Below are 51,985 nucleotides of genomic sequence, written 5' to 3' on the forward strand. Positions count from 1 at the left end.
CTAGAACTGATTAATGAGTATCGCCCCGCAGAGCTCAAAACGTTGCCGCCCGATAACGCAAAACCCAAACCTAATACGGGGCCAGAGCCCCGCAAGCGCTACCCGAAGAAGTGATTGGTCCGACAAGGAACGTCAATGTCACCCAAAGAGCCCATACCAGAACCCGACAATTCCAGTGCCTTTTCGTCAGTCACGGTCTGCTTCGTGCCCAGGGCATTTGCCGCCAACACCCTAGCGAACCTCGGCCTGGTAGGCACCCTCTGCAAATACGGCGACAAAGAGTTTCGACGAATCGAAAAGCTGAAGTGCGACCTGTACTTCCCAGCCGGGACGTTTGTCGCTCTTGATCAGAATGGAAACATCGACAGCATCCATACCGGGTCTGACATCGGGCAGCTTGACCTGGCTTTCAACGACTACTTGAATTTCCTCATGGATGTTCGGCGGATCTACGAAGGGCCGGGCACCTACAACAAAAAACTTGAGGCCGTCGAGGCCATGACAACCGGCATGGGGCGCCAAGGGCATTCCCATGGCTACTTCATAGCCAAGCATGGCGGCGCGGGCCCGCTTCTCGACAAGTGTGTCCAGCGAAAGCGCTAGTATTCCCTCCCGCCTGAATCCACCATCGATAAGGAAATTTGTATGCGGAAATTAAGGTCTATAGAAACCGTCGGACTTAGCGTTCAAGAGATCCTCAGCGAGTTCAATGAGCGCGCGGGAGAGTTTGGCGTGACAGAGGAAAACCTCGTCTCCGTGAACGTCACTCCCCCGAGTAACCCCATCAAAATACTTGATGGCGATAAAACTAAAGACGCGCGCGTCCAAGTGACTATCATTTACTGGAGCGATCGATAGTCTCCACTCACTGACCCAAGCCCGGCCCGCCGGGCCTCGAACGCCACGCCAGGAGGCTCGGCCATGCTTAAACTAAAAAGAATCAGTGCCAAACAAGAGATCAGGAGTGCCGTACTTCAGGAGCGCTACTACAAAGGCTCAAGCCCAAAAACCCATGATTATATTGCGCTGTCGAACGATGCTGAGGCGGGGCTCCTTATCTACGAGGACTGGGGAACTCCCGTAGGTTTTATCTTCGAAATTTTCGTAGTCAGTGATTTCAGAAAACGCGGTATCGGGAACTGGATTCTGTCTCAAGCAGAGGTTGTTGCTGCTGAGCTTGGCAACACAAGAATCAGACTCGACGCAAGAACACTTGATCCAGAGCAGATGAGTCATAACGACTTAGCCACTTGGTACCAGAGCAAAGGTTATGTCTGGAATAACTCTAAAGTTGGCACGCTAGAGAAGGCGCTGTAACGTCAAAGCCCTTTTCATATCCGTCTCTGCTTTCCCTGCCTACCCATCCCATAGGATCGTTGCGTGTCAGAACCCAACCTCACTTTGAAATGCCTAGGCCGCACCAAACGAGGCGATGTTCTGGTTGGGCGCTACCATTTGGAAGTGACCGACATCCGAAGTGGCAAGACTGCGACTATCTCGGTCGAACCCAGGCACTCGGCCTCGGCGCGGAGCATGAAAAGGATCCTGCTAGAGCGGTGCATATTCTACAGGGCAACGCGCGCGGAGCACGACCAGGTGCTACTTGAGATTCTTGATCCGCTGACTGAAGCAATCCAAAAATAATCCTGCCCTAATAAGTTTTCACACTGGCTTACACCTACGCTGCACATACCCAAGGATGACAATGAAGAGAGAAATGTTCGCGAAGGACGTCGGTAAAAAGATCACGCAATTTCACCAAGCCTTCGACCGCGATGACGCCCTTCTAACGGCTGTGCTTCGAGGTCACATGATGATTGAAGAACGACTCCATGATGTGATCTCTGCGGGCGTTGCTCGTTATGCTCGCCCACACGACCGAAACGACATATTCACTTTTGGCACAGCAACAGAGCTTTGCAAATCAATCGCGGGACTGGCCGCCTCACCCGATCTTTGGGATGCTGTTAAATCACTAAACAACCTGCGGAACGCCTTGGGACATCGGAATGAACCGGCGCGACTAGGTTCGCTCTTGCTGAAATTCTTCAAGCAGAGCGAGCCGGTTGCTCTCAGCTTTTTTGAGGTGAGCGCATCCTATGATCCAGAGGGCGAAAACGAAAGCACGCACGCCATTGCTGTTCGTAACCGAATAACTGCGATGTGGACCGTTCTAGGGATTCTCGCTGACGACTTGGCCCGCGACCTGGATAGCGCGCTTGAAACTCGGCGGCATTGACAAGGCATACCTACCAACCAGACTCGAAAACCGACCATGCGCCGGACTGAGACCTTACTACCGGAGAAGGGAATGACTCCCGCGAAAAAAGCGATACAAATCACTAATGCACGCGTCCTTGTGAAGGCTGACTGCGATGCTGCAGTTGACACTGAAGCAAGCACAGAGGCTCTACGAAACGCAATTTCTGCCTCCTTGCGAGGATCGATCAGAGGCCTTTGGGCATCGTTATTTGCTTTTCAGCTCTTCCCTGAAGGAGAGGCTGCTAACCCTGACCATTTGGATCTTGTCGAACAACTGGAAGAACTTATCGCGAACGATGTAATGTCATTGCCCGCGAGTGAGCGCGACAGCTGCTTCAAGAATCTTGATGAGCTCGTGGCTATGCTTCAAATCTGATCTCTACGTTTCGTATCACGATGACGCCGCATGAGACCCGCTCAGCCAGGCGTAAATGGGTGAACTGCTAAACGGTTGAGTCTTGGTCATTCCCGCCTGTACGAATCCTCAGTAACCCCCGACCACCGGCCAGTAGTAGTCTCCTGCCACACGCAAGGATTTCCCAGCCCTACGCCTGCAAGCCCAAGGACTGGGGTAGCGCCAATATCGGCGCGTTTATTGAAGGAGCAAGACATGCGCCAAGGGCAAACCATTTTCCCCTACGTTTTAGTTACTGAAAGCGCGGCAGTTTCGACAAAAGCTCAGGATTTCGCCGTAGACGGAATGCAGAGCGGGTTCGGGCTTTTTACTTTTAGCTCAGAGAGCCAGCCTGACGAGCTCTTTACTGCTCTGAGCGAGGCGGGAACGGACTTTGCTTTAATTCGGGTATACGACAAAGCGATTCGGGGAGACGGTAACTTTATGAGGGTTTTCGGCCATATCAAATAGGCTGAGTTCTACCGCTACTCCAAATGACCCGGCCCTCTCTAACTTCAATCGTAGCGCCCTCGGTCATTCGGTAAGGGCCGCTGAGCAAATACTCAGCGCGCCCATCCTGGACATCAACTTCGACAGGATCGCGCTCTGGGTTGGCGAAGTTTCTGCGCCAGGCGATGGTAGGGGCAAACGGGTCTGGCTGAATCATGCGTATCTCCTGCGGCCATGCCGCGTCATGTTGGTTGTTTTGCGTCTTTGTGCCTGAGAATCAGGCGTGTTCGGTCGTTCCAGGGGCCGCCGTAGACAATGATCTCGGACGGCCTGCCATATAGGTGATGAAGCAGGAACGGGCCAGGCCCGAACGTGCATGACTCTTCACCAGCTAACGCAGGATCAGTACCCAGGTAAATCCCCGCGTGATTCGGGTGAACCGTTCGGCCGACATGCATGACTATCAGGTCACCGCGCTGCGGCTGGTCCACCTGCACAAAGCCGGCGGCCTCGTAATGCTGTTCGTACAGGCTTGCGTTCTCCGCGCTCTCCCACCAGCCATCAGTGCGCTGGAAGGTTTCAAACTCCAGTCCCCACTCCCGCTGATACCAGTCAGCGCAAACCTGCCAGCAGTCCCAGGCTCCGTGAACGAACGGGCGCTTGAGCAGCGGCGTGCTGCCGGTTGGCGTGATCGTGCGCAGATCGCCCTCCGGCCAGCTCAGGATATGCCAGGGCAACGCCGTGGCCTCACACATCGCCAGGTCGTGCGATGACGGCCGGCTGGTGGCGTCTGGGTGCGAATGAACAATACCGATCACCTCGCCCAGGTCTTCCGCCGCGGCGTAGTCCTCAGGATCTAGCCGAAACTCTTCGTTTGGCTCCGTGGCGATGTTCCGGCACGGGAAGTACTTCTGCGACCGCCCGATTGCCAACAGCAGCCCGCAGCACTCTTTCGGGTACTGGGCGGCGGCGTGCGCCTGAATGGCCGCAATAATGTGCTTGCGCATGATCAGCTCCGGGCAATGAGTGAAACGGCGGGGAATCCACCGAAGGCCAATTCGTTGTTCTCGCCAAACCGCAGCTTGCAGGACGACAGACAGCCCTTACACTGATCCTTCGACGGATCGTCCGTTGGGTTGTCCTCGTCGTCGAACATCACCGCGCCGGTGTAACCGCAGTCCGGCCCCCGGTAGCCATTGGTCATGGCCCAGTGGCAGAACGTGGTCATCTGCCGGCCCGGCAGCCCGTGGTTATCGATCTCGCCCGGGGAAGACAGCTCCCACACCACCGCCTCACCGTCCTCGCTGGTCTTCTGGTCGATGAACCAGATTTCCAGCGCTTCCTGGGTCGGATTCGCCGTTGGGTTCCCCTCCGGGAAGTTCGCCGCATCCAGGTACTGGACCAGGGTCTCTCGAACCGTCAGCTTGAACTTGAGCATGTCCTCGAACGCCAGGCACAACGCCGTGACGCGCCCGTTGATGTTGCCGGCGGCGAAGGTCGGGCGTGAGGCGGTGCCGTCGCTGCTGGAGGAAATGCCCTCGATCTGCACCGGCCAGGCAGCGTATTCCTCGCCCTGCCACCAAATCGACTTGGCCGGCAGGTCCTCTTCCGAGTGTTCGTAGGCCATCAGCTCTTCCGGCGTGTGCGGAATCGCGTGCCCGTGGAAGCGCAGGTAATCGGCGCCGTACTCGGTCCCGTCGATTTCAAACAGGCGAATCTCGCCGCCGGGCTCCAGTTTCTGGATGTCCGTGATCAGTGCCATGGGCGGTTATCTCAGGGGTGAAAGGTTTGCTGGAATGTGGCGGTGATGGCGTAGACCTGGCCACCGCGATGCACGGGCTTGTAGCCGTTGCACTTGTAGAGGCCAAGCTCCCCGAGGGGCGGCGTCCAGAGAAACGCCTTTGCCCCCTTGTGCCGATCAAGGAACGCCTTGATCAACATCACCCGGGGCTTGCCGCCTGTGAAGACGAGCGGCCAGGACTGGGACTGATTGTTGAGGCCGTCCTCGACCGACTGCTCGTAACCGTCCCCGAACTGCTTGGTGCGAACGCGCTGGGCAACATCCCCTTCCGCGCCCTTTTCCGTCTCCCAGATGAATCGTTCGATGGCCATCAGCGCCCCTTGATTGCTTTGTTGATGACGCCGCCCTGGCGCATGTCCTTCGTCCGTAGTTCCTGATACCTCTGCTCGACGAAGGTCGCCAACTCTTTGCCGAACAGGTCGTAGCCGGGATCATCGGATGAGGACGACGTGTTGCCGTCTCCGTCGATATGCACCTCGACATTGATCTGCGTGCCGCCACCGCCACCGCCGCCCATCGCCATAACGCCAAGCTTGCCGCTGGAGGTTCGCGTGAGTGGCATGATCGCCTCTTCGCCCGCCTCACCCATGATGCCGGTCTTGCCGTTGCCCATACCGAACGCCTTGGGCTTACTGACGACAGAGTTGGTGAAGGCACCGCCGTCGGCGAACATCTGCACGCCATTGGCCCAGGCACCACCGTCCGCCTGAAAGTAGGCGCTGGAATAGCCAGCCTGCGATGCGCCGAGGTTTGACGACGTGGCACCGGCAGACCCGGCCGCCATGCCATTGCCACCTCCGGCCGCGCTGCCACCGAAGTAACTCGCAGCCGCGCCCACCAGACTGCCCAGCAATGCCGAGCTGGCCTGGCGCGTAGCAATGCGCGCCATATCCGCCAAGATCGATTTGGTGAAGTCAGAAAACTTCGCCTTCCCCGTGAGCACGAAATTGGAAACCGAGTCCTCCATGGTGCCGAAGGCGTTGCCAAACAGGCTTTTTGTCTGACCGGCGATGTTCTGCGCCGAGTCCAGGTAGTTTTCCCAGGCCGCCGTAGCGCCCTTCGTCCAGTCTCCTTGGGCGGCCTCCACATCCGCGTAGTTCTGCCGAATCTGGTCGGTAGCCTTCTTGTTCGCGTCGGCGAGCGCCTGCGATTTGCGCGTGAACTCTTCATCCGACATGTTGCGCGACGGATCGGAGCGCTGATTTTCCAGTTCCAGCGACTGCTGAGCAAACCGGTCTTGCTGGCTGTTCAGTTGCCCGTTGAGCGCGTTCTGGCGATCACCCTGGCCGACGCCCAGCACGGCGCGCTGCCCGGCCAACTCCAAGGCTCGCTGTTGCTGCCCCAGTGCCTGTACGTACGAGCTGATCGCCCGCTCCTGCTTGGCAAGTCGCCCGACCTCGTTGGTCGCCAACACCTCAAGCTGGCTATCGGCATCCTTCTGCGCCTTCACCATCCCTGCGCGCGCGTCGGCGATCTTCTGGTCTAGCTGGATGCTTTGCGCGGCTGACGTGGTTTTCTTGCCCTTGGCGGCCTCCAGCGCAGAGATCTCGGACTCGTACGCGGCCGTTACCTGGTCATGTTCGTTGCCGATCAGCGCCTGGCGACGCACCAGGTAGTCGGCCTCGGAGATGAGGCCGGCCCTCTGCGCCGCGTCCAATTCCTTCTGGTAGTTTTTGTAATCGGCTGCGATGGCTGCCAGGTTGTTCTTGGCGTCGTTGAAGCCGGTCAGGTCAACCTGACTGCCTGCCGTTTTCGGGTCTTTGTTCTTGGTCTCAAGCCCCTTCAGTAGCGTGTCGTAAGCACCACCAGAGAACTTGGCGCCGTCGAAACTGACACCATCAAGCAATGGTGACTTCTGCCCGGTTTTCTCGGCGTTTTCGTAAAGGGCGCGGAACTGATCGTTGAGTTTCTTCAGCCCAGCCTGACGTTTGGCCAGAGGGTTGACGTTATCGAGCTGAGCATCCAGCGCCCGCTGAGCGTCAATGGCCTTCTGATTGGCGTCAGTGTTTTCACCGGTGGCGATTGCCAGATTTGAACTGGCCGCCTGCCTGGCTTTCAGACCTGCAAGTTTCTTTTCCAGAGCCTCGGTCGAGTCGTCATGCTCGCCGGTGCCCAGGCCCAGCGCAGTGTTGAGTGAGCTGAGCCCGTTGGAGATTGCGCCAGCTACACCACCACCCTTCCGGGTATCCAGCACCCGCTGAGTGATCTCGATCTGCTTGGCCAGGTCGGGGAAGATCTCCGACCGGACTTCGGCGTACGCGCCTTTGATGGCGGTCTTGATGTTGTCCCAGTCGCGCTCAACGTCGGATAGCGACTCGCGGTAGGTCTTCAAGCGCGTCAGCGCAGCCTGATTCAGATCCTCGCTGAGAACATCCAAAGCGCGCTGGCTTTCGCCTTGGTCATCCAGCCCCTTGATCACCTGGTACTGCTCAAGAGTGAGCAATCCATACTGGCTGCTGATCTTTCCGGCTGCCTCCGTCGCGGTGTCGCCGGCGGTGGCAAAGGACTTAGCCAACTCGCCCGCGCCCTGCCCAGTGACCTCGCTGACCGCCGCGGCAGCTTCGGCCAGATTGCGCATCTGCGTTCCGCTGGTGGCTGCGCCAGACGCCAACGACACAACCGCCTCCCGCGCGCCGGTCAAGTTCCCGGTAACGCGGCCGGCACCGTCAGCCATGTCCTTCAGGCTCGCAATGGTCTGCCCTGCACCGTTCGTGCCGCCATTGATTGCAGCGTTGAACTCGCGCGCCTGCTTCATCGCGTCGAAGTAGGCGTAGCCAAGCGATCCAATAACAGCGACCAGCAGGCCGGCCGGGATCAGCATCCCCGCAAGGCTCTTCGCCGACTCACCGGCGCCGGCACCCAGTTGTGCAATGGCCCGCGCCCCGCTGCCCAGATCGCCCGCCTGAATGGCGTTGACGAGCTGCATCACGTTTTCTTGAGCCTGGCGCGTACCCAGTTTGAGCTTGTCGAACGCGCCAGCAGTCTCAGTCAGGCCAGACCGATCCTTTCCTATCTTCGCCAGCGCCTCGTTGTAACGCTCTGCGTCGATCTGACCGGATTTATGCAGGTCGTTGAGCGCCTTCTCCTGGGCTTCCAACTTCGCCAGCTTGGCGGTGACCGGATCAATCCCGTTGACCGTGCGTTTCAGCGCCTCAATCTGACGATTTTCCGCCTCAATCAGTTTCTGTTTCTGGGCCAGTTCCTTCGCTTCTGCCTTCTCGATCTTGTCGTAGGCCTTGCCCAGTTGGTCCTGGTACTTCGCTTGCTCCTCGATCGTGACCAGGCCACCCTTGCGAGCGCGCTCCAGCAAGCCCTCGGCCTGCACCAGCGATTCAATGCTGTCGATGTTGCCCGTCATTGCCTTGTCGAGTTGGCTGATGACGCTGATTTCCGCTACTGCGCTGTCGGCCGCCTTGCGGCTTGCCCCGGTCTGTCGATCCCTGGCAGCAGTGGATTTGTCGATGCTTTGAGCAACGTCCGCTTCGGCCTGGGAAACCTTCTTGCCGGTGTTGGCCAGGCCTTCACCAGTTTTGCCGAGGTCATCGATAGCCTTCTGGGCACCTTCCGACGAATCGACCAGCTTATCCAGATCGTCAGCAGCCTTTGCGGCCTGCGAGGACTCAACCGCAATGCCTAGGGTGGCGAAGTTCGTGCTCATTTGGTTTCTCTCTGTTCCGCCATCACCTGCAGGGCTTCAGCCTCCATCCGCCGGAAGTCACTGAAAAGGGTTTGTCGCTGGCTGATCGGCACGCCGCACATCCGAATCACACCGGAGAGAACGCTGTAGTCCATGCCTGTTGCGCCGCACGCGCCTGTGCGCCACTGGGTGCTCATGGCCTCGAAGACCTTGAAGGCGTCCCAGTTGTCGGGCCAGATGCCGACTTCCTTGTCGGGGATGTCCTGGCGAGACAAACCGAAGGCCATCAGGTCTGCATCTGACGGCCCGGGTTCATACAGCGCGCGGGAGGCGCTTAGGAGTTTCCCAGGCGGGCTTCGCTGAAGGCTTCGGCGTACGCGTTAAGCACCGCCTTGGGCGCCGAGTTGATCGAGTTGACGAGGATGCGCACGTTTTCAGGCGTGAACTTTTCCTCGATGTCCCAACCGACGACCACGTCCATCAACTGATCGGCTTGCAAGGCGATCTGAGCGGCAGTGAACGCCTTGAGGTCCATGTCACCGACTTGCTTGCTCAGCTCGTTGTGGCGCTCATTCCAGCCGGTGTACAGCTCGGCAAGTGCGGTACGGTCCAGGTACTGGAACTCGAACTCGACCTTTTCGGCGTTGTAGCCGGCCCGCTGGATCAGTACGGTCGCCTTGAACGTGGGTTTCTGGATCAGCTTGAACTTGGCCATGGGTTACACCGTGGTCGCGTAGCGAGTTGGCAGGCCAGTCAGGGCAACGCTGATAACACGGGTCATCAGGTTGTTGCGCGACATGGTCGGCGTCGCGGTGATCGACACGTAGCCGTTGTAGATAATGCTGCTACCACCCGGGAGGTTCAGGCGGAGCAAGCGAGGCTGCTTGTCGTCGTCCGCTGCCTCGCAGACAGCCACATAGGGCTTGGACGGATCGTCAGCGACGGTGTAAGTCAGCGTGATCGGGTTCTTGGTGGTCGGCATCTGGCGATCGTTGTCGTCGGCCACGAAACCAAAGGTCAGGAACTGCTGATCGCCACCGGCCGAGTTCATTTCCGTGACCTGCGAGATCTCGGTGAAGGCAGTCACCTCGCGGACAAAGCCGATACCGGAGCCCGCTGGATACTGCTGAGTGTTGGTCGTGTTCACGCCTGCCAAGGCGAACGTGCCGCTGGCAATTACCCCCACGCGGACACCGCGGCCGTCGAGGCGAGTCCAACCGGAATTGACGGCGATTACATCGCCCTCGGCCAGGCCATGGGCTGCAGCAGTTGCGATTGCCGGATTGGCATTGTTCAGCGCAGTAAACGGGATTTCAACGCCGTAAGTCGATGCAATCTCAAGGGTAGCGCCGTTGGGCATTTGGATGCCGGCCATGGGTGTTTCCTCTTTCCAGAAATGACATAACCCGCACAGAGGCGGGTTATTGGGTTTGCCCTTTGGGCGGTGGAAGTGCTAATCAGTTAGCTCCGTGATGAAGCACCGGGGACAACTATGTTGACAGAGGCCGCTCTACTCAACCTGCTTCAAGAAATGGAAATTAGCTTGCATCAAACGAGTGTCCGCAGTAACCCCGAACAACTCGATCGTCTATTGCACAGAGACTTCCATGAAATAGGTCGCTCAGGTGCCTTCTATTCAAAAGCTGATACGGTTGAAAGCTTGCCGAATATGAAGTCTCGCGTCGAAATCCTGGCGCGAAATTTCAAAATGACCGTGATCTCCAAAGACGCTTGCCTGCTGGTATACGAAGCCTCCCAATCCAGCCGCGACGGAGCATCAAGGCAATACGCGCGCAGATCTTCAATCTGGAAGCTTGAGGCTGGAAATTGGCAAATGCTCTTCCATCAAGGGACGCCTACTCACCCGCTTGATCCTGGCTAAACGATGTCGGCTCTGTATTCGAACGACACCGGCACGGTATATGTGGGCGGGTCGGGAATGCCCGGACCAGGATCAACTGGCGACATCGTAACGACGGTGAGGCCTGCCTTTGTGTCTCTCGCATAAAGCGGGAACAGCTTGGTCAACTCAGCCACTAGTGGGTTCGTCTTGGTCTTGCCGGTATTGGCCGGAGCCACAATGCTGACCTGGTAGACGCCGATGAAAGCTCGATGGTCGCCGGCTAGCGTGCTGCTGGCCGTCTCACCCGGGAGCATGAACGCCCGCAGGTAGGTCTCGCCGTCCGCCGGGTCGTACTGAGTGTTTTCGAACACGACCTTGATGGGCTCCGCACGCGCTTTACTCCAAGCGAGCAGCTTTGCCTCATAGATCGACGCGATGATGGCATGGCTCATACTTGGTTATTCCTGATGGCGTCATCGACAGTTTTCTGGAACTGAGACAACGTGACCCGAATCATCCCATGAGGCGCTTGCTTGCTATGCCCGTACTCAAGGGGGATTCCGTAGGGCAGGTTATTCACGATGTAGGCCGTTTGCCCCGCTGTCAGGGATTGAACCTGCGCTTTGAGCACAGCGATGCTGACGTTACCGCTGACATCGATTTGATCAAGCACTCCCTCGGCCGGCGTATCAATCGAAAACTGCCAGTTCCCGCGAAACCGCCCGCCGACGTAGCTCTTGCCTGCCACCAAACCGTTCACGCTGAAGTTCTGGTCGCGCTCGGTCTTGGTCAGGGGCTTGGCGTACTTCACGCCCTTTCGCAGCTTGCCGGCTTTGGTGAAGTTCGATTCGTTCAGGTTGATTATCGTATTGCGCACCGCGACCTTGAAGTCATAGTCATCGGCGGCTCGCTTGTTCGCCTGTCGGTGAACGACATTCGCCGCCCAGACCTCAGGATTCCCAACCGGCGACATACGTATCACGCTGCTACCGATCTCAATGACGATCTCGCGGATGGTCGCATCTATGCTGCCTTTCGTTCGCTCGGCGAAGTCGCGAATGTTCTCAGCAAAGCTGCCGTTCATACTCGCGTATTTGTTCGTCATGATCGCACCTGCAGCTCATACAAGATCGGCGTGCCGGCCGGATTGACCTCTTTCAGCGGGGGCACGATTGTCCAAGTGCGCCCTTGGACGATGACCTGGTTCAAAAGATCAGGCGCCCATTCCAACCCCTGCGCGGCGATTTTCAGTTTCTTGTCGTCCTGCTTGATAAGGCTGTTGTTCTGGAATTCCTGGCCGGTAAAGTCTAGCAGGACTCCATGGGCAATTTGCTCTACAGTCGCGCCAGGCGATTCACCACCAGTCTCAGGATTGTATTCGCCCGGCTCCGATTTTCTGATGGCCACTGGTTGGCCGAACTGTGTTATTAATCGTAAAGCCACTTCTGCAAATCGGTCATAAAAGTGCGCCATATCAAACTCTTCACTAATTCATCGAGGACAAGGAATGACTCCCGAAAAAAAGGCAGCGACGGTACGAGAGGCACGCTTAAAGTTGCAAAAAGACGTCGATTCCGGCGTCGATACTGAAGCAAGCAAAAAAGTGCTACGAGATTCCATTGTTGCTTCTCTTAGAGGAACGCACCGAGCGATCTGGGCATCAGAATTTGCAATGAAACTCTTCCCAGCTGATCAGGAAACCCTGCCTTCTTTGTTTGAGTTCATCGAACAATTCGAGGAGATGATTGCTAAAGACATAATCTCTTTGCCAGCCGAAGAGGAAGACGATTTCACCCGCCTTGATGACGTAACGGCAATGTATCGAATTTAAATTTTTATCGACCAAAGCCCGCGTTTAAGCAAGTAATCAGCAAACTGGCTTCGACTTGGTCGGCTTGGTGCCGCAGGAAGAAGCCTACTGCTGGTGTTGCTGATTGGTGCATATTCAACACTAACCGCGCCTTCGACACGCTCGCGGACTACTGCTCCTTGTCTTTGGTCGATTGGGTCGACGTCGTCGGTATGGATCTCAGCAGCAAGCGCCATCTGCCCGTACTGGATCCGAGCCGGTAGGTAGTTGTTCGGCTTGATCTCGTGATCCAACAGCACTTCCCGGCGCGGCCAGGACAGAGCTTGCTCGCTGTTGGACTTGCGTCCTTTCCAGACCATGCCATCCATCGCCAAGGCGGCCCGGCGCAGCAACGCTTCCTGCTCGGGAACGCCTGCTGGGATAACCGTGCCAAATTTCACGGCATACAGGGCCAGGTCCTCGGCGCTTGCATAGCTTTCCGCGTCAGGCTTGCCGGTGCCGTCCTCGATAATGAGTGTCATGCGTCAACTCGCTGGAATGGTTTGAAGATTGGCCGCCGGATCACCGACAGCCAGCATTATCACTCCTTGGACAGATCAGCTACGAGCCTTTCCAGGGATTCTTTCGAGGCGTTGGCGCGGTAAGGCACCTGGGCTTCGTCCAGCTTCGCTTTCAACGCCGCGACTTCGCCGGCCTCGTCAGCCGTCTGCGCGACTGCGGCCTTCTTCAGCGCTTCAATCTCACTACGCAACTCGTCGACGGTAGAGGCCAGGTCGTCACGTTCCTTGGTCAACTCACCAAGAGAGGTATGGGCGGACTCAAACGCATCAAACAAGCAGATCGCCAACTCGCCCGTTTCTGGACGCACCATTTCGCCAGTTTTCAGGCCGTCAACCAAGAAGACAATTGCATTGTTTTCAGCGCGCAGGCCGGCAATGAGGCGTTCCAGTTCAGCCTGATTGTCGGTGCCGACAACCTGCACTCGAGCGCCTTCCTTTACCGAAACATCGACGCCAACCGACTCATAGGCGTCAACCACCTGCGGCCAATCGCCAATCACCATCACGCTGGTTACACCCGCTTCCGGCTTATCGAAGTGTTCCGGGTTGCGATAACGCTCATCCGGGTCGAAGCCATCAAGCTGATTGCTGTAAGTCAGTTTCATGAATATCTCCGTGGCGGCCATTTCTGGCCGCCTTCAGGGGTTGTTATCAGCCGCCGGCTGGAGGCGTGGCAGTCAGTTTGATCATCACGCCGGCGGTGACCTTGTTGCTGCCCGCGTGCTTGACCCAGTTAGCCGCGGAGCCAACGGCGGCGAGGGTTGGGTTGGAGCCGCCGGTGGTGGCTTTCCAGCTGTAACCCAGCACGTCGATGTTCACGGTGCCTTCTGCGCGGTAACCGATGCTCAAGTTCTCTTCGTCGTTGACTTCGTACGAGCGGAAGCCTGGAGCCTGAGACTCGGTGATGGTTACGGCGTTTGGCAGCAGGCCGAAGATCACGTCCGCCGGCGCGGTGTCGGTTACAAGCACCGGCTTGCCGAGAGTGCCGGGCAGACCGCCGTAGATCACGACACCGGCTTCTTCGTAGATCTTGTTGGTGATCGCCTCGTCAACGATGTCGAAGTACGCAGACGAGTGCATGACCCACAGCGCGATGCGGCCGAACTTGTCGCCGAACTTGCGCATACCGCGCGTCAACGTCTTCTTGCCGTCGGTTTCGATATTGGCGGAGACCACCATTTCGGCGTTGGAGCCGATAGCGGCGCGCAGGCCGGCAGTCGCGTACTGGATGAAGCCTTCCAGGGTCGCGTCGGCCACGTCGGCACCGACGATCTGGGAGAACTCCTCAACCGGACGACCGCGGCGCTTGAACGCCTCTTCGGTGGTCTGGTACGGGCCATACTTCCAAGGAGCCTTGACGCCGACAGCTTCGCCAGCGGTGATTTTCTTGGCGGTTACCTTGCCTTCGGAGTTGACGTCGCGGTGTTCCAGCGAGCCGTTCAGCTTGTAGAGCGCGCGCTTGCGGAAGTCGCCTTCGATCAGCTCGTTGTCGAGCACCATCGCGCCGTTGGACGATGCGTTGAACACATCGAGGTTGTCCTGGACACGCTCCAGGTATGCGGTTTGCGCCTCATCGTTGTAGATGATCAGGTCGCTGTTGACGGTTGTAGCCATGGGTTTGTCCCCTTACTTGGGCAATGCGAGATATGCGGTTTGGCCGTGCTTGCGCTGGAAGTCGCGCTTCTGCTCGGAGGTCATTTCGGAGCGCTTGAATGCAGCCTGGCCGCCACCCCCGCCCGGGGCATGTGTCCCTGAAGCCCTAGGCCACAGGTGAGGTGCGCTTTCGCGCAGGGATTCCGCCCATTCGAGCGGGGTCAGAGGGGACTTGCCGTCTTTGCCACGGACAATTTCTCCGTGCTCATCGACAGCTACCGCTTCACCCTCCTCGCTCAGAGAGAACACGCCCTTGGCGCGCAGGATGATGTCGTCGGTTGCTTCAGGGAGTGCACCAGCCTTCAGGGCTGCGCCGCGCACCGAGTCACCCAGGACTTTGCCCTGGAACTTGGCGGCGAAGGCTTCTGCCTTCTCGGCGCGGCCGGTGACGGCCTTCAGTTGCTTGTCGTAGTCACCGCGCAGGCGCTCGGTGCGGCGGGTGAAGACCTCGTCCACCTTGCCCTCGGTCAGCAGCTTGGTTTCTTCGTCTTGGCCGGCGCGGCTGAGCAAGCCCTTCACTGCATCGATGTCGATGCCTTCGAACTGGGTTTCAAACTGGGTCAGCTTGCCGGAGGTTTCCTTCAGCTTGCCCAGCAGCTCCGAGTTCTTGGTTTTGAGACCAGAAACAGATGCCTCAACGGCAGTCGCGATAGCGGCCTTGATTGCCGGATTTTCCAGGTCGATTTCGTTTTCTTCTGCCACGTTGATGCACCCCTTGGGTTTGGTCGGCCCGCTTTGCAGGCATAAAAAAACCCCGGATAACCGGGGCTTTTGGAATCGTGTGGTCACATACCTAAGTCGCGCTCCAATCGGTACGCTTTCCTTCGGTTATCATCTGGTAGTGCGTCTACATACAGAGCCGTGCCCAAAGGGCTTTTAGACGAGGCGATTTCGCCAACCAGCCAGTGCGTAGACAGGGCGCGATTGAGACTGTCCAAATAGGCTTGTGGATCATCCAAACGACCTTGGGCATGAACTTCGTCACAAATTTTTTTAAGTTCATTTCGTTGCGACGCCGAACAAGTATTATTTATTATCGCGACCGCCGCTGCCCTTAACAAATTTGATACTCGGACGATTTCCTGCGCGGTTAACTCGTTTCGCATTTGGTCTGAATCCATCAGTGTCTACGTCTGCAATCCTGCCCTTTCAAACGCGAGCGGCTCAAGCACTTTCATCTGCTTTAGCGTCAGCGGCGCAAAGTTTCGATCAAGCTGCAGCTCGGCAAAGCGCTCCACAGTCAACCCACCCTCCCGGAAAAGCTTGGCCCGGACTGGGCCGATAGCAACGTCCTGGAACGAAGCTGGTTGCTGCTGGAGCCATTGGTAGTAATCCAGACTCGCACTTATCTGCTGGCCGCCATTGGCGCCAACCGACGCCCGGGTAGCGCCCTTGGCAAACATCTCACTGAGTTTAGTCAGCAGAATGAACGTAGTGCGGCAGTTCGGGTGAAACGGTGGCCGCGGCCCGGAATCGACTGGGAACCGGCGCTTGTCCATCGAGCGGCATTGCTGGCTGGTCTTGCTATCCAGCGTGGCAATCATCTGGATCTCTTGCACGATGTCCGTATTGGCCTTGGCCACCTCCATCCGCGCCTGGGCCGACACATGCTGAATCGCGGTGTGCACGATGGTGCTGGCGTTACGGTTTGTGGTCGCCAGGATGCCGTCTTTGTATCCGGCCGCCTTGGTACCGCGAATGTTGCGGATGATCTGGAAATTCGTCTGTCCTTCGAAGAAGCCTTGCCGGATCGTGCCGGTAACCCGCTCACGCTCTTCACCTGTCCAACCCTTGATAAAGGCCTTCAGCAGCTTCCCGCCGCCTGTGCCGCGCACACTCAACGGGTTTGTCAGGACAGCCGTGCGGATTGCGGCGGCCGTCGGCCCGACCACATCCAGCGATACACCTACCGGCGCCGACCGGGCAAGGCTGGTCGCCTCAAACTGCGCCTCATAGTTGGCGATATCCACCAAGTCGAGGTTCAGTTGCGCGCTGTAGCGGTCAAAGATGCCCAGCAGCAGGCTATCCACTTCCTTCAACAGTGCTTCCAGGCGCTTCGTGTTGTACTCGGTCAGGTCCGATTGAGTCAGTCGGTCACGGATCGAGCGGTCAATCTCCTTGAGGAAGGGAGCGAACTTGCCCACCTCCCCGGCCTTGAGCTTTTCGAGGAAAACCGCGTGCCGGATGGTCGCGTCAAGGATTGCTTGGTTTGCCGCCATTCGTTTTGTCCTCATCGTCCAGGCCCAGGCCGTCACCCTGCTCTTCTAGCTCGCCGTCGATCTGCTGGTCAGTGCGCTCTGGCGCGATCAGGCCCAGTTTGCGCAGGTAAGCCCGCAGGTCAGCCTTGGCGAAGCCGCCGTTCTGCCACAAACCAACCAGGGCGGTGATCATTTGCGGATCAGCCGTCAGCTCGACGAACTCCTGATTGACCTGGTAGGCAACCTTCTTGTCGGCAATGCCCATATAGGTGCAGCACCACATAATGGCCCGCGTATAGGCTTCGCTGACATTGGCGACACAGCCGGCAAGGACAGATGTCGATGCCGACTGATCACCGCGGGACTCGGTGGCGGTCTTGGCCGCAAGTGAAGCCACCACCATCCGGGCGCCCAGCTCGATCATCATCTGGTTCTTGTCGGCCATGGCCTCCTTGACCAGCGTGTTCGGTGCCGGCTGCGCGTAACCGAAGGCACCACCAGCAGGCAAAAGCATCGGCGCGCGCGAACCGACATAAACCCCCTTCGCCTCTAGTAGCTTCACCCACTGCTCGGTCAGGCCGGAAATCCATGGTTGGGCCTGGCCGCACCAGAAGACGCTGTCTTCATAGTCGGCACTGTTCCGATAGTGGCCCAGGTTGATCATTGCTATGTCGTAGAGCGGCGACTCATCGATGCTCGGATCGTTGTTCTGCGCGCCGACGAAGGTGAATGGGATTTCCTTGAGACGCCCGGTGACGCCTTCCGGCCTGAACTCTTCGATGATCGCCAGCGGCCCGCCACCTTTCGGACCGGACCGACGCCAGACGCGGCAAACAAAGCCGTCGTCCTCCAGCGCCAGTTCCCGGTACTGCTCAGCTGTCTTGTAGCCAAACCCGTCCGGTATCTCCGGCGACTCCCGCAGCACCACTAGAGTCAGCACGCTATGACCATTCACCATTCCGGTGCGCCAGTTGATAATGTCTTCAGCGCAGTAGGACAGGATCACCGAGTGCCCGCCGATGCCGTCGTCCTGGTGATAGTCGACGTAAAGACCGTGGCGACCAGCTTCAAGCACCTTTTCAAGCGTGCCCTGGGAGTGTTGATAAATGCTCACGCCGGAGCCGTTAGCGTTGTCTTGCAAGTACTCCAGCTTCTTCGGTACAGAGAGGGTCGGATCTTTGTGAAAGGCCAGACCCAGCAGCCCGTTACGGGTGTGCCCGGTTGCGTTCTTGAAAACTGCACGCTCTCGGTAAGCCCGGTTTCGGTCTTCGTTCTCCGGCGACTTGTCGTGTGCGTTGATGTACGGCAGCCGATCGACAACCCGGTGCTGGCCCGCACAAACGTCGCGAACGGTCGCCCAGCGATCCAGCACTGACGTGTATTCCGCTCGCTTGAAGGAGACGTCGTTGCTCATCGGGCGTATCCCATTTTGATAGAGGTAGCCGGCTTCCTGGCACTCTTCGCCACCGCGAAGTACCGGAATCCATCAGACCCGTGTGAGGTCCAGTCATGAAGTGGTTTGTCTTTCCAGCAGCCGCGTTTGTCATCCCACTCTTTTCGGTAGTTTTCGATGCAGTTGATCCCCTGTTCGCACTTCGCCTCATCGAACACACAGAGCGGAAGAACCTCCCGCGCCGCTTCGATGCCGTCGCTGATGCCAATTTTCGGGACTACGTCGAACGTCATGCTGTAAATCTGCCCATCGATCTCGTAGCCCTCTTGGGCCAACTCCCGGCGAGTCTTGGCATCACTGCCGAACTCCCGGTTATCAATGTCGTGCGGCCCCCAGTGCTCAGAGTACGTGTAACCCTTGTCCTTGAGCACCTTCATGTAATGGCGCAGGCCTTCGCCGCTGTTCTCGTAGTAATCGATGACGTGAAACTCTTCACCGACCTGACGCACGAACCAGATGGCCGTGGAGTCGCCGACGCCGATGTCCCAGAAGGTCATCACCGGCAGGTGGCTGTTGTTCGGTATCACGCCGATGCGCTGTTGCGCGTAGAGCTTGGTCAACTGCTGGGCGTAGTAGGCGCCCTCGACCGACTGCTGGAAGGCCTCGACCGGGATCGAAGGGTATTCCCGCTTCATGTCGTCGCCGAGCGTCTTCTCCTTGGCCGCGTACCAAGCGCGCTGGCCGTCATTGGTGACGATGCCGTGCTTGGCGTGCAGTTCGTTGAAGTAGTCAGTCAGGCGCTGCGGGATGACCACGTCGGTCGGTTCAAGCCAATAGGCCTTGTTCTTCCACCAGGAGAAGAAGAAAAACTTCCAATCCAGCAGGCCCAGGGGCACACCAGCCAGTTGCTGGCGTTCCGCGCTCTGCGAGTAATCGAAGAAGTAGCCCGCCCTGCCCTCCGCCGTCGACTCAATCGTGACGAAGCAATCGGTGGCGACAGCCTCGAAGGCGCCGGTGACGATCTCTCGGGCCTTGTGGGGAAACTTGGCACAGATCTTCCCGAACTCGGATACGTGCAGATACCGTAGAGTCCCGCCCCGGAAGGATGTGGACACGTAGAGCGATCCGCCCTTGCTGAACACAAGCTCACCAGCAGCATCGTTAGAAGCAGGATTGGCGGCGCGTATCTCAGGAGGCAGGTTGTCATAGGCATATTTGACCTTCTCCCGGAACAGCCGCTTGGCGTCGTTGAGGGTGTGAGCGATCAGGGCGCACTTGGCCGACTCGAACAGCGCCGCATCCAGCTGGATGATGCAGCACTCGGTGGTGAAGCCGAGCTGCCGGGCCTTCAAGATGATATTGCGGGTGTGCATCCCTTCGAAGTATTCGATCTGCTCGTCCGTCATCCGGAAGCGGACTTTCTTGCCCTGCTTGTCCGTGATGAAGTAGAGGTTGTTCAGTCGCCAGTACTTGTCCCGGAGCAGCTTCAAGTGCTCGGGCTTCATGTCAGGCTTCCTTCGATAGATCGTCCATCAGTTTCGAGAGCGCGTCGGCGTCGCTGTTGCCGGCTTTGGTGTCGAGGTCGTAGGCCTGGCGCTCCAGGGCAACCAGCGTCTTCAGGGTTTCGGCCAGTTCCTTCATGGTCTTGGTTCGGCCCGGCAGGCTGATCACCTTGCCATACAGGTCATTGCGCTTATCGAAGCCGTTGTCGTCCGGGTCGCGCATCAGCTCGCCCAGCTCCTCGAACAACTCTCGGTTGTCGGTCAGGCCTTCCAGCTCATCCAGCAGCTTGTTGGTGAGTCGCCGGCTGCGAGAGATGTCTCCTCGGTGAGCCATGCGGATGTTCGCAATGACCTCGGCGTTGACCTCAATGATCTCTCTTTCGGTATCCGCCTGTTTGGTGGATACCTCAGTGGATACCGTGCGTTTGGATACCAGTGCATCGGCCTTGGCCTGGATCTTTGCCTTGAGGTCGCGCTCCCATCCATCACGCTTTGCGCGCTTGTTGATTGCGCCGTGGGTGATGCCCTGGGTTGAGGCGATCTCTCGGATGGATAGCAGCCCGGCCCGGTAGGCGCGCTCGATTGCCTCCCAGTCGGGATGCTTTATAGTCATATCTATTCCAAGTTAATTTCGAGCAAGTCGGCCCTATTTATGTATAACGAACCCTGTGGAGAGCTTTATGGAAAAGGCAACTGAAGACGAACTGCTCAACTCGGCGCGAGATTACGTAGCAGCCAATATGTACCTCGGTAGAAAAGGTGAAAAGCGGGAATCAGTAAAAGCCCATGCAAAAGAGAGGCTGACCCAATCTTCTGAGCTGCTTCAGCAGAATGGCTTTTTGCCGCATCTGCGCAGTAACGTTCCGCCCGGAGCTGATCCGTCAAACTACCTTGCATCGCTTGGCGGCGTTCAGGACGTATTAATTCCGCATGGCAAAGACAACAAAGCCATAAGGGTGAACGGGAATTCAGCTTGGGAGATTTGCAGAAAGCTTTACTTGGGGAGTTTGTAGCCTCTCAAGGTTTTGTTGACTTCCAGACTCATCGGAATCGCGCGGCCTAGGCGGGTGACATTGCTCACCTTCAAAAGCTCGCGCCACGATTTGACAAGCTCGAAAACGTGGCGCGCCTCACTCGGCTCGACGCTCTAAACCGCTTAGTTCCTTGTCACAGTGCAGGCAGTGCTCGCAGTTCAGCGTCCGGCAAAGCCACACCTTCACCCGCTGCCAGTAAGTGACCATGAAGATGTGGCGAGCACCGGCCAGGGCCAAGGCGACATGCAACGTCAGCCCGGCAGTGGTCGGTCCGAAGAAGATGCTCTGGCTGCGTACCATCACAACGAAACCGGTGATGGCGATCGTCGAGTAGATCAGCTTCCCGAGGATGCCGTCCCTCACCTTCCCGCTCAGTACGCACCAAGCTGCCCACAGCGCGATAAGGCCGCAGGCGATGGAGTTGATCAGTTCAAGATTCATGGGTTGCCTCCCCCGAACCGCTGGCGGATGAGCGCCCAAAGGTCAGCGGATTTGATGGCTCGATTGATTGCCGCCAGAAGCGAGCCACCGAAGGCTCCCAGTAGGAAGCCGATGCCAGCGACGATCTTCGGCTCGGTCACGCCCAGGTAGCTGCTGACCATGCTCGTCAGGTAGATCGAGCAGGCCACACCGGTGATTAGGAAGATCACCCAGGCTCGCCAGTCGCCCAGGTCGTCCTTGTGCCACCAGCTGGCGATCACCGCCCCAACGAGGCCCGCAATCAGCAATTCGAACCTGTCGATCTTGTCGAGCAGGCGCTGCAAATACTCCATGCGCTCGACTCCGTGGGGCATGTTTGAAATAAGTCAGCCCCAGCAGCACTCCCAGCTCGGAGCAATGGGTGTGGTGGGGCCGAAAACGAAAAGGCCCCGATCAATGTCGAGGCCCTGAATAGGTGTGCGCGTCTTTCCGCGCTGTCTGCCGACGCCACCCTGGAAGTCAGGTTTGAACAGGGCGCACGGGCTGCCGGTATTTTTCCGTAGCGCTGCACTACCGGCTTATCAGCGTTCAGGCATCCCCCGAAGGGCGACCCTGGCTGTGTCGAGCCTGAATCAGAAATGAAAAAGCCCAGCGCGACGGCTGGGCTCTGTTACGCAGGGTGGTAGAAGATCATGGAGTCCAGTAAGCAATCTTACCGCCTGCACCAACAGCTACAAAATTGCCGTTGCCGTATGCGACGCTCCGGATATCGGTTCCTGCGAAAGTGTTGGTTTGCTGAACCCAGCCAATCCCATCCTCGGAAACGGCTGTCTTGCCGCCGTCGCCGACAGCTACATACTTGCCATTACCGTAAGCAATGTCGCGGATGATGCTTCCACCGAAACTGGTATCTCCAACGGCAGTCCAGCTAAGCCCATCGGATGAATATGCCATCTTGCCATCCGCACCAACGATAAACATTTTCCCGTTGCATAGCTTCATGGAAAGGATGGTGCTAGTGCCGAAGGTGCTGGGCCTGGCCGCGAATGATTGGGGATTACCCGTCGCCATCTTCACAGCGCTAAGCAGCTTCCCATTCGATCCCGCAACCAACACAAAAACGCCAATGACGTTGACGCAGTACACAGTCTCGTCAGAAGTGAAGGTCGTAGTGCGCTCCACCTGGCCTGACCAATCGCCATAACGGGAAAAGACTTTACCGTTAGACCCAACCAGTATCCAGGTCGCGTCGCTGCCGGAAATTGGCTGATAATACACAATGCCTTGCAAATCTCCGGACACGCGAACAGTTGCCGTAATGTTTGTCCAAGCCCTTTCAGGGCGTGCTGTGCTGCCGTAGACCACATTGCCGGATTGAGAAAGGGCTTGAAGCTGTGTCCCAAGACCGTTCCAGTACAGATCGTTGAGGACCTTTCCGCTATCAGAGGTGACGACGTCCTTAAGCTTGGTCCACGCTGTACCAGTCGCGCCTCCGCTGACAAGCTGAGTGGTTGTGGGAAGACCGTTGCCACCAGCCGCATAAAACTTGCCGTCCCCAAAAACCACGCGCCTAAGCATGCCGGTGTTATCCACCGGTTGCACTTGGGTCCAAAGATCTTGCAAGGTTTGAGACGCCGAATTTGCGTTTTCCATTTTAAACTCCGTTACTTAGCTGATTTAAGTTCAGGCCTCTGTATTGGGCGTATGGCGCTCATGGGCGATTGCTCGAGGCTCGTGGCCTTCACATGATTCAACGTCCCACATCGGGAACACTTGATCTGGAGCTCTGTAAACCCACCCGTGCGGGCGAGAAGTCTTTTGCAGTTACCGCATCTGAATTCTTTCAAAATCCGCAAATTCCTTTTGCTAAATCGCCCTTTATTTGGGCAATAAAAAACCCGACTCACTGGCCGGGTTTTTGGTATCAATCTCGATACGCGCAAGATCGACATGATGGGTAAATAGTCTCTCACTTTCTCACTCGAAGCAACAACTGTTTGCCGTCATATGCCTTTTGGGTTGCCACTGACAGTTGAACCCACGTTTTTCGAGTAGTGAATGCGGACAGCCTTGGGAAACCATTCGTACCCGCACGAACTCACCCTCACCACCAACCCCACACCGCGTAAAGCTATGAACGTCATAGACAAATGCAGTCGTAGCGGTGCGGAGCATCTGATACCTTCTTAAAATAGACGTTCCAAGCGAGGGTTATCATGGACGCCAAAGGCCCAGTGCTAGATCTGGATTACGAAGCGATACGCTTAGGTCGAGTGGCGGAGCTATGTCCTCACGATGACCAGACGGACGATGTCTTCGAAAAAATAATCGCCATGACTTCGGAATACTTCAACGTCCCGATCGCTCTGATTTCAATCGTAGGCGAACACGAACAGTGGTTCAGGGCTCGGATAGGAATAGATGAGAAATCAACTCCCCGCGACGTATCATTCTGCGCCCATTCTTTGCTTGATAAAGAACCGTTAGAGATTCTGGATGCAAGAACGGACGAACGCTTCAAAGACAACCCTATGGTGGCCGGCCCTCCGTACATAAGATATTACGCTGGCGCACCACTGCTGACAGACGACGGGTTCTCACTTGGCAGCCTTTGCATAATTGACACTCTTCCCAGAGTTGCGATGAACAGCCGAGACGCAAGAATGCTCGTTCATCTATCTGAACTCGTGATCATGCGTGCCATGGGGTTACGGTCTCGCAACTACATCGATCAACCTACAGGCCTATTCAATCGCCTTCGACTGGAGGAAGATATACGACAGGTCAGTAATAGTGGAACAGCGCACAACCTTTATGCTGTAGATGTGATCTCGCCTAAATTCCTAAATGATGTAGTTAAAGCACTCGGATACAGCTTTTCACAAAACCTGATGCTGAACGTCAAAGCTCGCTTGCGTTCCCTAATACCAAAACAATGCATTCTGTACAAAATTAGCCCCACACGTTTTGGCTTTCTTCTTAATGCAGAAGATCCAATCGAAAGCCTGTGTATGAAAATACTTTCAAGCTTTGACGAACCGGTTGATTGCCAGGGAATTCCCATCTTAATGCAGACTGGAATAGGTGTATTACACATTGGCGATCCAAAGGAAAGAGACTGGCTACGTCTTGTGGTCGGCGCTGCCGATGACGCCAGGGTTAGAAATCTAGGCTGGGCTTTGTATCAACCTGAGCTGGATGCTGCGCAAAAACGAGCGTTTGTGCTCCTAAGCTCATTGTCAGAGGCTGTCCGCTCGACTAACCAATTCAACTTAGTATTTCATCCAAAAATCAATTTGCCGGATTACTCTTGCGCAAGTGCTGAAGCACTGATTCGTTGGGACCACCCTACCCTTGGCCCTATCGGTCCGGCAGAGTTTATACCTCTGGCTGAAAAAACTGCACTAATGCGATCTATAACCTTTTGGGTGCTTGATGCGGTTACAGCGCAGGCAAAGGAATGGAAAAACAAAGGAATAAGATTAAGAATCGCAATGAACGTAACTGTCGGCGACCTTGAAAACTCAAAATTCGTGGATCGAATTGTAGAACTCATAGACGAAAGCGAACTTGACCCAAAAGCATTAGAGCTTGAGTTCACTGAAAGTATACTTATGACGGACCCCAAGACCGTACTAGCTCAGTTAGAGCGCGCGAGAGGACTGGGCATTGAAGTATCTATAGACGACTTTGGTACTGGATACAGCAACTGGTCGTACCTGAGACAGCTTCCAGTTAACACAGTTAAGCTCGATCAATCACTCATCAACAACCTCAGTACAAATGAAAAAGACAAACGACTCGTTAAGACGCTGATCGAGCTCGCTAAAGGGCTAGGGTATAGGGTTGTAGCAGAGGGCGTTGAAACGGAAAAGACCCTTTCCTTGATTAGCCGGTGGGGCTGCACAGAAGCCCAAGGTTACTTGATCACTAAACCTCTGAGCGCGGCGCTACTGACCGAGTGGTTGGAACAGGGAGGCTTTCGGCCCGCGCTCTGACAAGACAAGAGAGCGAGATGTGGCCAAGAGGGGTGGGAGTCAGCGATCTCCCAACGCACACACAGCGCGCCCATCCAGTGGACAATGTTAGTGCCCTCCGAGCTCAACGTTGAGCACCTTCAGTTTTCGGTCTAGTTTTACTAAACCCAATCAGGGACGACTGAAAACAGGGGATAGGACATGTGTAGATGCAAGAACCTATTGGTTGCGGCGATTCTGGCAGCGGGAATGATGTCCCATGCAATCACGGCTAATGCCGAGGGGGATGTAGCCAGAGACGTTAGGACTGATATGCGCGATGCAGACAAAGATGCTGATCGGGCCGGCCATGATATAGACAAAGAATCTAAGCATCTGGAGAAGGAGCGGCACAAGGGGGACCGCCACGTAGACAAAGAGGTGAAGAAAGACATTTAGCCATGACTGCCATTTCGGCGGGCAGCTCCGACTTCAGCTCCCGCCCCACCCAAATAGCGATCTTGAAAACGCCTTATCTTACGCGGCAACCGTTTCGATTAACTCTTCAGCATCAAGCAGTTCTTGGGCTGCAGTCAGCGCCTCGTTTACCAAATCATCTAACCCCTTGCGAATCGACGAACGCCACCGATACCTGGTGGATTCCGGCTTGCCGTCATTGTCCCAATTCGTAATGTCGTACCAGGCGGCCGGGAGCACTGCCGCAGAACGCTTACCCTCGGCACCGGCAACCTGCGGAATCGCCCAGGTCAGCACCGCACACTCGCGAAACCGTTTCGGCGCCGGCGACCTAACCGAATTCAGCAACTCCAGTATCGCGCCGTGCTTGCGTTCCTCGTGAGTGGAGTACTTCGCTACCAGGGCGCGCCAGTGCGCCGGGGTAAGCGCTTTGTGCAGCCGGCCAAAGACCCAGCAGTCCTGGAGCAGCGCCGCTTCCTTGCCAACGATCTCCCCCTTCTGCTTGGCGCACTGAACCTTGGGCTCGAAGTCGCAGCCGCCGGCGGAAGTGATTGTCTCGGCCGCCAGGGCTCGAACTACTGCTGAAACAACGTTGCGATAGGTCATGCGGCTTCCCCTTTCTTCAGTTCTTTGGTCTTTGCCCGGTATTCCGCGGTCATCGTCTTCAACTCATCCACGGTGTACTTCTTGGCCTCATGAGGGCCTTCCAGCCACTCAACCGCTTCGGCGCCGATACGCTTCACCAACTCAATGCGGTAATTCACGATGTTCCCGGAGAGCCGGGTATTGCACGGTGAACATTGGCGGTGGCAGTTCAGCGGCTCGAAGCGAAGTGCGGGATTGCTACCCACCGTGCGGTAATGGCCGGCGTCATACTTACCCTGGTGGTGGCGGCTGCAGCTGACGCACGGAAGCTCCGCGTCACGGGCACGAACCCAAGTATTGAACGCCTGCTGGGTGTCCTTCATGTGATCTGCCCTGCTCTTCAGCTTCTCCTTGCGGACCTTGATGTCCCGGCGACCAACATCAGCCAGGGCTCTCTTGGCGCTCGCCTGCCCCTTCTCCGACCTGCCGTAAGCAATGGCGCACTCGATCTCGCCGCACACCACCTGCGAGCCGCGTGCAGGCGTGAACATCACTCGGCACTCTGGGCAGCGCTTGCGGCGTGGCCCACCGGACGTGAGTGGGGTTTTGCGTTGTAATGGGGTGCGCTTCATGCGGCCTCCTTGAATGCTTCGAACTCTGCCATTTCGGTCAGGCGCTCTTCCGTGAGCGTCGGCCAGTCATGCAGCACCAAGTACCCACAGCACTGGCGCCAGAAGTCTTGGAATGTCTCCTCCCCCATTGAGTCGTAGGAAAGGCTGCGGGGTGTCTTGCGGGTGAGCTGGCCCAGGCCCGGGATGTCGAACAACTCCTCGTCGCAGTACACGCCGGATTCCAGCTGCAGTGCCTTGATCGCGTCGTGGGACCGCTTGCCTGAAAACCGATCGATGTTTTGGCTCAGCACGCGGCCCAGGCCGTGGACCAGACCGTTGAACCGTGGGTTGCGTGGCTGCTTGAGGTCGGCGCGGATCTTGGTGTTGATGCGGAAATCTCGCTCGCGGAGGATCGACCGGTCAGCATCGGAGGAAGGCACGAATGCAGCCACCTCCTTACCGGTTGCTGGATCGACCAGACGGCGCAGCACGAGGTACACGGGCATTGGGCGAGGCTTGGCTGGCTTGGTCATGCTGCAACCCCCGCCAAAGGCTCGCCGCTGCGCCGAGCAGAAAGATGGCCGCGCAAGATAAAGGCGTCGACGACGAAGCCGCCAAGGTCGATCGCCAGCGGAATACCCTCGCCGCGCCCCCGCGCCACGTAATATTTACGCTCGTCGCGCCCTTGCACCGGGTCAAATACGAAGTAACCGCTGTCGGTGACTTCAATCAGGATCTGGTGGTTTCCGCCCTCGATGTTGAGCGACGGGGAGGTGCACAGATAAACGCCTTCATCGGCCAGCGGCGGGCAGTCCAGGCTGGAGAAAGCCGTGTATTCAATGCCAAGGCGCTCCAGCATTTGCCGCAAGGTGAGATCGCCGTCGCGATATGGCTGGTGCATTTCTTGGATGACATCCCGCGCCGAGCGCCCAACGATCATTGCGAGGCAGGTCGACACGCAGCTGTACGGGCACGGTTGCATCTGGTGAGTGATCATCGGGCTCATTGCTGCTCTCCCTTGCCCATGGCGGCGCACTCTTCTTCCCACGGGAAAGCACTGTACGACTCAAAGTCAGTCTCCCAGTGAGCCGGCTCAGTCATGCCCACGTTGTCGTGATACGCCTGGTAGTGGGCACACCTGAAAACGTAAAGGCCTGAACCCTTCTCGAAATAGTCCTCCCGATATTCAAGGATCTCAGCCTGGATCAAGGCCAGCTGTTCGACGGTGATCTGGCCGGTGATAGCGCTGATGAAGGGGTCGTCGCCTTCGCTGTTAAAGACCTCGATCCAGACTGACTCTTCACCATTGCGCCATGCATTGGCGTCGTACTGGCACTGCTCAATATCGTCGCGCAGCGCCTCGTTCTCGGCCTTGAGCTGGTCGCGCTCGGCCAGCAGGTTTAACGCGGCTTCGACGGTGCCGCCATGATGCTCCAGCAGGATCAGCTGCTTGTTTTCTGCGTTCAGGCGCTCGTTCTCGGTGATCAGGGAGGAAATCGTTTCAACCGTGCACACGTCGAAAAGTGCTTCGACGGCCTTGCGGAACTCATGCGGACCATCGCAATTTTCTGAGCGGCAGGCCTCAAGCAATGGTTTCAGGTCGGTGTAGTCGGTCATTTCAAAAGCCCTCCTTTCCGCGCTGCGATTCCCACTCAAACGGGATGACGATCACCCCACCCTCCCGAAGCCGATCAATGCAGCGATCGCCGATAGCGTCCGGCAGCGCCTTTGCATCCAAGTTGGAAACGATCACCGTGGGGCGGATCTGCTCGTACCGACCGTTGATGATTGCGAACAGCGTGGTCAGCTCGAAGTCGCTGGGCTTTTCCTTGCTGACGCCGATCTCGTCTAGGACAAGCAGCGAGGGGCTGATCAGGCTGGCGAGGATTTGGCTTTCGCTCTGGTCGCTGGTGCGGTCGTAGGTCGCCCGGATGGCCTGCAGCACGGAACCGATGGTGCGGTACACAGCCGTGGCGCTGGACCTGGCCATTATCTCGTTGGCGATCGCCACGGACAGGTGCGTCTTGCCGGTACCGGGCTTGCCCAGTAGCAACAGGCAGCGACCGGTCTCGGCGATCTGCGCGAATTCAGCGGCATACCGGCGACAGGTGTTCAGTGTCTTGCGTTGTTCGGTAGTGATCGCGACGTAGCCGTCCAGGGTCTTGCTGGCGAAGCGCTTTGGGATCAGCGCGGCGCCGAGCTTGCGCTCCATCGCCATGCGCAGTTCCATCGCCTTGTTGGCCTGCTGCGCAGCGTCTGCCTTCTCCTGGATGATCCGGCTGCACTCAGGGCACCCGCTTTTCAACTCTCGGCCGAGCACAGGAAAAACCTTCTGGTCGTAGTCGCCGTGAGTTTCGCAGTGAGCGGGCTGGATGCGAGCGCCCGGTGGCAGTTCGGGGATTTGCTGGGATGGCTCAGATCGCATAGGAACCGTCCTCACGCTGAATCAGCCCATCTGTGTAGTTGCGCTCGGCAAAGCCTGTGTGACGCGATTGGGGCGCTGGCGCCGGCGCAGATTCCGCTAGGCGCTTGATCACCCAGGACGCCTTGAAACCCTGCCAGCCAGAATTCAGCGCCTCGGTGATTGCCTCTTCGGCGGTGATGCCAGCCTCGGCGCACTTGGCCAGCTCGGTGTTCACGGTTGACCAGACGGTGGCGGTCACGGCGGCGCGTTTGGCTTTGCGCTGGGTGAGCCAGTCTGCCAAAAGCTGCTCGGGGACGTTGTGCGGGTTGTCGGCCAGCAGCTGAGACATGCCGAACGGCGCCTTGCGATCAGGCTTCGCCGGTTCGGTTTTTGGTTGGGGCGGATTAATCTCTTTCGTAGAAAGAGTTAATAGGGGTTCTTTCTTTGCATAAAGAAGGGAGTCGTCGGTTTTGGTCTGTTTCGCGGCTGTGCCGATTCGGACCACTTGAGCCGAATCAGACGATATGGTCTGTTTCGGCTCTACTACAAAGATCCACTCTTTTGGATCGCAAACTCCGATGTCACCGCGTGCGCCACCCTCTCGGTAGAGTACGCGACGGCGTAACAGGCCGGAGATGGCCTTCGACACCGTGTCGGGATGAATGTGGGTTGCCTTGGCGATATCAACCGCCGGGATGCGATGGGCACCCGTGCTGAAGTTCAAGGTGGCCTTGGCCACGTACAAAACGATCTTCATCTCGCGCGCCGACAAATCGATGGCCATCAGGCCATCCATCATTTGGTTATCCATTCGGGTAAACCCCCGAGGGTTGTGTATCGGAACAATGTTTGGCATGATTTCTCTCGCTTAAAGCTGTTAAAGAAGCCGACCTCGACCGTCGGCTTTTTTGTGCCTGGAATTCAGGCGATGGATTTCAATGGCCTCGCCCCGGCGAGCAACTGCTCCGCACGACGCCCCAGCTCCCCCGCCTTCGCTTCAACCTGGCGGCACTGCTTGGCGAACGCTGGCAAGTGCGGCAGATCCAGTTCGCACATCACCTGGTCATCGAACACTTCGCTGCCGGTGTCGATCACATCGCCCAGCGCGCGGATCAGCGCACCGAAGCTTTTGTTCGCACATTGGTCGCTGGTCATCTGGCGGGCTCCGATCAAGCCGTGGCGGCAAGCCAGCTCGTTCAGGCAGTGATCACGGTATTCAGGCTCAAGGGCGTTGACCCACGACTCTTCCAGCCAGGACGGCATTTCTTGATCGCCGTTCAGCCACCGCTGTACACGCTTTAGCCAACGGCCGGTAGCCTTCACAAACTCACTCACGTCGCCAGTTAGTTCGGGTGAATTGAAATCAGGAACTACCTTTTCCTTGGCTCGATCAGGGATCGACAGGTGCAGCTCACGGCTCAAGGCCTGGGCGAAATCGTCCTGGCTCAAGCTGGTGCGTGCGATCTGGTTTGCAGCATGGGCGACCAGCACCTGATCACGGGTTTGTACGGTGTGTCTGGAACTGGACGTTTGCATGGGGACTGCTCTCTTCTAATCTGGCTTCAATGGAACAGCGGACATGAATATCAAGCGGCCTGGATCTTCTTTGCCGCCTTGAACTTGCCCTTGGAGAGGACCTGAATCTGGTACTGCCGGGATTCAGGGATCGTTTCTCCCCACATGGTCACGGCGCTCGGACGAATGCCCAGAGCCAGTGCCAGCTTTGTCTTACTACCGAAGAATTCGGCGACTTCATCAGTCTTCATTGCGCATCCTCGTTCGATTCTGACGCAATTTCAGCATGCTTAATTTATCGCGTCAACGGCGTTTTATGCCTACTGCATACTTAAATTCAGTTAACTTAATATTGAGTCCATGGAAAGACACGAACGTATTGCCCGCGCTATCAAGCTCAGCGGTAAAAAAAAGGGAGAAATTGCGACGCTTTGCGGCGTAGCGAACTCTGCTGTCACTCAATGGATTTCTGGCGAGAGCAAAAGCCTCCGTCCGGAGAATCTTTACGCGCTCGCTAAGGCGACCGGATTCCGAGCGGAGTGGCTCGGCATTGGCGAAGGCCCGGAACAAGACGCATCGGAGTCCAACGTTTCAATTGCTGCGCAGCCTTCGCAAAGCTTTCGCTACCCGGTAATCAGTTGGGTGTCTGCTGGCTCCTGGGCGGAAGCAGTTGAGCCCTACCCTGCCGGGATCTCGGATCGTTACGAGTTTTCCGAGTACAACTCGAAAGGCCCTGCGTTCTGGCTTGAGGTGAAGGGCGACTCGATGACCTCTCCGGTCGGCACGAGCATCGCCCAGGGATCACTGATCCTGGTAGACACCGAAGTCGAAGCAACGCCGGGCAGGCTTGTCGTGGCCAAGCTTCCTGACAGCAACGAGGCAACCTTTAAGAAGCTGGTCAGTGATGGCGGGAGGCTTTACCTGAAACCCCTGAACCCTGGCTACCCAACTGAAGTTTTTGACGAGAACTGCCGGATCGTCGGTGTTGTTGTTCAGGCTACGCAGAAGTTTCTCTGATGCCCTCCGCTCTTGGAAAACCATCGACCTCATGGCGAGAGGAAAGCTTCTGGAGCAAGGTCTGGCTCTGGGCCTGGCTGGCGCTCATGGTGGTTTTCACAACCGAAGCTGGCATTTGGCCGGACGGCAGCTCATCCAACCGCAAGCGAGTCTTCAGCCCTGGCTTCGTTGTGCTCTGCGCCATCGTCGCTGTAGTTGAGCTGATAGCGCTGAACCACTTCTATGGTGCGCGCGGATGAGGTGAAGGCAGGAAAGATTACGAAGTCGAAATAACAAACTTTTATGTAGGCCAAAATAACAACCGCAATTGTGTTTTGCTGGTATCGCGAGATTTAGGGAGTTCAATTGGTGAAACAGGAAAAACAAAAGCGCTACATATTTGATTTCTATTCGATAACATCAGTCCAGCAAGACCTCTTCGCCATGACCACAGAAGCCGCATTTGAGAAGATAATAAACGGGGATCACCCTAAAAGCTATGCGAGCTATGGGTGTATACGAGAAATTTTCGGCCTGAACTACCGTAGCAGTACCAATTCATACGCGGGCCAAATCCGTAAAATACGGAAAGCAGATCTTCCAGAGATTGGAGCATTGGGGAAGGATGGAAAAAAGATTGAGTTGGAAATGGACGAAGGCGTTATTGAAAAGAATTTTTTCGTTTACTACAAAGAAAATTCCTTACTAGTTATACACAGGAATGATGACGGTAACACTGGCTTGCATCTTGCCCAACTGCTGACGGCTAGTGCTGGCGTGAATTTTTTTTCCAGCCCAATCATAAGGCCGGACCAAGCAGAGATGCTCCTTAATAAAAAACTGAGCATAAAAAAGTTCTCCGTAAAAATCCCCAAACCAACTAACCCTGATTTGTATCCACAAGATAACTTGAGCGCCAGAACTTTAGAACTATTAAACCAATCAGGTGCTGATTTTCTCGACGTAACCTTCACAATTGATAACAAACTCGATACAAGCTCAGGAAAGCTGAGTAGTGCCATACAGAGTTCAATTGGCCACCTTTTAACAATGGGTGCTACTAAAGCAAAAATTGAAACTGATGAAAATGGCAAAATACTACCTATAGACTTAATCGCCAATAGGATATACTCATCTCAGACCATTAGATCCAACTCATCTTTTCCGCCTCCTGAAAGCATGTATAAACTTGCTGACAAGGCAAAGGAAGAACAGAGAGAATCAGTAGATGAATATTTCGGCAAAACTGACAGAATTATTTAAACTATCCACTGCGATATTCATGACGTGGATGTTTCACAAGTATAACTTCCGCTTCCAGCCTGGCGAAATCTCTACGCTTGCCGGCGTCCTTGCTGGCGCTTCTGGAACGATACTCGGGTTCCTGATCACTGCAATCGCATTGATGGCATCAGTGATGGATCGGGATCTTTTGAAAAACCTCAGGGCGACCGGGGGATATCGGATACTCATCTCCGGAAGCTTTGTATGTGCATTCCTTTTTTTGCTGCTCCTTGCGTCATCAATATGTCTATTACTTCCATGGGCAGGAGAAAAGCAGCTTCTCCTGCTCCTGAACATATTCATAGGGTCTCTGGCGGCAATACAGCTTGCCGGCACTGGGCTGGGTTTCTACCGAATTATTATGTCGATTAGCAGAGGCTGAGCGCGAATGCGCTGACTCTTCAGCTTGTCATACCCAGCCCAGCGCCGGGCTTCTCGTTCCTAGTGATCCCCTACCCTGCTATGGTGGCGCCCTCTGATCGCAATGGAAGCATCGAAGAATGGACTCATGGAAGGCTCTGGCCATCGCCCTACTGGCATCGGTCAGCACACAGGCCGTATCAGGTGATGGTGCCAACCCTATCGCTGCCGCGATATTCATCACAATTTCCTCGCCGACCATTTTAATTGGCGCGACCACATCTCTCACGACCGATCCGCCAAAGATTTTCAAGTCAGCCAAAAATGACGCCTTGGCGTTCATTGGTTCGGACGGAGAGATACGGGGTGCTGAGTTTGAACAGGCGTCCAGATACTATCGTTCGGCCTACAAATCACCTCATATGTCTGACATGCGACTGGCCCAGGCGATAGCGACCTCGTTTTGATGCCCGCTTAAGACGGACTTTCGCCTTCTCCCAGCAGGAACGCACTCTGCTATGGTAGCGGCCCTCTCTGATCGGAATGGAAGCATCGCAGCATGGACTCATGGAAGATTGTAGCCGCAGCCCTCATGGTATCGATCAACGCTCATGCCTCTGAGGGGTCCGACGACTCCTATAACAACTCGATGCTGTCTGTACTGATGGCTCCAAGCTACACCGTTGCAGGAACTACCGGGCTCACCATGCTCGCTACTAATAACTTCAAGCCTGCAAAGGCTGACGCGCTCGCCTTTATTGGCTCAAACGGTGAAATACGCGGTGCCCAATTTGAACAGGCGGTGCGCTTCTACCGTACGACCTATGCACCACCGTTGATGAATGATCAGCAGCTCGCCCAGGCAATCGTAAGTACGTTTTGAGATCGACACCGAATGCCTACCCCTAGCGCTAGACAGGATCAGAAGAACAGCCACTACACAAACCAAATGGAGCGTGGTATCAATTAGCTATCGCGAAGTTTCACGGGGAGGCTGCGATGAAGGTCTTTGGATTAGCACTGCTCGCACCAACCTGCCTGATCAGCTTCTTCATCAGCAGCGGCGACAATGGAGTCGCTCTTGCAGCTGATCTTATGTTCTACATCAGCGCCGTAGCCCTTTACCTATTCCCCTCAATTTATACCGCCCTAGTCGAACCAGTTCCGCCCCGTCGAATTTTTCTAATCAACCTACTGACCGGATGGACACTGATCGGCTGGTGTGTGGCTTACTACTTAGCTTTGTGCGATCCACAGAACCAGCAAGTCGAGGATAGTCGACACGAAAAGGTGTAAGCGCAGAAGGATCATCAGATCACTTCCGAATATTAATAACGGCCAGCCCATGAGCAAACCTCTTCTACCTGGCCTTTCACGACCTTTTCACAGTCGGGCGCCTATGGTTATCCCAGCTCCTAATGAAACCCTTTAAGCCCGCCAATCCCCATCGCGGGCTTTTCTTTTCCTGCGATTTGGAGGGCTGACACTCGCCCTCCCCGGCTTACCCTACGACCGCTATACACGCCCACCGTCAAAATGACACGATAACGCCTCGCCTCCGTGAGTAGGAATACAGGATGTTCAGTCACGTAACCGTTGGGACAAACGATCTTGATAAGGCCGCTACCTTTTATGACGCGGTTCTGATCCCTCTGGGGCTCTGCCGTCGACCTGTAACGCCCGATGGCGGACCACCTTCGGCATGCTGGGTGAGCCCCGACAGACCTCTGCCCCGCTTCTATGTTTACTGCCCTTACGATCTCAAAGAGGCGATCGCGGGAAATGGCAGCATGGTGGCTTTCTCCGCGCCACATACAGATTCTGTCGATGCAGCCTATGCCGCAGGTCTTCGTGCTGGCGGTGTAGATGCTGGTGAACCAGGGCCGCGCCAGCATTATGGGGACGGCTATTATGGCGCGTACCTACGTGACCCGGATGGCAATAAAGTGCACATAGTCCATCGTGGCGATTTGCGCTTGCCTGCTGAAACTCGACTGTCAGTGCTCGCTTAAAGCCCGCCACGCGCGGGCTATTTTGTGCCCGCGAGAAGGTAACCTTCTCAGCTTCTATGCATTTGCGCATGAAAAAGCAAATCGGAGCTTGCCAATATATAGCAACACAAATACTGTACATGCATCCAGCTAAGGTAAGGAGTACCACATGCACAGCCCAGCGTTTACCACGTCTAAACCGCCCTCTTCCTACGAAGCTGCAGGTCGACGCCTGCAAGCCCTGATTGCCTCACCAGGTGTTCAGAAGGTCCAGGCGGTCACGGTGTGTAGGCTGGAGCATGAAAATCCCGAGGACTGGAAGCGGCTGCTAGATGAAATCAGCGAAACCGCAGGCGTCCGCGTCGAGACCATGGAAGGAGGAACCGTCAGGATCGGCTGGCGAGAATACTGCGACGCATAAATGAGCCCGCCATTGAGCGGGCTTTTTATCGCTCAATAATTTCAGCAATCTGAATTTATTAATTCAGCATGCTTGACACGATTATTTCAGCTTGCTTAAATTCGTCTCAAGCCAGCAGCAACAACAGCCGGCCAGCAGCGAAAGCCGCGCCGCTCTTTAGCGACACCTCTTGCCGGATCACCACCGGCCCAGCTTCAAAGGCAGCGATGAACCGGCCTAAACGGTTCAGAGGGTTGGCAACTGACCCGGGCGTGCAGCGTAAAACGTCGAAAGCAGTTATCCAGCGGGAGAACAAGCCGAAAGGCCCGCGGCTGGAGAAACATTTGATTAAAGCCGGTGATGGCCGCCAGTAGCGGGTCACAGGTGCACAGATTTCTGATGCCGCTTCTATGAGGCGGCATTGGAAATCAACGGAGATGCAGCGATGAGCAATTCAGTATTTGAAGCACGTGATGAGGTGGTCAACGAGGCAGCAGCATTGTGCGCCAGGCTGCTGGAAAAGTGGTTCGGCGGCGTCGATGAGGCGATCGCAGCGCTCGAAGCTGGCCAGGTTGATTTGGCGGATCTCGCGCTGCGCAGCCACATCAAGCAGCGCAAGGCGATGACGGTCAGTGCGCATATGAACATCCAGGGCTTCAGCCGTGAAGTTCTCGGCCAGGTCGCATGAAGATTTCACTGGCAGGCCTTCGCAAGAGGGCCTGACGGGAAATCAAACGGGAGTCACACATGAAAGTCGATAACGAAGTGATGGCGCTGCTCAGCGCTTCGCGCACCGAAGACAACAAGCTGTTCATCACCGGCGGACAGCTCGATAAGAGTCTGTACCAGCGCCTCGATAAAACTCTGAAGGCCGCGGGCGGCAAGTGGAACACTAAGGCAAAGGCCCATCTGTTCACTGGTGATGCGGCCGACGCAATCGAAAACATCCTGATGACCGGCGAGGTCACTGTGCCGCAGGATTTTGGCTTCTTCCCTACCCCGCAGCACGTTGCTAAACAGGCTGCCGATCTTGCCATGATTGGTGACGGGATGATGGTACTGGAGCCAAGCGCAGGTCGTGGGGCTCTGGCGGTGGCCGCCAATTCCGCAGCGGTAGGCGTCATGGTCGACATGCACGAGTTGCTGCCGGACAACCACAAAGCGCTAATCGAACTAAAGCTGCCACTGTCCGGGGTTTCGGAACCTGGCGACTTCTTGCAGGTTGAGCCTAAACCCATCTATGACCGCGTACTGATGAATCCGCCCTTCGACAAAAAACGCAGCGATATTCACCACGTATTGCACGCACTGAAGTTCCTGAAGCCCGGCGGCCGACTGGTGGCGATCATGCCTTCCGGTGTGACCTTCCGGGATGACGCTCTGACCCGGGACTTTCGCGGAATCGTAGAGCATCGCAGTGGCAGTATCGAAACCCTGCCAGAAGCCTCATTCAAGCAAGCCGGAACAATGGTCAGCACCGTATTGGTGGTGATCCCGGCCGCAGCCTGACAACCAGCGCCACGACAGCATGTCGTTAACTGCCCGAGGCCCTGGTACTCCCCAGCACCAGGCCGCATCGGATATAGCTCGGCCCACTGTCGTGATAGCAGGGTGGCCACCTTGTCCCGAGCCTGAGCGGATTTTGTCGCGGCGAAGACGGGCAACACTCGGAGGGATTCGAGCTATATCCGATGCGGACGAAATCGCGGCCTATATCCGCCCACCTGCATCACCGCAACAAGCAGATGAATGCCCAGGCTGATGGGCAAGTGTAAGACCTGAGGGATCGCGGGAATCGTGACCGGTAGAGTGAGTAAGCGCCCGTATGGCCACGGCGAGTCCAAGAATAAGCGGCTGAAACCTTCGCCCCGGTGAAACTCCGGTGTCACTAAGGCCGCTAATAGTCGTGCCGGGATCAGCTCCGGTCATCTGCATCACCCACCCCAACCGGAGATCACCATGCTCCTACTGTTCCTGATCGGCGCAGCGCTCAGCCATGCGCGGCCAGAACCGCCACCTGATGACGGCCTGCCAACCGGTCCATTGCGCTTCCATCGTGAGCGCTGGCGTTCTAGATCGGGGCTCTCGGCGTTCTGGCGCTGAAAGTCCCGCCAAAAACTCACCCCGGCGCCACGTAGGGAGGTCTATGTGTCGCACCGAAAGCCCGGGCAATGTTCGGGTTTTTTTACGCGCCTCTATTACGTCAGCACTCCTCCCCCGCGCCCATCGGCAACCAGCGGGAGGAATGAGTGTTGACGAATACAGGTGAACAACACGCCTCTGGAGGCGACCATGAACCAAAGTCAGCACGCTTACTGCGAAGTAGCGCTCGCAATGAACCAGCGCCGCAACTTGGCCCTAGCCCTTTGCCTTGGACTGGTCGGCTCCAGCGCTCCAAAAACCTCACCTCTCTACCGGGTCATCCCGGCTGGGAATGAGTTCTTCCACGTCGTCGATTCCGCCACCGGCAAGGTGAAGGGCTTCCGCCGCAACCACAACGAAGCCTGCGCCCTCGCCCGGCGCCTGGAGTCACACCATGTCCAGCATTTACGCGGATAGCGCACAGGCCAGGGAATCGGACAGGCGTTGGGACTTGCCGAACTTCGGCAAGAAGCCGCATGTCGATCTGTTCCACGAATACACGGCTGACGACCTGGCAGAGCGTAAGGCGCGGCGACTCACAGAGCGCGCCAGCCTCAAGGCCCGCATTGGTGTAGCAATGGCGCAGATGGAGTTGATCTGCCCACCAGCCGAGGGCGCCGAATGAACATCGCACAGCGCGACCACCAGACGGCTGTGACCTGGATCGAGGGCGAGATCGAAAACATGATCCGCGACCTTGGAAAACCAAACGCCAGTTCGGCGGCGACATCGTGCGTCACCCTGGCCTTCATGCTTCGCGTGATCGATGAAAACGAGCATCGGTACTTCCGGGCGCACATCGATAAGATTTACGACAACTACAACGCTTCACTCATTTCCGCCGCCTGACGGCAGCACTCACCCCCACTACTTTCAATGCTGCGCCTGGCGCGGCGAGGGATCGTCATGTCCAAAAACACCAAACAAGCACTAGCACAAGAACCGCTCGAAGAGAGCGCGACCGAAGATTCCAAAAAGTCCGTTGTGCCTGCTGTTGCCGTCACCGACATCGCCGAATATCAGCCGCACGAAGAGCAGATCGTTCGCCTGGAGACCACCTACGCGAAGCTGGTCGTTGACTGCTCAACCAGCGAAGGCCTGGCAAACGCCAAAGAGGTTCGCGTCGATATCCGCGACGTGCGCTATGCATTGGATAAAACGACCAAGACGGCACTGGTGCCTTATCAGCAGAAAGTCAAAGACGCCCAGGCGCGCGTCAACCAGGTTAAAGAGTTCGGCGAGACGTTGAGGACTCGCGTCCTTGTGCTTGAAGAACCAATCGACGAAGCCATCAAAGTCGAAGAAAAGCGCGTTGCCGATGCCAAAGCCGAAAGGGAGCGGCTAGAGCAAGAACGCATCGAAGCCATCCGGGCGAAAATCAACCGGTTCAGCTCTGTCGCTGCCGCCTATGCAAGCCGCAGCGCCGCAGATGTCGCAAGTATTCTGCTGGGCGTCAAAGAGTCGGTGATCCTGCCCGAAGAATATGGCGAGTTTGAAGCCGAAGGCACCATCGCTCGCGACAATGCGATTGAGCAGCTGGAAGCGCTGCACAAATCCGCCGTTGAGCGCGAAGAAGCTGCCGCCAAGTTGCTGGCCCAGCAGAAAGAATTGGACGCGTTGCGGGAGAAGCAACGCGTTGCCGACGCGGAAGCTGAGGAGCTGCGCAAGCAACGTGCAGAGGAAGACCGCAAGCGCTTAAAGCAGCAACAGGACGAGTTGGACAAGCAGCGCCGCGACCTGGAAGCGCAGCAGCGCCAACAACGCGATACGCAAGCAGAGCAGCAGCGTCAGCAACAGGTACGTGACGACCAACATCGACGCGACCAAGAAGAGCTTGCTCGCCTGCGCGCCCAAGCTGCTGCTCCTGCGCCAGCCGCAGCCACTGTGAACGAAGAGAAAGCGGAAGTCGCACCTGCTGTCGTACATACCCCCGTGATTGAAGCCATCATTGCGGATCCGGCCACACCGCCCGCTGACGACATTGTCGAAGTTGTCGCCCTGGGCTTCGACGTGGATCTCGACACCGCTCGCGCCTGGCTTCGCGCCATCAGCTTCTAACCACCCTTTCCATCTGACGGCCAGCACATCCCATGCTGGCTACGGAGAGCGTTATGACCGATACAAACCCCCAAGCACAAACCGGCCTCGCGACCTATCACGATCCATCGCACAACGCGGCCGCGCTGATCCTCGACCCAGGCACCATGCGGTCGATGAGCGACCTTGCACTGATGATGTCGCAGGGAGTGACCACCGTCCCGAAGCATCTCAAAGGCAACCAAGCCGACTGCATGGCGGTGGTGCTTCAAGCAATGCAGTGGCAAATGAACCCCTTTGCCGTAGCGCAGAAGACGTTCATCGTCAACGGCGGCGCACTGAGCTACGAGGCGCAGCTCGTCAACGCGGTGATCACTGCCAAGGCACCAGTCAAGGGTCGCTTGAACTTCGAGTGGTTTGGAGCCTGGGAAAACGTCATCGGAAAGATGCGTGAGGTCACCAGCAAATCCAAGAAGGACGAGGACACTGGCGAGTTCAAAAAATACCGCGTTCCAGACTGGAGCTTTGACGACGAAAAAGGACTCGGCATCAAGGTTTGGGCGACGTTCCGGGGCGAAGACGAGCCGCGCACCCTGGAACTTCTGCTGACCCAGGTCCGTACCCGCAACTCTACGCTCTGGGCGGAAGACCCCAAACAGCAAATCGCGTACCTGGTTACCAAAAAATGGGCGCGCCTCTTCTGCCCTGACGTGATCCTTGGCGTTTACACCCCCGACGAATTTGAAGATTCGTACGGTGGCGAGATCGACATCACCCCCGCCAAGCAGACCGCGAACACCGCTGCAGCTGCAGGCGTGTCGTTCGGCCCGAAATCCCCCTCGCCTGAAATCGACGGAGTATTCGCGGATCTGCTGGCCGTTGCGAAGCGCCAGGACATCGAGGCCTACGCGGCAGCCTGGGCAGGCCTCAAGCCGAAGCAGCGCGCAGCGATCGGCCTGGAGTGCCACGAAGCACTCAAGAGCATGGCTGCAACCGTCGATGCGGACTTCACTGACATGACCGGTTCCAACAGCGACCAACCCCGTACAGAGGAGGCCGCGTAGTGAGAACTGAGCTTCAGGGCACAGAGAAGTGGCATGCGGACCGATCGGGCCGCGTGACAGCCAGCCGTTTCAAAGATGTGGTTGCATGGGGAAAGCCTGACAAAAATGGCAAACGCGAGCCCATGGGTGCCCGCACCTCATACATGCGCGAGCTGTGCTTTGAACGGCTAGCAAAGAAATCCAAACACAACGTCAGCAGCGCCTCTCTGAAGTGGGGCCACGCCGAAGAGCAAAAGGCCCAGGACGCCTACGAGATGCTGACAGGCAACATCGTCCTGCCCTCGGAATTCATCGTTCACCCCAAGTACGATTGGTTGGGCTGCTCGCCCGACGGCCTCATCAACGACGACGGTGGCACCGAGTCCAAGTGCCCGTTCAACGAAGCGATTCACGTCAGGACCTGGCTTGAAGGCATGCCCGAGGAACACATGCCACAAGTCCAGGGCTGCATGTTCGTGACGGGCCGTAAGTGGTGGGACTTCCTGTCGTTCGACTCTCGCCAGGATGAAGAGTGCCAGCTCTACATCGAGACGATTTACCGCGACGAAGACTACATCGCCAACCTGCACAAAGAGCTGGTCCAGTTCAACCTGGAACTGAATCGCATGGTTGACGAGGTAGCAGACAAAGCTAGGGCGCAAGCCCATCGTTTAGGAGCCTAACCATGATCAGCCCAGAACTCAGCACCATCCGCCAAAAGGATCTGGACCGCGATTGGATCGCCCGGGCCACGGCAGAGTATGAACAAGGCACCACCCTCGAAACGCTGATCACTCAAGTTCGGGATGTCGATTTCGGCGCCATGTTCAACGGCAAGTCCCGCGACGGTACCAGGGCAGAGCCTAACCCATCGTTTGAAAGCAAAGTGGCAGCAGCTGCACCGACGCTGACCGTCACCGAGGCCATGAAGACCTTCCACCTCTGCGAGCGCGACTTGAAGCGGATGGCATCCCGCATGGGCTTCAAGTTCAAGCGCGGGTACACCACCAACCAGGGTCACAAGGCCACTGACGGCCCGATGGTTGAGCGGATCATTGCCTTGCGTGATGTGGGGCTCAATCGGTCCCAGGTCATGAAGCAGACGGGCATGTGCTACGAGAAATTCCACCGATTGCTCAAGGATTACGGCATCGACTTCCCGCCGCTCCCGTTCAACTTGCGGAACGGGAAAACGAAACGTTGAAGCGCATAGCCCGCATCCAGCAACGCAAACGTCAACCCTGGCTCGCACTGCCGGCCAGCGGAATAGAAGAGGTAGGCCATGGCTGCCGAACAGAAGGAACGAACAGCCAAGCTTGCCGAGAAGCGGCAGGAGCTGGGCGAGCAGGAATTGCGGCACACGGTCCCGTACGGCACCCGGCAGATGCTCGACGAGCTGATGCGCTGGCACAAGATCGAGGAAGTCAGTGAGGCGGTGCAACTCCTGGTGATCAACGCCAAGGCCGAGGATCTGCCAACGGCGCCACCGAAGATCAAAGGGCCGTCCGACATCATCCGCCACTACTTCCGCCAAGGCATGCGCGACCGGCTGGAGGCGCTCACCGCCGGCCTGGGCGAAACGAAGGACCGCACCACCATCTGGCGACTTATCGCACATGCCCACTCGTTGGGCGTCGAGAAGTCCGCACCAATGCTTGAAATTAAGCGCCACACAATCGACATACCACAAAACGTGGCGCGCAAATTACGGCAAGCAGGCTTTGCCGAATCGCTTCAAATGAACGCCGACGACGACGGCGAGAACGACTGATAAGCCGCTCAGGCAGACGTATCCATCGGAAACGTTTCGATCACCGGCTTCAACTCGATGCCAGCGTCGGAGTTTTTTCAAATAAATCAGATATTTGTTCTGCTGCTAATCTCGCATCACTTATCAAAAGCCCATCAATATAACCAACTAGTCCGCCACCGTAGAACTCGCTTTGGCTTCCTGCATAGAGCAGATAAATATCTTTCAAGGACTCACGAAGCTCTCGCTCACAGGCGTAAAAATCGCGGTCACGCTCCTTCGGGACGCTGATGTAATCCCATTCAACCCTCGCATACTTGGTTCTAGGGAAAACCTCCACATTGACCGCCTTCGTCGCCACGCAATACCGATACCACTCATTTCGACCTGCAATGTCGTTCTTCTTCAATTCCTTGTAAGCCATGGTCTTCGGATCCCGAGCACAAGTGATTTATAGACACCGGTAATACCCCAACCAAAACCAAATTGCCACCACCGATCACGGAGGGCGGCGCTTACCTGAGGTACAAGCAATGCCCATCCGCCACAGCATCATCCACAAGATCGACAAGAAGCCCGACGGCAGCACGGCCGTTCTGTTCCTGGGCACATCCGAGCAGGTCGATAGCCAAGCCCGCGACGACTTGATGAGCCAGCTCAACGACAGCTACAACGCCACCGCCGGCAAGGGCTGGGGGTTCTTTCACCAAGAATCAGGCGCTCACCCTTTCAGCGGTTGGCTCGGCAAGTACCTGGCCGGCGCCACCGACTTCTTGTCGTTCAGCACCACGGCAGTCGAACACCTGACCAAGCTGAGGGAAGAGTCAAACCTCACCACCGGTGGGCACGCCCTCTTCTGCCACTACCAGCAAGGCCTGACCGATTACTTGGTGATCGCCCTGGTGCAGGAAACCGAAGCGGTGACCATGACCGAAGATCTGGCCCTGATGACCGTGAAGCGCCTGGACCTGGATCACATCCGTCTGGCCGCACGCATCAACATCAGCGAATGGCAGAACAACCGCCAGTCGAAGCAGTACATCTCATACCTGAAGGGCAAGCAGGGCCGGAAGCTCAACGAGTACTTCCGTGACTTCATCGGCTGCCAGGAAGGGATCGACGCCCCAGGCGAAACCCGCACGCTGCTGAAGGCGTTCAGCGACTTCGTTGAAAGCGAGGACATGGTCGAAGATGCGGCCCGTGAGAAGACCCACACCCTGGTCAGCTACTCAATGGCCCAGGCCAAGCTGGGCGAGCCGATCACTCTGGACGAGCTGTCAGGCTTGATCGACGAAGATCGCCCGAAGAAATTCCACGACTTCATCAAGGCGAAGGACTACGGAATTTCCGAGTCCCTGCCGCCGGACAAGAAGACGATCAACAAATTCCGGCGCTTCTCTGGCCGGGCTGAGGGCATGTCGATCAGCTTCGAGGCGCACCTGCTGGGCGACAAGATCAAGTTTGACGAGGAAGGCGGCACTCTGACGTTGCGCGGCCTTCCCACGCAACTGACCGAGCAGCTAAAGCGCGCTACCGCCTGACACCAACAGCTGCGCCGCACTCTCGTCAGAGGCGGCGCCTGACTGGAGATAATCCATGAGCAAGCCAAAAGTCGATCCGGCATCGCGCAACGTGCTGGCCTACTCCGTAGAAACCAACGACCCGGAAGAATCAAATATCCAGTTCGCCACCTCGAACGCCGCGGCTCGGCGCCAGGGTGCAGACAATATCGGTACTGACTTTGGCGCAGTGTCGTGCCGCCGTGCCCACTGGGCCGACCAATATGCCGGCCAGAGCTTTATCCCGGCAAAAGCCTACATCGATGCCGGCTGGTGGTTCGGCTGCAACCACTGCGGCACGAGGTGCGACAGTGATGCCAGCTATTGGGATGAGGAAACAGAAACCGATATCGCACTGGACCTGGTGTTCGATGATCGAGTGGTCTACTGCTCTGCGGACTGTAAGACAGGACATGAAGCTGAAGTGACGGCCCGCAACGCCAAATTCGAGGAGTTCAAGGTTCGGGCGGCGGCGGCCAGGCCTGGCGTCACCTTCACCGGGTTCACTGGCGGATACCCGTGGTGCGGCAACAAAGGGCTGTTCACTTTCCCTGGCGCCCAGTACGGCGGCTCAGTAACCGACATTGACGAAAGCACAGAGCTGAAATGGTATGTAGCCCAAGGCGATAGAGCCGCTTGGGACTACTTCATCGCAGAACGACCTGCCGCCTGACGCTCCGGCGCTGCCCGCCAGCGCCTTCCTTTCTGAAACGATGCACGACCCTGGGCTACTAACCAGCCGGCGATGCCCCGTCGGGTTCGGGTTGATTTCCTGTAATTTTCAGCAAACAAGGACCGACTAAATCCTTGATTTCTTTTGTGGCTTTGAATTCTGACAAAGACAGCTGCATGGAAAGGATAAGGAGCTCTTTCACGTTCGCGACCGCCATTTCTTTCTCTTTAAGCGATGGTTCCGCCGCTTTCTGCCGATCAGTAAAATCGCCCCGACCAAGATCCATTATTTTCAAAACCACTGACGACATCGCATCCGCATGTCGCTGCTGGTTATCAACTAAAAATTCAATAAGCCTGAACTGACTATTCAGATAATTCTGAACCAAGGATCGTTCAGCCTCATCCCTTGACAGCTGCAGCTGATCATCCTGACGCTGCAAGGACGCGATTTGCTGCTGGCTCAGGGTGAAGAACTCGTCCTTCTGAGTCCTCAACAAGTCACGTTGGAGGTAGACCGTCCTAAGAACCGCCCCAAGGGTCAAAAAGGATACGAGCGGCCCAAGGACTCCACCTATGTAGCTTCCAAATGCAGACCAGTCGGTAGCTTGGGTCGAGAAGCCACCCACAAAGTGCAAACGATAAACAACAAGCGCCGCCGCGCCAGCAACCAAAGCTACGAAAGTCAGGAGAAACCAAAAACTGAATATGACTCCGACCAGCCGTTTCAAGAACCCCATTACTACCTCCATTTTTTGCGCGGATCATACCGGCGCGGAGATCCCATGCCCATAACTTACGGAAGCGTCTGCTCCGGCATCGAGGCCGCTACACAAGCGTGGCACCCGCTGGGCATGCGCGCCGCTTGGTTCGCCGAGATTGAGCCGTTCCCCTCGGCGGTCCTGGCCCACCACTACCCCGACGTGCCGAACCACGGCGACATGACCAAGCTGGCAGCCCTGGTGCTGGCCGGCAAGATCCCGGCGCCGGACGTGCTTGTCGGCGGCACCCCGTGCCAGGCCTTCAGCGTGGCCGGTATGCGGGAAGGCCTCACCGACCCGCGCGGCGCCCTCACCATCAAATACGTGGAGCTTGCAGATGCAGTTGACTATGTTCGCGCCGGCCAGCGAAAGCCCGCCAGCGTTATCGTCTGGGAAAACGTCCCCGGCGTCCTCAGCGACAAAGGAAACGCCTTCGGATGCTTTCTTGGTGCGCTTGCTGGGGAAGACTGCGAGTTGCAGCCTCCAGGGAAGAAATGGCAGGACGCTGGTTGTGTGTATGGACCCAAAAGAACAATCGCGTGGCGGGTCTTGGACGCCCAATATTTCGGCCTGGCCCAACGACGCCGTCGTGTGTTCGTTGTCGCAAGTGCTAGAGACGGATTCGATCCCACTGAGGTACTTTTTGAGCGCGAAGGCGCTCGCCGGGATAGCCCGCCGAGATGGCCGGCGAAGCTTGCACTTCACCCTACTCTCACGGCACAAGGGGGAGGCTCTCTCGATGATCGAGAGGCATATGTGCTGGAGCCCGAAGGCGTCCGCCGGACCAGTGTGATCGAGTGGGAGCGATGCCAAGGTTTTCCCGATAACTACACGCAGATCCCCTGGCGCGGCAAGCCTGCAAGTGAATGTCCTGACGGGTCCCGCTACAAGGCAATCGGTAACAGCAAGGCCATCGCGGTGGTTCACTGGATAGGCGGGAGAATCGTCAAGTTTGTTGAGCTAAGCGACGCACGATCACCTCTTTAATTACTGAGTAGTCCTCGATGCCCGATCGCATATGAGCGTGCACGGCAGAATGACAATTCGAACACAGTAATGCTAAATCTTCTAAAACCACATCTACCTTCACAGCCTTCATAGAGACTGGCACTTTGTGATGAGCCTCGATATATTCAAATCCGTATCTAACTTTAAAATCATCACTGCAAATTTCACAGACGCATGATCCGGACGATTTTAGCAGCTTAACTACTTGAGAGTTCCTCTCATACAACAAATGCGTAACATAACTTTTTCCACCCTCCATAAATCCTTGGCCGACCTTGCTCGTAATCACATTAGTTTCGGCTTGGCGACCAAGAACAACATATTCGTCAGCGCATTCAACCAAGCCAAACAACCCTTCAAAAAACCAGCCCTGCTTTTGCTCGCTATAAAGAAGTACTGGGTAACCGAACTCAGGCTGATTCAGCAACGAAAGATTCGCCTTTTCCTTAAGTGATACAACACCTTTTCTGGCTTTAAAGGAATAGCGGTAAAAATTTCTTTCAGCATCTACCCAACCATCGTGACTATAACTTCCCGGATACACTTTAACTATGACCCCTGCAAGAGCAGGAAGTGAACCAATCCAGTTAATACCCTGTTGTGGAGTATTATTTATCACGAAATTTTCACCACCCCAATATTCAGATCCTTCTACTTTTGAATACTGAATTAATTCATATAGCTCTTTTTTTGAAACCATTGATCCAACTGGAGCATTTAGCAGATCATGAACGCTTATATTTGCCATCGTTGTCCCTAACAAAATTCCCGTGTACTCACCTTTCATTATGGCACTGCGCATTTAAAGCGCGAAGTCCTCAATTTCAACGTCCCCCCAACCCTACTTCCCGGGCATCACCCGGCAAGAGCTCCCCGTGAAACGGATTTACCTCAGCGAACCCATGACCGGCCTGCCCGGCCTCAACTTTGCCGCCTTCCACGCTATGACCACCAACCTGCGCGCCGGCGGCCACACCGTCACCAACCCCGCCGAGATCAACCCCGACGGCGGCAACTGGAACGACTGCATGCGCCGCGACATCGTCGCCCTGATGGAGTGCAACACCGTGGCCACCCTGCCCGGCTGGGAGCACTCAAAGGGCGCACGCCTGGAAGTCCTGATTGCCGAACGCCTCGGCATGACGGTTGTGAATGCCCAAGATCTGGTAACGGAGAACGCATCGTGAGAAATATCAAAACCCGCGAAGGCTATGACCTTTGGGACAAGGTACAGGCTCTGCCACGATTCAATTTCTGGCGCGGCGGCGAGGATGCAACAGGTAGCGTAATCCGCGTGCCGGATAAGCATGGTAACTGGGTCAACTTCAACGACCTGACAACCCTGGCCGATCAGTACCAGGATGAAATCAACAGCCTGCGTGAGCGGCTTTCGCGACTTGAACCCAAATCGGTGAAGTCATGACCACCAACCAAACAATTGACGGTGTGTCGCGTGAGCTGCTGGAGAACTTCGCCAGCTACGCCGAAGGATCTGCAAGCGGTGAGGTGCAACTGTGGGTCAAGAAGCTGCGCGCCCTGCTGGATTCGCCTGTGGCGCTTGGCGAGATCGACCTGACCGCGAAACGTCTTGCGCACGCAGAGAGCGTTATCGAGCAGCAGAACAACTTGATCGCCAGCTTGCGAGCCGAGCTTGTCGAGTCGTATCGCGTTGCCGCCTCGCTCCAAAGCGAGCCGGACCAGGATGATCGAGACGCGCTGTTCGGATACGGTCGCAGTAACGGCCTCGACGAAGCCTCGACGCTTTGCACGCGCCTGGCATACGCCGCTTACTACCCGCCAGGTACACGCTTCAAGGCCTTCACCCCGAAGGCCCAAAAGGCTCTCGGCGACCTGCTGATCAAAGCTGCCAACGAGATTGCATCACTGCCCGGCGGCCCGTACGAACGCTTCAAGGCGCGCCAGGCCAAGAAGGCCGAGTCAGCCAACTCCCGGTAGGAGTACATCCGTACTCCACCCGCAAAACCTGTAAACCCTCCCCCTTCAAAGTCAGCCGCTATAGCGGCAAGGACGAAGTCATGACCATTGAAAACCGAGAACAAGCATTCGAACTCAACGGCAGCCAGCCCGCGCCGCCTAAATTGCTCGCCTTCATGGTTGGCGACTGCGATTGGGTTGCGGCTGTCGATGAGGCAGGCGCACGCCGGGTGCTCGAAGAAATGAACGGCGAAGAGCCAGGCGCCTACGACGACTGGGATGTTGAGCTGGTCAGTGATGAATGGCTCGACAAGCCGTGGTGCGATGAAGATGACCGCACGAAGATCGTCGGCACGTTGCGCGAATGGCTGGCCGCCGCCACGGAGCCGGCATACCTCGCCGGGACGGAGTAAGTCATGAGCCGAAGCGGATATAGCGATGATTGCGGCGGATGGGATCTGATCTGCTGGCGTGGCGCCGTGAAGTCGGCGCTGAAGGGAAAGCGCGGCCAGGCGTTCCTTGTCGAGCTGCGTGACGCGATGGATGCAATGCCGGATAAGCGCTTGATCGCCGACTCGCTTCAGGCCGAGGGGGAATTCTGCACCATCGGCGTAATTGGGGCGAAGCGCGGAATTGACATGGCCGTTCTTGATCCAGACGACCGAGAGGCCGTAGGCGAAGCGTTCGGCATCAGCCCTGCCATGGCGTCAGAAATTGTTTTCATGAACGACGAAGGCAGTTGGCAGGCAGAAACGCCGGAACAGCGCTGGCAGCGTATGCGTACCTGGGTCAACTCAAATATTCAGAGGGTGACGCCATGATCGCCACCCTCCCGTTCGCCTACGTGTACTGCTAACGCCAGAAACCGATGGTTGCTAGTTCGATTCAGGAGTTTCATCCCCTCTAAAGCCCCAACCTTGCTTTTTAGCTGTCTCAACTAACTCAGTAATCATCTCCATATTGGGCAGGCGTGCTTGACCCCGTGCAGCTTGTAGAGAGCCGTCTGGGCGTTTCCAGATGAAGCGATAGCCTCGTTGCTGCGAACCGTCACTGTAATTGTAATGGCACCATTGAAAACAGAGTGTCCAGCCTTTTTCAGTGAATTTTTTTTCTACACTTTCGATCACGTGAACACGTGCTTGGACAGCCATAGACACCTCAGAAATCAATTAAGATCTTAATTGAGCAGTTAAGATCTTAACTGAAAAAAATCTCTAAAAAAAGCAGTAACTGACGCAGGTAGGCGGCGATCTAGATCTATCCCTACAACAACTCCTGCCAGCCTATGAGCGGCGGTCGAGGTATGCACGCATGTTTGGCGAGCAATCCGCACCGAACTCTTTCGAATCGACTAACCCAATTTCCGCCGCCCACCGCGGCCAGGACACCCCATGTCAGCAGCCGAACAACAAAACGACGGCATCACCGGCGACAAGGTGCCGGAGGCGCAGATGGCCCAAATCCTCGGCACCACCCTCGCCGCCCTGCGCTCCAAGCGCGCCCGCAATCAAATCCCCCTCGGCGTCTGGAACAAACAAGGTAGCCGAGTTCTGTACAGCATCAGGAGATACTACGAATGGCTCGAAAGCCAATGGGTTTGCCCGCAGGAATGGACCTCCACCACGGATCGATCCGCATCCGCTTTATGTGGAACGGCAGCCGGCGCAGTGAAACGCTCCCCTATCCCCCGACACAGAAAGGAATCAAGTCTGCCGCACAGGTTGTTGATCAAGTAAAAGGCCTGATCAAGCTGGGGTTGCTCGACGACGATAAGTACGCCGAGCTGTTCCCCAGCTCCAGCAACGTCGCCGGCGGCAAGATCAACTTCGGCGAATACGCCCAGCTCTGGCTGGACAGTCGGGAGGTGGTCGCTGGTACGAAGGGGAACTACAAGGGCGCGCTGAACCGGTACTGGATGCCCGGCCTGGCACTGGTGAGGATCGATTTGATCACCACCACCCTGCTCCGCCGGGTAATGGCCGCCAGTGAGTGGAAGTCGCCCGGGGTGAAGCGCAATGCGATCTCGAAGCTGTCGACCATTCTGAACTCGGCCGTCAATGAGGAGCTGATCCCGAAGAACCCGGCGGCGATTCTGGAGTTGCCCAAGCGCAGCAAGAAGGAGATCGACCCGTTCACCCTGGACGAGGCGAACCAGATCATCGCCAAGATGTACGAGCACGATCACTGGCCCAGCACGATATATGCGGCGTTTTTTGAGTTTGTGTTTTTTACGGGGATGCGTCTTTCCGAAGCCCTGGCAATGCGTTGGGATGCGGTAGACGAAGAGAAAAGGACGGCCCACGTGTGTCGCGGGATCGCCTTGGGGGAAGTGGTGGAGCGCACGAAAACGGGCAGTGACCGCTTTGTTTTGTTGAATGACCGCGCCCTGCACGCCCTGGCGTTCGCCAAGGAATATGCAGAACGTCGGAAAAAGGGCAAAGGCAAGGTGCTGGAAACGCCTTTCATCTTCCCCCCGTCGAAGAACGCAGCGTACGTCCGGCAGACGTCCGACCTGCACAAGCAATGGGTTCCTACACTGAAAGCGTTGAATATCCGTCGTCGCCCGCCATACAACTGTCGTCACACCTATGCGACAATATGCATTATGTCTGGCATGAACCCCGCCTTCATCTCCCAGCAGCTCGGCCATAGTGTGCAGATGCTGCTCTCGACTTATGCGCGTTGGATCAACTCAAGCTCGGACTGGAGCGAAATGCAAAAGCTCCAGATTGGTCCCAAATTGGTCCCAGTTCAAATAAGCGCACCCTAAGCTATTGATAGGTAAAGTAATTGATCTCCACAGCTAACATCACCATGCAGTTCGGCGCCAAGCCGCTCTTCGAGAACGTCTCGGTCAAGTTCGGCGCTGGCAACCGTTATGGTTTGATCGGTGCCAACGGTTGCGGCAAGTCGACCTTCATGAAAATCCTCGGCGGTGACCTCGATCCGTCGGGCGGCCAGGTCATGCTGGAGCCGAATGTGCGCCTGGGTAAGCTGCGCCAGGACCAGTTCGCCTATGAAGAATTCACCGTGCTCGACACCGTGATCATGGGTCACGAGGAGTTGTGGAAGGTCAAGGCCGAGCGCGATCGTATCTATTCGCTGCCGGAAATGAGCGAAGAAGACGGCATGGCCGTGGCCGAGCTGGAAACCGAATTCGCCGAGATGGACGGCTACACCGCCGAGTCCCGTGCCGGTGAGCTGCTGCTGGGCCTGGGTATTCCGCTGGAACAGCACTTCGGCCCGATGAGCGAAGTGTCGCCAGGCTGGAAGCTGCGTGTATTGCTGGCCCAGGCGCTGTTCTCTGATCCTGAAGTGCTGTTGCTCGACGAACCGACCAACCACTTGGACATCAACACCATCCGCTGGCTGGAAAATATCCTGACCCAGCGTTCCAGCCTGATGATCATCATCTCTCACGACCGTCACTTCCTGAACAGCGTGTGCACCCACATGGCTGACCTGGACTACGGCGAGCTGCGCCTGTTCCCGGGCAACTATGACGAGTACATGACCGTGGCGACCCAGTCCCGCGAGCAACT

76 protein-coding genes (2 of these 76 running past the window's edge) are annotated in these 51,985 nt (G+C 56.7%); 41 read left to right on the forward strand and 35 right to left on the reverse strand.

The window, feature by feature from the left end:
- From DBR46_RS00555 to DBR46_RS00580, 6 genes are all read left to right on the forward strand, one after another.
- Positions 1–114, forward strand: partial view of an Arc family DNA-binding protein gene (locus tag DBR46_RS00555; protein ID WP_124524540.1) — the end only. Its footprint begins 276 nt before the window's first position; the window shows 114 of its 390 coding nt (coding positions 277–390); its start codon lies off the left edge, out of view; its stop codon occupies positions 112–114.
- A gap of 21 nt (positions 115–135) precedes the next feature.
- Entirely contained in the window at positions 136–603 is a 468-nt protein-coding gene (locus DBR46_RS00560) for a hypothetical protein (protein WP_124524541.1), read from the forward strand.
- A gap of 318 nt (positions 604–921) precedes the next feature.
- Positions 922–1,317, forward strand: coding sequence for a GNAT family N-acetyltransferase (locus DBR46_RS00565; protein WP_124524542.1), 396 nt, complete (start codon positions 922–924; stop codon positions 1,315–1,317).
- A gap of 400 nt (positions 1,318–1,717) precedes the next feature.
- On the forward strand, positions 1,718–2,239 hold the full coding sequence (locus tag DBR46_RS00570) for a hypothetical protein (RefSeq protein ID WP_124524543.1): 522 nt from the start codon (positions 1,718–1,720) through the stop codon (positions 2,237–2,239).
- Positions 2,240–2,311: 72 nt separating this feature from the next.
- Positions 2,312–2,638 (forward strand): hypothetical protein, encoded by a 327-nt coding sequence (locus DBR46_RS00575; RefSeq protein ID WP_124524544.1) that lies wholly within the window; start codon positions 2,312–2,314, stop codon positions 2,636–2,638.
- A gap of 234 nt (positions 2,639–2,872) precedes the next feature.
- Positions 2,873–3,127: a hypothetical protein gene (locus DBR46_RS00580; RefSeq protein ID WP_124524545.1), complete on the forward strand. Its 255-nt coding sequence runs from the start codon at positions 2,873–2,875 to the stop codon at positions 3,125–3,127.
- Between the two features lie 221 nt (positions 3,128–3,348).
- Here DBR46_RS00580 and DBR46_RS00585 read toward each other — a convergent pair whose 3' ends face one another.
- The 7 genes from DBR46_RS00585 to DBR46_RS00615 are packed head-to-tail and all read right to left on the reverse strand — an operon-like array spanning position 3,349 to position 9,919.
- Positions 3,349–4,113, reverse strand: coding sequence for a C40 family peptidase (locus tag DBR46_RS00585; protein WP_124524546.1), 765 nt, complete (start codon positions 4,111–4,113; stop codon positions 3,349–3,351).
- 2 nt (positions 4,114–4,115) lie between these two features.
- A complete protein-coding gene (locus DBR46_RS00590) occupies positions 4,116–4,868 on the reverse strand; it encodes a phage minor tail protein L (RefSeq protein ID WP_124524547.1) in 753 nt (250 codons plus the stop codon).
- Positions 4,869–4,879: 11 nt separating this feature from the next.
- Entirely contained in the window at positions 4,880–5,218 is a 339-nt protein-coding gene (locus tag DBR46_RS00595; RefSeq protein WP_124524548.1) for a phage tail protein, read from the reverse strand.
- On the reverse strand, positions 5,218–8,565 hold the full coding sequence (locus DBR46_RS00600; RefSeq protein WP_124524549.1) for a phage tail tape measure protein: 3,348 nt from the start codon (positions 8,563–8,565) through the stop codon (positions 5,218–5,220). Before DBR46_RS00600 ends, DBR46_RS00595 begins: the two co-directional genes overlap by 1 nt.
- On the reverse strand, positions 8,562–8,831 hold the full coding sequence (locus tag DBR46_RS00605; RefSeq protein ID WP_124524550.1) for a DUF1799 domain-containing protein: 270 nt from the start codon (positions 8,829–8,831) through the stop codon (positions 8,562–8,564). Before DBR46_RS00605 ends, DBR46_RS00600 begins: the two co-directional genes overlap by 4 nt.
- A gap of 47 nt (positions 8,832–8,878) precedes the next feature.
- Complete coding sequence (locus DBR46_RS00610; RefSeq protein WP_124524551.1) at positions 8,879–9,259, reverse strand: phage tail assembly chaperone; 381 nt, start codon at positions 9,257–9,259, stop codon at positions 8,879–8,881.
- A gap of 3 nt (positions 9,260–9,262) precedes the next feature.
- Positions 9,263–9,919 (reverse strand): phage tail protein, encoded by a 657-nt coding sequence (locus DBR46_RS00615; RefSeq protein WP_124524552.1) that lies wholly within the window; start codon positions 9,917–9,919, stop codon positions 9,263–9,265.
- Between the two features lie 117 nt (positions 9,920–10,036).
- Between DBR46_RS00615 and DBR46_RS00620 the strand changes: the two genes are divergently transcribed.
- Entirely contained in the window at positions 10,037–10,426 is a 390-nt protein-coding gene (locus DBR46_RS00620; protein ID WP_124524553.1) for a DUF4440 domain-containing protein, read from the forward strand.
- On the opposite strand, the gene DBR46_RS00625 is transcribed toward DBR46_RS00620, so the two are convergent.
- The 3 genes from DBR46_RS00625 to DBR46_RS00635 are packed head-to-tail and all read right to left on the reverse strand — an operon-like array spanning position 10,423 to position 11,860.
- A complete protein-coding gene (locus tag DBR46_RS00625) occupies positions 10,423–10,839 on the reverse strand; it encodes a phage tail terminator-like protein (RefSeq protein WP_124524554.1) in 417 nt (138 codons plus the stop codon). The two genes, DBR46_RS00620 and DBR46_RS00625, sit on opposite strands and share 4 nt — an antisense overlap.
- Entirely contained in the window at positions 10,836–11,492 is a 657-nt protein-coding gene (locus tag DBR46_RS00630; protein ID WP_124524555.1) for a hypothetical protein, read from the reverse strand. Before DBR46_RS00630 ends, DBR46_RS00625 begins: the two co-directional genes overlap by 4 nt.
- Positions 11,489–11,860, reverse strand: a complete 372-nt coding sequence (locus tag DBR46_RS00635) for a hypothetical protein (protein ID WP_124524556.1) — start codon at positions 11,858–11,860, stop codon at positions 11,489–11,491. The genes DBR46_RS00630 and DBR46_RS00635 overlap by 4 nt, the downstream gene beginning before the upstream one ends.
- A 34-nt stretch (positions 11,861–11,894) precedes the next feature.
- On the opposite strand from DBR46_RS00635, the gene DBR46_RS00640 reads away from it, so the two are divergent.
- On the forward strand, positions 11,895–12,218 hold the full coding sequence (locus tag DBR46_RS00640; RefSeq protein ID WP_124524557.1) for a hypothetical protein: 324 nt from the start codon (positions 11,895–11,897) through the stop codon (positions 12,216–12,218).
- On the opposite strand, the gene DBR46_RS00645 is transcribed toward DBR46_RS00640, so the two are convergent.
- From DBR46_RS00645 to DBR46_RS00680, 8 genes are all read right to left on the reverse strand, one after another.
- Positions 12,215–12,718: a DnaT-like ssDNA-binding protein gene (locus DBR46_RS00645; protein ID WP_124524558.1), complete on the reverse strand. Its 504-nt coding sequence runs from the start codon at positions 12,716–12,718 to the stop codon at positions 12,215–12,217. The genes DBR46_RS00640 and DBR46_RS00645 overlap by 4 nt on opposite strands.
- Before the next feature lie 59 nt (positions 12,719–12,777).
- Entirely contained in the window at positions 12,778–13,362 is a 585-nt protein-coding gene (locus DBR46_RS00650; RefSeq protein WP_124524559.1) for a hypothetical protein, read from the reverse strand.
- A 46-nt stretch (positions 13,363–13,408) separates the two neighbouring features.
- Positions 13,409–14,371, reverse strand: coding sequence for a major capsid protein (locus tag DBR46_RS00655; RefSeq protein ID WP_124524560.1), 963 nt, complete (start codon positions 14,369–14,371; stop codon positions 13,409–13,411).
- 12 nt (positions 14,372–14,383) lie between these two features.
- Positions 14,384–15,112: a hypothetical protein gene (locus tag DBR46_RS00660; RefSeq protein ID WP_124524561.1), complete on the reverse strand. Its 729-nt coding sequence runs from the start codon at positions 15,110–15,112 to the stop codon at positions 14,384–14,386.
- Between the two features lie 425 nt (positions 15,113–15,537).
- On the reverse strand, positions 15,538–16,629 hold the full coding sequence (locus DBR46_RS00665; RefSeq protein ID WP_124524562.1) for a minor capsid protein: 1,092 nt from the start codon (positions 16,627–16,629) through the stop codon (positions 15,538–15,540).
- Positions 16,604–18,022 (reverse strand): DUF4055 domain-containing protein, encoded by a 1,419-nt coding sequence (locus tag DBR46_RS00670; protein WP_124524563.1) that lies wholly within the window; start codon positions 18,020–18,022, stop codon positions 16,604–16,606. Before DBR46_RS00670 ends, DBR46_RS00665 begins: the two co-directional genes overlap by 26 nt.
- Positions 18,019–19,506 carry a terminase gene (locus DBR46_RS00675; protein ID WP_124524564.1) on the reverse strand — a complete coding sequence of 496 codons (1,488 nt, stop codon included), beginning with the start codon at positions 19,504–19,506 and terminating at the stop codon, positions 18,019–18,021. Before DBR46_RS00675 ends, DBR46_RS00670 begins: the two co-directional genes overlap by 4 nt.
- Position 19,507: 1 nt before the next feature.
- Positions 19,508–20,116: a hypothetical protein gene (locus DBR46_RS00680; protein ID WP_124524565.1), complete on the reverse strand. Its 609-nt coding sequence runs from the start codon at positions 20,114–20,116 to the stop codon at positions 19,508–19,510.
- Positions 20,117–20,183: 67 nt separating this feature from the next.
- On the opposite strand from DBR46_RS00680, the gene DBR46_RS00685 reads away from it, so the two are divergent.
- On the forward strand, positions 20,184–20,516 hold the full coding sequence (locus tag DBR46_RS00685) for a hypothetical protein (protein WP_124524566.1): 333 nt from the start codon (positions 20,184–20,186) through the stop codon (positions 20,514–20,516).
- A 117-nt stretch (positions 20,517–20,633) separates the two neighbouring features.
- Here DBR46_RS00685 and DBR46_RS00690 read toward each other — a convergent pair whose 3' ends face one another.
- The 4 genes from DBR46_RS00690 to DBR46_RS00705 form a co-directional block, all read right to left on the reverse strand.
- Positions 20,634–20,978, reverse strand: coding sequence for a hypothetical protein (locus DBR46_RS00690; protein ID WP_124524567.1), 345 nt, complete (start codon positions 20,976–20,978; stop codon positions 20,634–20,636).
- Positions 20,975–21,310 (reverse strand): MFS transporter, encoded by a 336-nt coding sequence (locus DBR46_RS00695; RefSeq protein ID WP_115127766.1) that lies wholly within the window; start codon positions 21,308–21,310, stop codon positions 20,975–20,977. Before DBR46_RS00695 ends, DBR46_RS00690 begins: the two co-directional genes overlap by 4 nt.
- Positions 21,311–21,647: 337 nt before the next feature.
- Positions 21,648–22,610 (reverse strand): hypothetical protein, encoded by a 963-nt coding sequence (locus DBR46_RS00700; RefSeq protein WP_124524568.1) that lies wholly within the window; start codon positions 22,608–22,610, stop codon positions 21,648–21,650.
- An 11-nt stretch (positions 22,611–22,621) separates the two neighbouring features.
- Positions 22,622–22,813, reverse strand: a complete 192-nt coding sequence (locus tag DBR46_RS00705) for a Com family DNA-binding transcriptional regulator (RefSeq protein ID WP_177413981.1) — start codon at positions 22,811–22,813, stop codon at positions 22,622–22,624.
- A 360-nt stretch (positions 22,814–23,173) separates the two neighbouring features.
- On the opposite strand from DBR46_RS00705, the gene DBR46_RS00710 reads away from it, so the two are divergent.
- Entirely contained in the window at positions 23,174–24,955 is a 1,782-nt protein-coding gene (locus tag DBR46_RS00710) for a GGDEF and EAL domain-containing protein (RefSeq protein WP_124524569.1), read from the forward strand.
- A gap of 495 nt (positions 24,956–25,450) precedes the next feature.
- Here DBR46_RS00710 and DBR46_RS00720 read toward each other — a convergent pair whose 3' ends face one another.
- The 9 genes from DBR46_RS00720 to DBR46_RS00760 form a co-directional block, all read right to left on the reverse strand.
- A complete protein-coding gene (locus tag DBR46_RS00720) occupies positions 25,451–25,996 on the reverse strand; it encodes a hypothetical protein (RefSeq protein ID WP_124524571.1) in 546 nt (181 codons plus the stop codon).
- Positions 25,993–26,607 carry a recombination protein NinG gene (locus tag DBR46_RS00725; RefSeq protein ID WP_124524572.1) on the reverse strand — a complete coding sequence of 205 codons (615 nt, stop codon included), beginning with the start codon at positions 26,605–26,607 and terminating at the stop codon, positions 25,993–25,995. Before DBR46_RS00725 ends, DBR46_RS00720 begins: the two co-directional genes overlap by 4 nt.
- A complete protein-coding gene (locus DBR46_RS00730) occupies positions 26,604–27,119 on the reverse strand; it encodes a hypothetical protein (RefSeq protein WP_124524573.1) in 516 nt (171 codons plus the stop codon). The genes DBR46_RS00725 and DBR46_RS00730 overlap by 4 nt, the downstream gene beginning before the upstream one ends.
- Positions 27,116–27,592 (reverse strand): hypothetical protein, encoded by a 477-nt coding sequence (locus DBR46_RS00735; RefSeq protein ID WP_124524574.1) that lies wholly within the window; start codon positions 27,590–27,592, stop codon positions 27,116–27,118. Before DBR46_RS00735 ends, DBR46_RS00730 begins: the two co-directional genes overlap by 4 nt.
- Positions 27,589–28,203, reverse strand: coding sequence for a hypothetical protein (locus DBR46_RS00740; RefSeq protein ID WP_124524575.1), 615 nt, complete (start codon positions 28,201–28,203; stop codon positions 27,589–27,591). Before DBR46_RS00740 ends, DBR46_RS00735 begins: the two co-directional genes overlap by 4 nt.
- Position 28,204: 1 nt before the next feature.
- Positions 28,205–29,011 carry an ATP-binding protein gene (locus DBR46_RS00745; protein WP_124524576.1) on the reverse strand — a complete coding sequence of 269 codons (807 nt, stop codon included), beginning with the start codon at positions 29,009–29,011 and terminating at the stop codon, positions 28,205–28,207.
- Entirely contained in the window at positions 29,001–29,846 is an 846-nt protein-coding gene (locus DBR46_RS00750) for a replication protein (protein WP_124524577.1), read from the reverse strand. Before DBR46_RS00750 ends, DBR46_RS00745 begins: the two co-directional genes overlap by 11 nt.
- A 65-nt stretch (positions 29,847–29,911) precedes the next feature.
- Positions 29,912–30,526, reverse strand: coding sequence for a hypothetical protein (locus DBR46_RS00755; protein ID WP_124524578.1), 615 nt, complete (start codon positions 30,524–30,526; stop codon positions 29,912–29,914).
- Between the two features lie 50 nt (positions 30,527–30,576).
- Entirely contained in the window at positions 30,577–30,756 is a 180-nt protein-coding gene (locus tag DBR46_RS00760; protein ID WP_124524579.1) for a Cro/CI family transcriptional regulator, read from the reverse strand.
- Positions 30,757–30,865: 109 nt separating this feature from the next.
- On the opposite strand from DBR46_RS00760, the gene DBR46_RS00765 reads away from it, so the two are divergent.
- The 21 genes from DBR46_RS00765 to DBR46_RS00860 all read left to right on the forward strand — a co-directional run bounded on the left by DBR46_RS00765 (position 30,866) and on the right by DBR46_RS00860 (position 42,529).
- Positions 30,866–31,522: a LexA family transcriptional regulator gene (locus DBR46_RS00765; protein ID WP_124524580.1), complete on the forward strand. Its 657-nt coding sequence runs from the start codon at positions 30,866–30,868 to the stop codon at positions 31,520–31,522.
- On the forward strand, positions 31,522–31,761 hold the full coding sequence (locus tag DBR46_RS00770) for a hypothetical protein (protein WP_124524581.1): 240 nt from the start codon (positions 31,522–31,524) through the stop codon (positions 31,759–31,761). Before DBR46_RS00765 ends, DBR46_RS00770 begins: the two co-directional genes overlap by 1 nt.
- Positions 31,762–31,870: 109 nt before the next feature.
- Positions 31,871–32,764, forward strand: coding sequence for a DUF6731 family protein (locus DBR46_RS00775; RefSeq protein ID WP_124524582.1), 894 nt, complete (start codon positions 31,871–31,873; stop codon positions 32,762–32,764).
- Positions 32,730–33,167 carry a hypothetical protein gene (locus tag DBR46_RS00780; protein WP_124524583.1) on the forward strand — a complete coding sequence of 146 codons (438 nt, stop codon included), beginning with the start codon at positions 32,730–32,732 and terminating at the stop codon, positions 33,165–33,167. The genes DBR46_RS00775 and DBR46_RS00780 overlap by 35 nt, the downstream gene beginning before the upstream one ends.
- A 118-nt stretch (positions 33,168–33,285) precedes the next feature.
- Complete coding sequence (locus DBR46_RS00785) at positions 33,286–33,612, forward strand: DUF2388 domain-containing protein (protein ID WP_124524584.1); 327 nt, start codon at positions 33,286–33,288, stop codon at positions 33,610–33,612.
- A 92-nt stretch (positions 33,613–33,704) separates the two neighbouring features.
- Entirely contained in the window at positions 33,705–34,028 is a 324-nt protein-coding gene (locus DBR46_RS00790) for a DUF2388 domain-containing protein (protein ID WP_124524585.1), read from the forward strand.
- 116 nt (positions 34,029–34,144) lie between these two features.
- Positions 34,145–34,441: a superinfection immunity protein gene (locus DBR46_RS00795; protein ID WP_124524586.1), complete on the forward strand. Its 297-nt coding sequence runs from the start codon at positions 34,145–34,147 to the stop codon at positions 34,439–34,441.
- Between the two features lie 281 nt (positions 34,442–34,722).
- Positions 34,723–35,157, forward strand: coding sequence for a VOC family protein (locus tag DBR46_RS00800; RefSeq protein ID WP_124524587.1), 435 nt, complete (start codon positions 34,723–34,725; stop codon positions 35,155–35,157).
- A gap of 148 nt (positions 35,158–35,305) precedes the next feature.
- Complete coding sequence (locus tag DBR46_RS00805; protein ID WP_124524588.1) at positions 35,306–35,557, forward strand: DUF1654 domain-containing protein; 252 nt, start codon at positions 35,306–35,308, stop codon at positions 35,555–35,557.
- 68 nt (positions 35,558–35,625) lie between these two features.
- Positions 35,626–35,910 (forward strand): hypothetical protein, encoded by a 285-nt coding sequence (locus tag DBR46_RS00810; RefSeq protein ID WP_124524589.1) that lies wholly within the window; start codon positions 35,626–35,628, stop codon positions 35,908–35,910.
- 71 nt (positions 35,911–35,981) lie between these two features.
- A complete protein-coding gene (locus DBR46_RS00815; protein ID WP_124524590.1) occupies positions 35,982–36,224 on the forward strand; it encodes a hypothetical protein in 243 nt (80 codons plus the stop codon).
- A gap of 59 nt (positions 36,225–36,283) precedes the next feature.
- Complete coding sequence (locus DBR46_RS00820) at positions 36,284–37,045, forward strand: class I SAM-dependent methyltransferase (protein WP_124524591.1); 762 nt, start codon at positions 36,284–36,286, stop codon at positions 37,043–37,045.
- 450 nt (positions 37,046–37,495) lie between these two features.
- Entirely contained in the window at positions 37,496–37,639 is a 144-nt protein-coding gene (locus DBR46_RS30200; RefSeq protein WP_158619143.1) for a hypothetical protein, read from the forward strand.
- A gap of 189 nt (positions 37,640–37,828) precedes the next feature.
- Entirely contained in the window at positions 37,829–38,095 is a 267-nt protein-coding gene (locus tag DBR46_RS00825) for a hypothetical protein (RefSeq protein ID WP_124524592.1), read from the forward strand.
- Positions 38,073–38,303 carry a hypothetical protein gene (locus tag DBR46_RS00830; RefSeq protein WP_124524593.1) on the forward strand — a complete coding sequence of 77 codons (231 nt, stop codon included), beginning with the start codon at positions 38,073–38,075 and terminating at the stop codon, positions 38,301–38,303. The genes DBR46_RS00825 and DBR46_RS00830 overlap by 23 nt, the downstream gene beginning before the upstream one ends.
- Entirely contained in the window at positions 38,300–38,527 is a 228-nt protein-coding gene (locus DBR46_RS00835; RefSeq protein ID WP_124524594.1) for a hypothetical protein, read from the forward strand. Before DBR46_RS00830 ends, DBR46_RS00835 begins: the two co-directional genes overlap by 4 nt.
- Positions 38,528–38,584: 57 nt before the next feature.
- Positions 38,585–39,736 carry a hypothetical protein gene (locus DBR46_RS00840; RefSeq protein ID WP_124524595.1) on the forward strand — a complete coding sequence of 384 codons (1,152 nt, stop codon included), beginning with the start codon at positions 38,585–38,587 and terminating at the stop codon, positions 39,734–39,736.
- Positions 39,737–39,789: 53 nt separating this feature from the next.
- Positions 39,790–40,779: a RecT family recombinase gene (locus tag DBR46_RS00845; RefSeq protein ID WP_124524596.1), complete on the forward strand. Its 990-nt coding sequence runs from the start codon at positions 39,790–39,792 to the stop codon at positions 40,777–40,779.
- Positions 40,779–41,441, forward strand: a complete 663-nt coding sequence (locus tag DBR46_RS00850) for a lambda exonuclease family protein (protein WP_124524597.1) — start codon at positions 40,779–40,781, stop codon at positions 41,439–41,441. The genes DBR46_RS00845 and DBR46_RS00850 overlap by 1 nt, the downstream gene beginning before the upstream one ends.
- Positions 41,442–41,443: 2 nt before the next feature.
- On the forward strand, positions 41,444–41,962 hold the full coding sequence (locus DBR46_RS00855) for a hypothetical protein (RefSeq protein ID WP_124524598.1): 519 nt from the start codon (positions 41,444–41,446) through the stop codon (positions 41,960–41,962).
- Between the two features lie 78 nt (positions 41,963–42,040).
- Positions 42,041–42,529, forward strand: a complete 489-nt coding sequence (locus tag DBR46_RS00860) for a hypothetical protein (protein WP_124524599.1) — start codon at positions 42,041–42,043, stop codon at positions 42,527–42,529.
- Positions 42,530–42,578: 49 nt separating this feature from the next.
- Here DBR46_RS00860 and DBR46_RS00865 read toward each other — a convergent pair whose 3' ends face one another.
- Entirely contained in the window at positions 42,579–42,932 is a 354-nt protein-coding gene (locus tag DBR46_RS00865) for a hypothetical protein (RefSeq protein WP_124524600.1), read from the reverse strand.
- A 109-nt stretch (positions 42,933–43,041) separates the two neighbouring features.
- On the opposite strand from DBR46_RS00865, the gene yejK reads away from it, so the two are divergent.
- Both yejK and DBR46_RS00875 read left to right on the forward strand, forming a co-directional pair.
- Positions 43,042–44,049 carry a nucleoid-associated protein YejK gene (gene yejK, locus DBR46_RS00870; protein ID WP_124524601.1) on the forward strand — a complete coding sequence of 336 codons (1,008 nt, stop codon included), beginning with the start codon at positions 43,042–43,044 and terminating at the stop codon, positions 44,047–44,049.
- A 55-nt stretch (positions 44,050–44,104) separates the two neighbouring features.
- On the forward strand, positions 44,105–44,740 hold the full coding sequence (locus tag DBR46_RS00875; protein WP_124524602.1) for a hypothetical protein: 636 nt from the start codon (positions 44,105–44,107) through the stop codon (positions 44,738–44,740).
- Between the two features lie 58 nt (positions 44,741–44,798).
- Here DBR46_RS00875 and DBR46_RS00880 read toward each other — a convergent pair whose 3' ends face one another.
- Positions 44,799–45,479 (reverse strand): hypothetical protein, encoded by a 681-nt coding sequence (locus tag DBR46_RS00880; protein ID WP_124524603.1) that lies wholly within the window; start codon positions 45,477–45,479, stop codon positions 44,799–44,801.
- 45 nt (positions 45,480–45,524) lie between these two features.
- On the opposite strand from DBR46_RS00880, the gene DBR46_RS00885 reads away from it, so the two are divergent.
- Positions 45,525–46,487, forward strand: a complete 963-nt coding sequence (locus DBR46_RS00885; RefSeq protein ID WP_124524604.1) for a DNA cytosine methyltransferase — start codon at positions 45,525–45,527, stop codon at positions 46,485–46,487.
- Here DBR46_RS00885 and DBR46_RS00890 read toward each other — a convergent pair.
- Positions 46,447–47,310, reverse strand: coding sequence for an HNH endonuclease (locus DBR46_RS00890; RefSeq protein ID WP_256659184.1), 864 nt, complete (start codon positions 47,308–47,310; stop codon positions 46,447–46,449). The genes DBR46_RS00885 and DBR46_RS00890 overlap by 41 nt on opposite strands.
- Before the next feature lie 73 nt (positions 47,311–47,383).
- Between DBR46_RS00890 and DBR46_RS00895 the strand changes: the two genes are divergently transcribed.
- The 5 genes from DBR46_RS00895 (at position 47,384) to DBR46_RS00915 (ending at position 49,264) form a co-directional block, all read left to right on the forward strand.
- Positions 47,384–47,695, forward strand: a complete 312-nt coding sequence (locus tag DBR46_RS00895) for a DUF4406 domain-containing protein (RefSeq protein WP_124524605.1) — start codon at positions 47,384–47,386, stop codon at positions 47,693–47,695.
- Positions 47,692–47,931: a hypothetical protein gene (locus DBR46_RS00900; protein WP_124524606.1), complete on the forward strand. Its 240-nt coding sequence runs from the start codon at positions 47,692–47,694 to the stop codon at positions 47,929–47,931. The genes DBR46_RS00895 and DBR46_RS00900 overlap by 4 nt, the downstream gene beginning before the upstream one ends.
- Positions 47,928–48,464, forward strand: a complete 537-nt coding sequence (locus DBR46_RS00905) for a hypothetical protein (protein ID WP_124524607.1) — start codon at positions 47,928–47,930, stop codon at positions 48,462–48,464. Before DBR46_RS00900 ends, DBR46_RS00905 begins: the two co-directional genes overlap by 4 nt.
- 80 nt (positions 48,465–48,544) lie before the next feature.
- Complete coding sequence (locus DBR46_RS00910) at positions 48,545–48,856, forward strand: hypothetical protein (protein ID WP_124524608.1); 312 nt, start codon at positions 48,545–48,547, stop codon at positions 48,854–48,856.
- Between the two features lie 3 nt (positions 48,857–48,859).
- Positions 48,860–49,264, forward strand: a complete 405-nt coding sequence (locus tag DBR46_RS00915) for a hypothetical protein (RefSeq protein ID WP_124524609.1) — start codon at positions 48,860–48,862, stop codon at positions 49,262–49,264.
- 54 nt (positions 49,265–49,318) lie between these two features.
- Here the strand turns inward: DBR46_RS00915 and DBR46_RS00920 are convergent, their stop codons facing one another.
- A complete protein-coding gene (locus DBR46_RS00920) occupies positions 49,319–49,594 on the reverse strand; it encodes a hypothetical protein (RefSeq protein WP_177413979.1) in 276 nt (91 codons plus the stop codon).
- Positions 49,595–50,019: 425 nt separating this feature from the next.
- Here DBR46_RS00920 and DBR46_RS00925 point away from each other — a divergent pair, with 425 nt between their 5' ends.
- Complete coding sequence (locus DBR46_RS00925) at positions 50,020–51,213, forward strand: tyrosine-type recombinase/integrase (protein WP_124524610.1); 1,194 nt, start codon at positions 50,020–50,022, stop codon at positions 51,211–51,213.
- 20 nt (positions 51,214–51,233) lie between these two features.
- Positions 51,234–51,985, forward strand: partial view of an ABC-F family ATPase gene (locus DBR46_RS00930; RefSeq protein WP_124524611.1) — the 5' portion only. Its footprint extends 835 nt past the window's final position; the window shows 752 of its 1,587 coding nt (coding positions 1–752); it begins with the start codon at positions 51,234–51,236; its stop codon lies beyond the right edge, outside the window.

Origin of the sequence: Pseudomonas sp. KBW05 (assembly GCF_003852405.1) — a bacterium.
Taxonomy (GTDB): domain Bacteria; phylum Pseudomonadota; class Gammaproteobacteria; order Pseudomonadales; family Pseudomonadaceae; genus Aquipseudomonas.

Bases quoted from the DNA above. Each gene is read 5' to 3' on its own strand.
- DBR46_RS00690 (WP_124524567.1), bottom strand. From the start codon at position 20,978: ATGAATCTTGAACTGATCAACTCCATCGCCTGCGGCCTTATCGCGCTG.
- DBR46_RS00750 (WP_124524577.1), bottom strand. From the start codon at position 29,846: ATGCCAAACATTGTTCCGATACACAACCCTCGGGGGTTTACCCGAATG.
- DBR46_RS00565 (WP_124524542.1), top strand. From the start codon at position 922: ATGCTTAAACTAAAAAGAATCAGTGCCAAACAAGAGATCAGGAGTGCC.
- DBR46_RS00920 (WP_177413979.1), bottom strand. From the start codon at position 49,594: ATGGCTGTCCAAGCACGTGTTCACGTGATCGAAAGTGTAGAAAAAAAA.
- DBR46_RS00925 (WP_124524610.1), top strand. From the start codon at position 50,020: ATGGCTCGAAAGCCAATGGGTTTGCCCGCAGGAATGGACCTCCACCAC.
- DBR46_RS00800 (WP_124524587.1), top strand. From the start codon at position 34,723: ATGTTCAGTCACGTAACCGTTGGGACAAACGATCTTGATAAGGCCGCT.
- DBR46_RS00730 (WP_124524573.1), bottom strand. From the start codon at position 27,119: ATGACCAAGCCAGCCAAGCCTCGCCCAATGCCCGTGTACCTCGTGCTG.
- DBR46_RS00670 (WP_124524563.1), bottom strand. From the start codon at position 18,022: ATGAGCAACGACGTCTCCTTCAAGCGAGCGGAATACACGTCAGTGCTG.
- DBR46_RS00740 (WP_124524575.1), bottom strand. From the start codon at position 28,203: ATGACCGACTACACCGACCTGAAACCATTGCTTGAGGCCTGCCGCTCA.
- DBR46_RS00770 (WP_124524581.1), top strand. From the start codon at position 31,522: ATGCCCTCCGCTCTTGGAAAACCATCGACCTCATGGCGAGAGGAAAGC.
- DBR46_RS00880 (WP_124524603.1), bottom strand. From the start codon at position 45,479: ATGGGGTTCTTGAAACGGCTGGTCGGAGTCATATTCAGTTTTTGGTTT.
- DBR46_RS00810 (WP_124524589.1), top strand. From the start codon at position 35,626: ATGCTTGACACGATTATTTCAGCTTGCTTAAATTCGTCTCAAGCCAGC.
- DBR46_RS00875 (WP_124524602.1), top strand. From the start codon at position 44,105: ATGAGCAAGCCAAAAGTCGATCCGGCATCGCGCAACGTGCTGGCCTAC.
- DBR46_RS00570 (WP_124524543.1), top strand. From the start codon at position 1,718: ATGTTCGCGAAGGACGTCGGTAAAAAGATCACGCAATTTCACCAAGCC.
- DBR46_RS00655 (WP_124524560.1), bottom strand. From the start codon at position 14,371: ATGGCTACAACCGTCAACAGCGACCTGATCATCTACAACGATGAGGCG.
- DBR46_RS00830 (WP_124524593.1), top strand. From the start codon at position 38,073: ATGTCCAGCATTTACGCGGATAGCGCACAGGCCAGGGAATCGGACAGG.
- DBR46_RS00825 (WP_124524592.1), top strand. From the start codon at position 37,829: ATGAACCAAAGTCAGCACGCTTACTGCGAAGTAGCGCTCGCAATGAAC.
- DBR46_RS00560 (WP_124524541.1), top strand. From the start codon at position 136: ATGTCACCCAAAGAGCCCATACCAGAACCCGACAATTCCAGTGCCTTT.
- DBR46_RS00835 (WP_124524594.1), top strand. From the start codon at position 38,300: ATGAACATCGCACAGCGCGACCACCAGACGGCTGTGACCTGGATCGAG.
- DBR46_RS00885 (WP_124524604.1), top strand. From the start codon at position 45,525: ATGCCCATAACTTACGGAAGCGTCTGCTCCGGCATCGAGGCCGCTACA.
- DBR46_RS00910 (WP_124524608.1), top strand. From the start codon at position 48,545: ATGACCATTGAAAACCGAGAACAAGCATTCGAACTCAACGGCAGCCAG.
- DBR46_RS00640 (WP_124524557.1), top strand. From the start codon at position 11,895: ATGACTCCCGAAAAAAAGGCAGCGACGGTACGAGAGGCACGCTTAAAG.
- DBR46_RS00575 (WP_124524544.1), top strand. From the start codon at position 2,312: ATGACTCCCGCGAAAAAAGCGATACAAATCACTAATGCACGCGTCCTT.
- DBR46_RS00760 (WP_124524579.1), bottom strand. From the start codon at position 30,756: ATGAAGACTGATGAAGTCGCCGAATTCTTCGGTAGTAAGACAAAGCTG.
- DBR46_RS00635 (WP_124524556.1), bottom strand. From the start codon at position 11,860: ATGGCGCACTTTTATGACCGATTTGCAGAAGTGGCTTTACGATTAATA.
- DBR46_RS00710 (WP_124524569.1), top strand. From the start codon at position 23,174: ATGGACGCCAAAGGCCCAGTGCTAGATCTGGATTACGAAGCGATACGC.
- DBR46_RS00625 (WP_124524554.1), bottom strand. From the start codon at position 10,839: ATGAGCCATGCCATCATCGCGTCGATCTATGAGGCAAAGCTGCTCGCT.
- DBR46_RS00590 (WP_124524547.1), bottom strand. From the start codon at position 4,868: ATGGCACTGATCACGGACATCCAGAAACTGGAGCCCGGCGGCGAGATT.
- DBR46_RS00755 (WP_124524578.1), bottom strand. From the start codon at position 30,526: ATGCAAACGTCCAGTTCCAGACACACCGTACAAACCCGTGATCAGGTG.
- DBR46_RS00915 (WP_124524609.1), top strand. From the start codon at position 48,860: ATGAGCCGAAGCGGATATAGCGATGATTGCGGCGGATGGGATCTGATC.
- DBR46_RS00680 (WP_124524565.1), bottom strand. From the start codon at position 20,116: ATGACTATAAAGCATCCCGACTGGGAGGCAATCGAGCGCGCCTACCGG.
- DBR46_RS00645 (WP_124524558.1), bottom strand. From the start codon at position 12,718: ATGACACTCATTATCGAGGACGGCACCGGCAAGCCTGACGCGGAAAGC.
- DBR46_RS00795 (WP_124524586.1), top strand. From the start codon at position 34,145: ATGAAGGTCTTTGGATTAGCACTGCTCGCACCAACCTGCCTGATCAGC.
- DBR46_RS00865 (WP_124524600.1), bottom strand. From the start codon at position 42,932: ATGGCTTACAAGGAATTGAAGAAGAACGACATTGCAGGTCGAAATGAG.
- DBR46_RS00855 (WP_124524598.1), top strand. From the start codon at position 41,444: ATGATCAGCCCAGAACTCAGCACCATCCGCCAAAAGGATCTGGACCGC.
- DBR46_RS00695 (WP_115127766.1), bottom strand. From the start codon at position 21,310: ATGGAGTATTTGCAGCGCCTGCTCGACAAGATCGACAGGTTCGAATTG.
- yejK (WP_124524601.1), top strand. From the start codon at position 43,042: ATGCCCATCCGCCACAGCATCATCCACAAGATCGACAAGAAGCCCGAC.
- DBR46_RS00780 (WP_124524583.1), top strand. From the start codon at position 32,730: ATGAATATTTCGGCAAAACTGACAGAATTATTTAAACTATCCACTGCG.
- DBR46_RS00745 (WP_124524576.1), bottom strand. From the start codon at position 29,011: ATGCGATCTGAGCCATCCCAGCAAATCCCCGAACTGCCACCGGGCGCT.
- DBR46_RS00675 (WP_124524564.1), bottom strand. From the start codon at position 19,506: ATGAAGCCCGAGCACTTGAAGCTGCTCCGGGACAAGTACTGGCGACTG.
- DBR46_RS00595 (WP_124524548.1), bottom strand. From the start codon at position 5,218: ATGGCCATCGAACGATTCATCTGGGAGACGGAAAAGGGCGCGGAAGGG.
- DBR46_RS00600 (WP_124524549.1), bottom strand. From the start codon at position 8,565: ATGAGCACGAACTTCGCCACCCTAGGCATTGCGGTTGAGTCCTCGCAG.
- DBR46_RS00720 (WP_124524571.1), bottom strand. From the start codon at position 25,996: ATGACCTATCGCAACGTTGTTTCAGCAGTAGTTCGAGCCCTGGCGGCC.
- DBR46_RS00725 (WP_124524572.1), bottom strand. From the start codon at position 26,607: ATGAAGCGCACCCCATTACAACGCAAAACCCCACTCACGTCCGGTGGG.
- DBR46_RS00605 (WP_124524550.1), bottom strand. From the start codon at position 8,831: ATGGCCTTCGGTTTGTCTCGCCAGGACATCCCCGACAAGGAAGTCGGC.
- DBR46_RS00765 (WP_124524580.1), top strand. From the start codon at position 30,866: ATGGAAAGACACGAACGTATTGCCCGCGCTATCAAGCTCAGCGGTAAA.
- DBR46_RS00700 (WP_124524568.1), bottom strand. From the start codon at position 22,610: ATGGAAAACGCAAATTCGGCGTCTCAAACCTTGCAAGATCTTTGGACC.
- DBR46_RS00665 (WP_124524562.1), bottom strand. From the start codon at position 16,629: ATGGCGGCAAACCAAGCAATCCTTGACGCGACCATCCGGCACGCGGTT.
- DBR46_RS00860 (WP_124524599.1), top strand. From the start codon at position 42,041: ATGGCTGCCGAACAGAAGGAACGAACAGCCAAGCTTGCCGAGAAGCGG.
- DBR46_RS00815 (WP_124524590.1), top strand. From the start codon at position 35,982: ATGAGCAATTCAGTATTTGAAGCACGTGATGAGGTGGTCAACGAGGCA.
- DBR46_RS00585 (WP_124524546.1), bottom strand. From the start codon at position 4,113: ATGCGCAAGCACATTATTGCGGCCATTCAGGCGCACGCCGCCGCCCAG.
- DBR46_RS00790 (WP_124524585.1), top strand. From the start codon at position 33,705: ATGGACTCATGGAAGATTGTAGCCGCAGCCCTCATGGTATCGATCAAC.
- DBR46_RS00840 (WP_124524595.1), top strand. From the start codon at position 38,585: ATGTCCAAAAACACCAAACAAGCACTAGCACAAGAACCGCTCGAAGAG.
- DBR46_RS00630 (WP_124524555.1), bottom strand. From the start codon at position 11,492: ATGACGAACAAATACGCGAGTATGAACGGCAGCTTTGCTGAGAACATT.
- DBR46_RS00615 (WP_124524552.1), bottom strand. From the start codon at position 9,919: ATGGCCGGCATCCAAATGCCCAACGGCGCTACCCTTGAGATTGCATCG.
- DBR46_RS00845 (WP_124524596.1), top strand. From the start codon at position 39,790: ATGACCGATACAAACCCCCAAGCACAAACCGGCCTCGCGACCTATCAC.
- DBR46_RS00580 (WP_124524545.1), top strand. From the start codon at position 2,873: ATGCGCCAAGGGCAAACCATTTTCCCCTACGTTTTAGTTACTGAAAGC.
- DBR46_RS00805 (WP_124524588.1), top strand. From the start codon at position 35,306: ATGCACAGCCCAGCGTTTACCACGTCTAAACCGCCCTCTTCCTACGAA.
- DBR46_RS00890 (WP_256659184.1), bottom strand. From the start codon at position 47,310: ATGCGCAGTGCCATAATGAAAGGTGAGTACACGGGAATTTTGTTAGGG.
- DBR46_RS30200 (WP_158619143.1), top strand. From the start codon at position 37,496: ATGCTCCTACTGTTCCTGATCGGCGCAGCGCTCAGCCATGCGCGGCCA.
- DBR46_RS00735 (WP_124524574.1), bottom strand. From the start codon at position 27,592: ATGAGCCCGATGATCACTCACCAGATGCAACCGTGCCCGTACAGCTGC.
- DBR46_RS00620 (WP_124524553.1), top strand. From the start codon at position 10,037: ATGTTGACAGAGGCCGCTCTACTCAACCTGCTTCAAGAAATGGAAATT.
- DBR46_RS00650 (WP_124524559.1), bottom strand. From the start codon at position 13,362: ATGAAACTGACTTACAGCAATCAGCTTGATGGCTTCGACCCGGATGAG.
- DBR46_RS00685 (WP_124524566.1), top strand. From the start codon at position 20,184: ATGGAAAAGGCAACTGAAGACGAACTGCTCAACTCGGCGCGAGATTAC.
- DBR46_RS00905 (WP_124524607.1), top strand. From the start codon at position 47,928: ATGACCACCAACCAAACAATTGACGGTGTGTCGCGTGAGCTGCTGGAG.
- DBR46_RS00785 (WP_124524584.1), top strand. From the start codon at position 33,286: ATGGACTCATGGAAGGCTCTGGCCATCGCCCTACTGGCATCGGTCAGC.
- DBR46_RS00610 (WP_124524551.1), bottom strand. From the start codon at position 9,259: ATGGCCAAGTTCAAGCTGATCCAGAAACCCACGTTCAAGGCGACCGTA.
- DBR46_RS00820 (WP_124524591.1), top strand. From the start codon at position 36,284: ATGAAAGTCGATAACGAAGTGATGGCGCTGCTCAGCGCTTCGCGCACC.